This is a genomic window from Escherichia sp. E1130 (assembly GCF_005781065.1).
GTDB lineage: Bacteria > Pseudomonadota > Gammaproteobacteria > Enterobacterales > Enterobacteriaceae > Escherichia.
The window spans coordinates 57,672-112,604 of the sequence record NZ_VATL01000023.1; the positions used below are offsets into that span (position 1 = coordinate 57,672).

A 54,933-nucleotide genomic window follows, 5' to 3' on the forward strand; every position below is an offset into this window, starting at 1 on the left:
AAACCTTTCTATCCGCTGTGAAAATGCCTGAAAGCCTTCACCGCGAGTAGGGACGGTATGCTGCCAGTCATTGCACCAGGCACTATAGTTTTCGGCATCTTCTTGCATCAGCTCGCGATGATGCCGCATTTCCCAGTCACCAAAAAACATTTCGTTGAGTTCAGGGATGATTTGCATGGGGAGTTGACGGGCATCAAGAACCAGGCGCGCGGTGTGCTGCGCCCGTTCCAGTTCACTGCATAAAACCTTATCGAATGGAACATCACGTAGCAGTGTATGCAAGCTTTTCGCCTGCGCGATACCGCGCTCCGTAAGTGGTGTAGGCGCATGACCGCTGTATAACCCGTCGACATTCGCTTGCGTTTCACCGTGACGAATTAACCACAGTCGCATCATTCCCTCCGTGACGGCAGATATCAGCGATACAAGCCTTGTTGGTTAATGTAAGTCAGTACCGATTCTGGTAACAATTCCTCACAAGATTCGCCGTTTTGCAAACGTTCGCGGATGATTGTCGCCGAGATGTTGAACCACGGCGTTTCGGCGAGATAAATTTTACCAGCAGGCTGAAGATGCAGATCTTCCGGATTATGCGTCAAATGATCTTCCAGCCACTGCTGGTACTGCGGTTGTGCCATTTCCAGCGGATAACCTGGACGTCGACAGACTATCAAATGTGCATTGTCGAGAATCGTTTCGTATTCATACCAGGTCGGAAAGTTCAGCAGCGAGTCCTGACCGATAATAAACGCCAGCGGCACATCTAGGCCTTGCTCCTGTCGCCACTCTTTTAACGTCTGCGACGTGTAAGAGGGGGCATTACGCTTTAACTCGCGTTCATCAAGGGTAAACAGCGACTTGTCGGCAATCGCCAGTTCAAGCATGTGTTTTCGCTGCACGCTGTTCGCTTCAGGCTGGGGGCGATGCGGAGGAACGTTGTTAGGGATAATCGTTACCCGCGTCAGGCCAATCAGATTCGCCAGCGTTTCCACGGGTTTTAGATGGCCATAATGCACCGGGTCGAAGGTGCCGCCAAACAGAGCTTGTAAAGATTTCATATCAACCGTCGATAAATACGTCTGCCAGTGGTTTATGACACAAAAGAAGAGATAATCCCTCCAGTTCTGCCCACACGGACTGACCGTAATCTTGTTTGAGAGTAAGTTCCGTTCGTGTCAGGAGTTGTACAGCCTGACGTAACTGTGGCTGACTCAGGCGATTTAACGCTTCGCTAATCATGTTACGACGGTTCTGCCATACCCGATGCTTGTCAAACAGCGTACGCAGTGGAGTATAAGCAGACTGACGCTTCAGATTAACCAGCAGCAACAGTTCACGTTGCAAAGTGCGCAACAAAATCACCGGTTCACTGCCTTCCAGGCGCAGCTGCTGCAGAATATGCAATGCGCGCTTGCTTTTGCCGCTCAACAAAGCGTCAACCCAATGAAAAGGGGTGAAATGTGCGGCATCATTCACCGCTTGCTCAACGCGCGGCAGTGTCAGTTTGCCGTCGGGCCAGAGTAGCGATAAACGCTCCAGTGCCTGTGCCAGCGCCAGCAGGTTTCCTTCATAACAGTAGCAGAGCACCTGATTCGCCGCGTCATCCAGTTTTAAATTGAGCTGTTTTGCTCGCGCGGCAACCCAGCGAGGAAGCTGGGCCTGTTCTGGGGTCTGGCAAGTAACCTGCACGCTACGGTTTGCAAGCGCGGTAAACCAGGCGGCATTTTCCTGCGCTTTGCTCAATTTATTACCGCGGACGATCAACAGCAGATCGTCATGCAGCAATCCGGTGAGCGTGAGGAGTTGTTCATTGATCGCCGCATTCGGTCCGTTTTCTGGTAACAACAGCAATAGCGTTTGTCGACTGGCAAACAGGCTCATTGCCTGGCATAGCGAAAATATTGCGTTCCAGTCCGTGTTGGGATCAATGGAAAAAGTGTGGTGTTCTTCGAATCCTTGTGCCGCAGCTACCTGACGAATGGCGTCCTGGCTTTCTTGCAACAACAGGGGATCGTTACCAAGTAAAAGATAGGCCGCGCGCAGCCCTTCAGTGAGCTGCGCGCGGAGCTGTTCCGGGTACAACCGAATCATCAGTTACCCAGCGTGGTGGAGACGCGTGCAGGCGTTGCTGTGGTATCCGTTGTTGTCGACGTTTCTTCGTCGGAACGGACGTCCGCAGCGCGAATGCTTGGCAGCTTACGAATAAGCTGTTCGGCGGCACGGTCGTACATCTCTTTAATGATCATGTCCTGCTCGTTATCTTTCGCTAACGCCATTTGCGGGTTATCGAAGAACGAACGGAAGACTTTGGCGCTAATCGGGTAGATATCTCGCCCAGGAATCAATACCGACGCGCTAACAGTCATCACCATCTGATATTCCGCAGTTTGACCATTACGGAAAACCGACGCGGTATCCTGTGAGATTGATACAGCGCCCAGACGCAGGGATGGAACATCCTTACGCGTGGTTTCTTTATCGAGCAACTCGACACCGTTCAGACGTAACTGGTTACGCACTGCACGGCTTAACGGCCCGTTCGGGTCACCGGAATCCAGGATCATAACCTTCATAGTGGAAGGGACCTGCGTGGTATCACGCAGATGCCAGCCACACCCGGCGGTGATTAACACCGCCAGAGATAACAACAATGTTGCCAGATATCGCACGCTTCCTCCCGCGCTTAGCCAACGACCAGATTGAGGAGTTTACCCGGTACGTAAATCACTTTACGCACGGTAACGCCATCAAGATATTTTGCTACCAGATGTTCCTGGCCAGCACGTTCGCGAACCTGTTCTTCCGTTGCATCCACCGGAACGGTGATTTTGGCACGGACTTTACCGTTAACCTGAATAACGACCAGCGTGGAGTCTTCCACCATCGCTTTTTCATCAGCAACCGGCCACGGCGCGTTGTCGATATCGCCTTCGCCTTTCAGTTCCTGCCACAGCGTGAAACAGATGTGTGGGGTGAACGGGTTAAGCATACGAACTACCGCCAGCAGCGCTTCCTGCATCAGGGCGCGATCCTGCTCGCCATCGGTCGGTGCTTTCGCCAGTTTGTTCATCAGCTCCATAATCGCCGCAATTGCGGTGTTGAAGGTCTGACGACGGCCGATATCATCGGTCACTTTAGCGATTGTTTTATGCACATCGCGACGCAGCGCTTTCTGATCTTCAGTCAGTGCATCGACGTTCAGTGCCGCAACATCGCCTTTCGTAGTATGCTCGTACACCAGTTTCCAGACACGTTTCAGGAAGCGGTTAGCCCCTTCCACGCCGGACTCCTGCCATTCAAGAGTCATATCCGCCGGAGAAGCGAACATCATAAACAGACGAACGGTGTCCGCGCCGTAACGTTCAACCATCACCTGCGGGTCGATACCGTTGTTCTTCGACTTGGACATTTTGCTCATGCCGGTATAAACCAGCTCATGGCCTGCCGCGTCTTTCGCTTTCACGATACGGCCTTTCTCGTCACGTTCAACGATAGCATCAACCGGGGAGACCCAGTTACGTTCGCCGTTTTCGCCAACATAGTAGAAGGCATCTGCCAGCACCATACCCTGACACAGCAACTGTTTCGCTGGTTCGTCAGAGTTCACCATGCCTGCATCACGTATCAGTTTGTGGAAGAAGCGGAAGTAGAGCAGGTGCATGATGGCGTGTTCGATACCACCAATGTAGATATCCACCGGCAGCCAGTAGTTAGCCGCTTCGGAATCCAGCATACCTTCTTTGTACTCCGGGCAAGTGTAGCGCGCATAGTACCAGGAGGACTCCATAAAGGTGTCGAAAGTGTCGGTTTCACGCAGCGCTGGCATACCGTTAACGGTGGTTTTCGCCCACTCAGGATCTGCTTTAATCGGGCTGGTAATGCCGTCCATCACCACATCTTCCGGCAGGATCACCGGCAGTTGGTCGTCCGGGGTCGGCATCACAGTGCCGTCTTCCAGCGTCACCATCGGAATCGGTGCGCCCCAGTAACGCTGACGGGAAACACCCCAGTCGCGCAGGCGGTAGTTCACTTTACGCTCGCCAACGCCCATCGCAGTCAGTTTATCGGCGATGGCGTTGAAGGCCGCTTCATGGTCAAGACCGTTGAACTCGCCAGAGTTGAACAGCACGCCTTTTTCAGTCAGTGCCTGCTGAGAAAGATCGGGTTCAGAACCATCAGCCGCCAGGATAACCGGTTTGATGTTCAGGCCGTATTTAGAGGCAAACTCGTAGTCGCGCTGGTCGTGACCCGGAACCGCCATGACTGCGCCCGTGCCGTACTCCATCAATACGAAGTTTGCTGCCCAAACAGGAATTTCTTCGCCCGTTAATGGGTGAACAGCTTTAAAGCCAGTATCGACGCCTTTTTTCTCCATCGTCGCCATTTCAGCTTCGGCAACTTTGGTGTTACGGCATTCGTCAATAAAGGCCGCCAGTTCTGGATTATTTTCCGCCGCTTTCTGCGCCAGCGGATGACCTGCCGCTACCGCCAGATAGGTACAACCCATAAAGGTGTCCGGGCGAGTAGTATAAACAGTCAGCGTGTTGTCATAGTCGTTAACGTTGAAGGTGATTTCTACGCCTTCGGAACGACCGATCCAGTTACGCTGCATAGTTTTAACGGTGTCTGGCCAGTGATCGAGTTTATCCAGATCGTTGAGCAGCTCGTCAGCGTAAGCGGTGATTTTGATAAACCACTGCGGGATCTCTTTACGCTCAACTTTGGTATCGCAGCGCCAGCAGCAGCCGTCGATAACCTGTTCGTTCGCCAGTACGGTCTGGTCGTTCGGGCACCAGTTGACCGCAGAGGTTTTCTTATACACCAGGCCTTTTTTATACAGCTCGGTGAAGAATTTCTGTTCCCAACGGTAGTATTCCGGCGTGCAGGTTGCCAGCTCGCGGCTCCAGTCATAACCAAAGCCCAGCATTTTGAGCTGGTTTTTCATGTACGCGATGTTGTCGTACGTCCACGGTGCTGGCGCGGTGTTGTTTTTTACCGCCGCGCCTTCCGCAGGCAGACCAAACGCGTCCCAGCCGATCGGCTGCAGAACGTTTTTGCCCAGCATGCGCTGGTAACGGGCGATCACGTCACCGATGGTGTAGTTACGTACGTGGCCCATGTGTAGTCGACCAGAAGGATAGGGAAGCATAGACAGGCAGTAATACTTCTCTTTGCTCTCGTCTTCGGTTACTTCAAATGTGCGCTTCTCATCCCAATGAAGCTGTACTTTGGATTCTATCTCTTCCGGGCGGTATTGCTCTTGCATGGCAGCCAGTGGTCCTGTTTTCATTACGGCTACAAAAGTAGCGTTAGAGGTGGTTTTTCAGATCCGCATAGCATAGCCCAAACGTCCGCGTCAAAACAGCCTTTCGCGCACTCGACGTTGAAATCGCACAGCGGTAATCCTTGCACGAATTTACACACTCTGTGGGCAGTCTTGCAAAGTTGAGCGTAAATAACGTCTATTATTATAGCCAGTTAACGACACGGGAGATGAAATGATGAACAAGGTTGCTCAATATTACCGTGAACTGGTGGCGTCATTAAGCGAGCGACTGCGTAATGGCGAACGCGATATCGATGCACTGGTAGAACAGGCGCGTGAGCGTGTAATAAAAACAGGGGAGTTAACGCGGACCGAGGTCGATGAACTGACTCGGGCCGTCAGACGTGACCTGGAAGAGTTCGCCATGAGTTATGAAGAGAGCCTGAAGGAAGAATCCGACAGCGTTTTTATGCGGGTGATTAAAGAAAGCCTCTGGCAGGAGCTGGCGGACATCACCGATAAAACGCAGCTTGAATGGCGTGAAGTTTTCCAGGATCTCAATCATCACGGGGTTTATCACAGCGGAGAAGTGGTAGGGCTTGGGAATCTGGTCTGCGAGAAATGTCACTTCCATCTCCCCATCTACACGCCGGAAGTGCTGACGCTATGCCCGAAATGTGGTCATGATCAGTTCCAGAGACGCCCGTTCGAGCCGTAATAGTTTGATTTCGCACACCAATAAAGAGAATTTGGGCCGAATGAAATTCCCCGGCCCTTGTTTTTATCTCTACAGTAAATCTTCAATCTCACGGATTTCTTGACTGACATCTCTGGTACCGGATGACTGAACTTTACGATACAGGTCGAGAGCCTGTCGGAGATCGACAGGTCTTCCTTCTCCGTAGTGATACATAATGGCCAGGTTATACCAGGCAGTGGCGTCATTGCATTCAGCGGCTTTCGTAAACCATTCAAAGGCGGCCTGATAATCTTTCTCAACGCCTTGCCCATGTTTATACATATAGCCGATGTTAACGTAAGCGCCGATGCTTCCCTGAGCGGCAGCCTTCAGATACCAGTACATCGCTTGTTTATAGTCCTGGTCCACTCCTTCGCCCAAATCATAATCCCACGCTATTTGAAATTGGGCGTGCTGATTACCTTGCAGGGCGCTTTTCAAATACCAGAATGCGGCGAGAGTCTTGTTTTGGGGAACACCTGTACCTTTTTCATAAAGGTCAGCAAGGTTATCCTGTGCGGGATTATGCCCCTGGAGCGCGGCTTGTTTGTACCAAAAGAAAGCCTGTTCATAGTCTTGCGTCACCCCAGTGCCATTTTGGTACATTAACCCCAGATTATTTTGTGCATATTTCAAACCCTGCTCTGCTGCCTTCCGATACCACTCAACCGCATCTTCATAGTTAGGCGGTGCCGCTTCGTCGAGTATGCAACCCAGCAAATTGGCTGCTAATGCCTGTTCTTGCAAGGCGGCTTTCTTCAACCAGAAGATAGCTTGCGCATTATCTTTATAGCGGCTTTTATTCTCGTTATATTTTCGACCTAAAGAATATTGTGCTTCACAATGTCCTTGTTCAGCGGCAAGTTTGAGCCAGTAAAAGGCCTTTTCGTCGTCCGGAGAGTCAATTGCACTATCGCGATTGTAATAAAATCCAACAATATATTGAGCCTCACTATCGCCATGTTCAGCACGTTCGATAATCTCATCTATTGATAAATTATCGCAGCAACTTGACGTAAAAATCATTATCATTTCCTTATGGTTGCAGATAAGGCATATTATATTTTTATATGTTCTATTTTGCGTAAGCCTTATTTTATGCGTATTATGCTGCGTCAGAAAAGTATAAATAAATGAGCCTCGCGATGTAGTTAATATTCATTGAGTGAATATTTAAGGATGAATTATATGGACATGGAGTCGCAAAAAATATTGTTTGCACTTTCCACTCCGATGGAAATACGCAATGAATGCTGTTTACCTTCGCATTCATCTCCCAAAATGTATTTAGGTACACGCTTTTTTGACCTTTCTTCTTCCTGGGGAATTGATGGCCGTGATGACCTGCTGCGCACAATTCACCGAATGATCGATAACGGTCATGCTGCACGGTTGGCTGGGTTTTATCACCGCTGGTTTCGTTATTCGCCATGTGAATGGCGTGGCTATCTTGCTGAATTAAATGAGCAAGGTCAGACTTATGCGCAATTTGTCGCCAGCACCGCCGAATGCTGTGGCGAAGGGGGAATCAAAGCCTGGGATTATGTCCGGATGGGTTTTTTAAGCCGGATGGGCGTACTTAATAACTGGTTGAGTGAAGAAGAAAGTCTATGGATCCAGTCGCGCATTCATTTACGGGCGCTACGTTATTATAGTAACTGGCGGCAATACTTTGCCGGTTATACCTTTGGTCGACATTATTGGCAGTCTCCCGAGGATGATAATCTGCCTTTATTACGTGAATTCTTAGCGCGTAAAGAATACGACGATTCCGGCAATGATATGTTTTATCAATTAGTTGCCAGTGACGATGCATATTACGCGACCTTACCCTGGCAACATCTGGCTGACTACCCTTCATGCCCGGAAACGCTTAAGGATATGAGCGACCTATGAAAAATTGCTGGAAGATCCTTGAAATAGAGGAAACGACTGACGTCGATATTATCCGTCGCGCTTATCTGGCGCTGTTACCGTCCTTTCATCCAGAAACCGATCCACAGGGCTTTAAACAACTGCGTCAGGCGTATGAAGACGCGCTACGGATTGCGCAGTCGCCTGCTAAATCTGTTTGGCAAGCAGAAGAACATGAAGTTGCAGAACATGAAATTCTGCTCGCCTTTCGTGCGTTACTTGCCTCTGATAGCGAACGTTTTCTGCCCTCAGCCTGGCAGCGATTCATTCAGCAATTAAATTATTGCTCGATGGAAGAGATTGATGAATTACGCTGGTTGTTGTGCGCGATAGCTATGAACACTGCCCATTTATCCTTCGAGTGCGTGGTGTTATTAGCAGAAAGATTGCGGTGGTTGCAGGAGGAAAACACCGGGGAAATAGACGAAGAAGAACTGGAATCCTTTTTATATGCCATTGCGAAGGGGAATATTTTTAACTTCCAGACCATCCTGCATCTGTCCGTTGCCGTGCAAAATGACACCATTGATTTTTATCAAATGTTCGCTCGGATTTGGTCATCGCATCCAGAATGGCTGACACTGTATTTAGCGCAACATCGCGCAGTGATTATCCCCGATGATGCAAAACTGCACAGAAATTTACTGTGCTGGTATACCTCAAGCCGCGTGGGAATACCCGAACTCCTGGATTACGCTCGGTCGTGGCGGGAAGCTGAACCTGATAATGAAGATGCGCGTTATTATGAATACGCGCAACGCGTCTATTGTGGGGAAGGCGAAAACCTGCTGGCAGAACTTTGTGATTACTGGCGCGAGTCTCCCTCTACCCAGGCGGATGCTTTAATGTTGCAATGGTGCCGTCAGCATCGGGTCGATTATTACCCGTTAGTGGTTATGATGATTGAAGCACGTGAACTGGTTAACGATCAGGGAAAACCGCTACTTTATGTCCCCGGCGACAGCGCCCGTACGCGCTTTCAATTATACGAAATACTCAGCCATGAAAAACTCTCTGCGCTGGGGCGTTCTCTGGTCGAGATGGTTTTGCACAAAGGGCGTAAGCCGCGAATCTCACTCACGCGTGATACAGAGCATCCCTTATGGCCATTATATTTAGTTGCTAAACAATTAGTGCTGGCGAACCAGCCTACAGAAGAATCATTAATGCCGATCGTCGCTCGTCTTGATGCAGAAGATCGTTGCCCACTGGAAGCATTAATTATTCGTCGATTATTAATTCAGTCGGCGAATTTTACCGAGAAGCAAACCGTCGAACCGGAGCCGCAACCGCAGCCAATGCCTGTTGATGATGGTGGGCCGGGCTGTCTGGGCATCATTAAAATTATTTTCTATATTTTTATTTTTGCTGGTTTGATAGGGAAAATACTCCATCTCTTCGGGTGACAGTCGACGTTAATGTGCGGGAAGCCCGGCAAGCAATCTTTCCGCATTTTTGTAATGTTGTTTGGCGGCCAGTTTTAACCATTTTTGAGATTCATAATGGTTAACATTAACACCTGAGCCATTTCTGTAGATCAAACCCAAAGTATATTGAGCATGAGCATACCCTTGTTCAGCTGCTTCCTTATACCAGAGAATTGCTTTACGGGTATCTGGTTTGACTCCCAGACCTTTCAGGTAGATCCACCCCAGTTTGCTTTGTGCGCGCGGATTTTCCTGTTCTGCTGATTGCTCATACCAGTATCTCGCCTGTGTATAATCCAGTGGTTTACCGTCGCTACCATGAAGATAAAATTCGCCAAGGCGATATTGCGACGTTGAGTGACCATGAATCGCGGAAAGCTCCGTTGCTGCCGTGGTAAACGGAAGACTGCCTGGTGATCTTAAATAATCAAAGACATAATTCGCCATAGCTTTATCGCGCAAGGTCGTTTTCTTAGGTTGGCTAATACAAGTGATAGCCGCAACTATAAATATTGCGAATATAAAATATATTTTTTTGTTCATTTATCAATGCTTCGATTTTCTTTTTATTTTGAAAGCGTCAAGTTTATACTCATCATTAATAAAAAAGTAGTCAGTTAATGTACTTAAAGGATTGTTAATATATGGATAAGGAAGAACAACGCCTTCTATTTGCGCTTTCTACGCCAATGGAGATTCTTAATAAGGGATGCAAGCCTGCACATGACTCGCCAAAAATGTATACCGGAGTAAAAGAATTTGATCTGTCATCATCCTGGGGAATAAATAATCGTGATGATTTAATTCAGACTATTTACCAAATGACCGATGATGGTCACGCAAATGATTTAGCCGGGTTATATCTGGCATGGCATCGCTCTTCACCTGAAGAGTGGAAAGCATTAATAGCTGGTGGCTCTGACAGAGGGCTGATTTATACCCAATTTGTTGCACAAACCGCTATGTGCTGCGGGGAAGGGGGAATCAAAGCCTGGGATTATGTTCGAATGGGGTTTCTGTCACGGGTCGGTGTGCTCAACAAGTGGCTGACGGAAGACGAGAGTTTATGGCTGCAATCGCGTGTCTATGAACGAGCACACCATTACTATCACAGTTGGATGCACTATTTTTCCGCCTATTCGTTAGGACGTCTCTACTGGCAATCCGCTCAGTGCGAAGACAACGCTTCGCTACGCGAGGCGCTGACCTTGTACAAATACGATAGCGCCGGGAGTCGGATGTTCGAAGAGCTGGCAGCGGGAAGCGATCGTTTCTATGCCACGCTTCCCTGGCAGCCATTAACTGCCCAGCCTGAATGCCCGGCAACGCTTAAGGATGTGAGCGACCTATGAAAACATGTTGGCAAATCCTCGAAATCGAAAGCACAACACAAGTTGATATTATCCGTCAGGCTTATCTTGCTCGTTTACCGTTGTACCATCCAGAAACCGATCCGCAGGGGTTTAAAGCGTTACGCCAGGCCTATGAAGAGGCGCTGCGACTTGCGGTCAATCCAGACGAAAAAAATGCTGATAACGAGAAAGATCTTGCAGAAGAGCACGAAGCACTGAAAGCGTTCAGAACCTTACTGGCTTCGGAAAGTGATCGTTTTCAGCCCTCCGCCTGGCAGAAATTTATTCAGCAATTAAATACCTGGAACATGGAGGATGTCGAACAATTACGCTGGCCGCTGTGTGCAATCGCTATGAAGGCGCGATATCTTTCATTGAATTGTGCATCTTTGTTGGCAGAGCGTTTGAACTGGCATTCGTTTAGTGACAGCGAAGGAATGGATGAAGAAGAGCGGGAGGCTTTTCTTGAGGACATTCAGGCTGGGGATTGTTTCGATTTCCTTAGCCTTCTGGAATATCCCGTCGCGTTACAGAACCAGACTGTTGATTATTACTTCGCGCTGGAACGTTGCTGCCGTTACCATCCTGACTATGTCACTGCATTTTTGGCGATGGCAGGTCCATGGTTAATTCCTGATGATGCGAAGTTGCATCGCAAATTGTTGCGCTGGTATAGCTCGGTGCAAACAGGTATGGCGGAACTCATTCCTGTTGCCCAACAGTGGCAAACGGAAGAACCAGAAAGCGGAGATGCCCGATATTACTCGTGTGCACAACGGTTGTACTGCGGTGAGGGGGAAAGTCTGCTTGCCGATCTCTGCGCATACTGGGAGAGTTACCCATCTACACAAGCGGATTATTTGTTGTTGCAGTGGAGCAAGCGTCATTGCCCGGATTACTTCGCGTTATTAGCGATGGTTATCGAAGCGCGAAGCATGATTGATGCACAAGGTAAGCCGCTGAAATATGTCCCTGGCGAGAGCGCCTGGACGCGGCTGTTATGGGCGGAAATTTTACATAGCGGAAAATTATCGCCGTTAGGTCAATCGTTTATCGAGTCGTTATTCTTCAAACGCAAAGCATGGGCGTGGTGGAAATCGAGAGTCGGTAGCGAGACAGGGCAAGATTCACCGTTACTGGATCTGTATCGGGTAGCGGAACAGGTAGTACTGGAAGCGTTTCCGAAACAAGAGATGCTGGCCCGTCTTAATACAAGGCTGGAAGGCGGAGACGCTCATCCATTAGAGGCCATTATCACCCGGATGCTGTTGACAAAAGTGAAACTCGAGCCGGAGGATGAAGATGTCGATGAGCCTATACCTGAAAATCATGAAGAGAAAAATGATGAGGATGAAAAACCACAGAGCATTACCAGCATTATTAAAATCGGCTTAACGGTGCTGGTGATAGGTTATGCTCTCGGCAAAATCGCGATGTTGCTCAGTTAGATGTGATGCTGACGCATCTTATCCGATCTACGAGTAGGCCGGATGCAGCGTTTACGCCGCATCCGGCAGTCGTGTTTATGGGAGCTCAATGGCTAAATAATCGCTCGCCCGCCGCCTAACCTCATCGACGCGGGCCATATCGTTTGACTGCAACGCCTCATCAAAATCGGTGATCACCCGGCCAATCTCTTCTCGCTCTTCACCCAGCGCACGCGCCCACAACTCTTCCAGTTTGGCTTTAAAGGTACGGTTAATGAGCATATCGCGCGGATAAATTTTCAATGCGGATAACCGCGCCCGACTCTCTTCAATCTGCTGAGCGCTCAATGTTACCGGACTGTGATTAATGACTCTGGACTTAACGCTGCCGTCTTCCAGAAGCACGTCAACTTCAAGCAACCCGTTGATATCATAACTAAAGCGAATATCAATCGACTGATAAGCCCCGGTTTTCTTCAACGGCACATCGAATGACTCCACCAGAATGTTATTTTTAACTTTGTGGTTTTCTCCCTGATAGACGTTAACCGTAATTGAATCCTGTTCCGGGTGCATGGTTGAGTAAGTTTCTACACGCGATACAGGCACAGTGGTGTTTCGTTCAATAATTGGCGAGAAAATGCCGGAAACGCCCTGGCGGTTAACTTCAACGCCCAACGAGTAGGGGCAAATATCGGTGAGGATCACTTCTTCAATATCTTCGCTGCGTAAGCGGCAGGCGGCCTGGATCGCTGCGCCCAGCGCGACAATGGTGCTCGGGTCGTAACTTTGATACGGTAGTTTGCCAAACAGACGCACGGCGATTCGCTGCACCAGCGGCATTTGCGACGCACCGCCGACCAGTACCAGGCTGTCGATTTGACTCGGTTTCAGACGTGCATCGCGCAACGCCTGTTCAATCGGCACACGCAAGCGGTTGAGTAGCGGCAACCACAAATCTTCCAGTTCGTTCTCGTAAAATTCGCATTCACGTGTTTCTTCCTGGTACTGCCAGCGAATGTGCATTGGCGATTGATTGCTACATTTTGTCGCTTCCACGCAGGCGTATAAGGCTGCCAGTTCGCTCTCGTTAAGCGTGGTTTTGGCAACTTCCGTGCGTCTTAAAACTTCATCGACCAGCATATGAGTAAAATCTTCGCCACCAAGAAAGTTATCACCCGCGGAGGCGTGCACTTCAATCACCGGCGTAGCGTATTCAAGCACCGTGACGTCAAACGTGCCGCCACCGAGATCAAAAACCAGCGAGCGGGTATTTTGCTGCGTATGCAGGCCATACGCCATCGCGGCTGCCGTTGGCTCATTAATCAGGCGCACTGCATTTAGCCCGGCTAACTCTGCTGCTAAACGGGTATGCTTGCGTTGTTCATCACTGAAATAAGCAGGAACAGAGATCACCACATCTTTAATCGGTTGTTGCAGAAATTCTTCAGCATCTTCTTTTAATGAACGCAATACCAAAGAGGACAATTCCGGTGCATTAAATGTGTCACCGCCTAAACGCCAGTTGGTATTACTGCCCATCGCGCGTTTAAATAACGCTGCGGTTTTATCAGGATGCGATGTGCGCCTGGACACTGCCGGTTTACCGACCAGAATATGGTTATTTTCATCCATGCTAATTATGGATGGTGTTAAATATTCACCGAATTTATTTGGAATTAATTGTGCGGCACCGTCTTTCCAGACAGCAATTAAACTATTGGTAGTACCGAGATCGATACCAATGGCGAGTTCTGCATTATCCATTGCATTTATATCTTGAAAGAAAAAGAGATAACCAGATTAAGACCACCCTGGTAAAACGTGGTGATCTTAATCAATAAGGAGTATTAAGCGTAAAATTTCAGACGTTCAGCCAGTAAATCAACAAAGCCCTGACGATCAACATCGACCATTACAGTGGCATTCGGTTTATTACCGGTCAGATAGTAATAATCAACAACTGTCATCCCCTGGGTATATTTCCCCTGTGTTTCAACGCCGACCCAGCGCTCCACGGTGGTAAACAACTCGGGTTTCAATAGCCAGGCAATGGTGCACGGATCGTGCAGCGGCGCGCCGACAAAGCCCCATTTTTCGTCTTTATGATATTCGAGGAAGAAATCCAGCAGTTCGGCAACAATGGTTGAAATCGGGTTACCAATCGCGCGGAAACGCTCGGTGTCTTCAACGTGGATTTGTGCTTTGTGAGTGACATCCAGACCGGCCATCACCACCGGAATCCCTGACTGGAAGACAATCTCCGCTGCTTCCGGGTCAACGTAAATATTAAACTCGGCGGCTGGCGTCCAGTTACCAAGCCCCATTGCACCGCCCATAATCACGATACGGGCGATTTTGCTGTGCAGTTCCGGATGGCTATTGAGCAGCAAGGCGACGTTAGTTTGCGGTCCGGTAGAAACAATGGTGACAGGTTCCGCACTTTCACGCAGCGTTTTCGCCATCAGCTCTACCGCCGTACAGTTTTGCGGTGCAAACGTCGGTTCCGGTAATGCCGGACCATCCAGACCGCTTTCGCCGTGTACGTTGTCCGCGATAATCAACTCACGCATTAACGGTTTCACCGCACCGCTTGCTACCGGAATATCGGTGCGATTAAGCAAGGTAAGCATACGCAGAACATTGCGTAATGTTTTATCGGGTGTCTGGTTTCCGGCGGAAGATGTGATGGCTTTGACATCAAGCTCTGGTGAGGCGAGGGCGAGAACTATTGCGATAGCGTCGTCATGACCTGGGTCGCAATCTAACAGAATTGGCAGTGCCATTGTTGCTCCTTGTTGTGTGTTTCTTTGCGACAAGGGTAACGCCGGAATGTAACAGATACGAGGACCGAAACGATAAAGCGTGAGATGGCGCGCACCTGGGTATGCGCGCCAGAAGGATTAGTGCAGGATTTTCGCGAGGAAGTCTTTTGCGCGGTCCGATTTCGGATCATCGAAGAAAGCGTCTTTCGGCGAGTCTTCGACAATTTTTCCCTCGTCCATAAAGATTACTCTATTCGCCACTTTACGGGCAAAGCCCATTTCGTGGGTCACCACCATCATGGTCATCCCCTCGTTCGCCAGTTCCACCATCACGTCCAGCACTTCGTTGATCATCTCCGGATCCAGCGCCGATGTCGGTTCGTCGAACAGCATGGCAATAGGATCCATGCACAATGCGCGAGCGATCGCCACACGCTGCTGCTGACCGCCGGAAAGCTGCGCCGGAAACTTATTGGCATGTGCGGAAAGTCCCACGCGCTCCAGCAATTTCAATGCTTTTTCACGAGCCGGCGCTTTATCGCGTTTAAGCACTTTCACCTGCGCCAGGGTCAGGTTTTCGATAATCGACAGATGAGGGAACAGCTCGAAATGCTGGAACACCATCCCGACGCGGGAACGCAGCTTTGCCAGATCGGTTTTCTTGTCGTTAACCACGATACCATCGACGGTGATTTCACCTTGCTGCACCGGTTCGAGGCCGTTGACGGTTTTAATCAGCGTTGATTTGCCAGAACCAGACGGGCCGCAAACCACCACCACTTCGCCTTTTTTCACTTCGGTTGAGCAGTCGGTCAGCACCTGAAAGTGACCATACCATTTTGAAACATTTTTCAGGGTAATCATTATGCTGTCCTTCTTTTCAAGTAGCTGACCAACAACGACGCGCTAAGGCTAATAACGAAATAAACAAATCCGGCAAACAGGATCATCTCAACCTGCGTACCATCACGCTCACCAATGGTTGAGGCGGTACGGAAGAAATCGGCCAGAGATAACACATACACCAGTGAGGTATCCTGGAACAGTACGATACCCTGAGTGAGCAGCAGCGGCACCATCGCGCGGAACGCCTGCGGCAGAATAATCAGTTTCATCGACTGCCAGTGAGTCATTCCCAACGCCAGCGCGGCGCTCGACTGACCACGAGAAATACTTTGAATACCGGCGCGGATAATCTCTGAATAGTAGGCCGCTTCAAACATCGAAAACGCCACCATCGCCGAAATTAAACGGATATCATTTTTTGGCGATAATCCCAGCACGTTTTGCAGAAAACCCGGCACAATCAGGTAAAACCACAACAGTACCATTACCAGTGGGATCGAACGGAACACGTTAACGTAGGCTTTGGCAAACCAGGCAACGGGCGCAAAGCTCGATAAGCGCATCACCGCCAGCATGGTGCCCCACAAAATACCAATCACGACTGCCGTGACGGTGATTTTCAGGGTGATCACCAGCCCATCCAGCAGATACGGCAGGGAAGGGACAATAGAACTCCAGTCAAACTCGTACATTATTTGCCCCCCATATTGCCGGGCAGGCGAACTTTACGTTCAACCAGCGTCATCACCAGCATGATAACCGCGTTAATCAACACATACGCCAGCGTGATGGCGGTAAACGACTCCCAGGCGTGGGCCGAGTAGTCGAGCAATTTACCCGCCTGCGCCGCCATATCTACCAGACCGATAGTCGAGGCGATGGCGGAGTTTTTCACCAGGTTCATCATCTCGGAAGTCATCGGCGGGACGATAACGCGATAAGCGTTAGGCAGCAGCACATAGCGGTAAGCCTGCGGCAGCGTCAGCCCCATTGCCAGCGCGGCATTCTTCTGCCCGCGCGGTAGTGACTGGATTGCGGCGCGTACTTGTTCGCAAACGCGAGCCGCAGTAAACAGCCCCAGGCAGAGCATAGAGGAGAGGAAAAACTGAATATTTGGGTCCAGTTCCGCCTTAAACCACATGCCGATTTTCTCCGGCAGCAGCTCTGGGATCACCAGATACCAGGTAAAGAATTGCACAATCAATGGCACGTTGCGGAACAGTTCGACATACAACGTACCCAGACCGGAGAGAAAACGGTTAGGAACGGTGCGCAAAATGCCGAATAACGAGCCGACGAGGAAAGCGATAATCCAGGCGCAGATCGACAAAGCGATCGTCACCTGAAAACCACTCCAGATCCAACCAAGATAGGTGGTGTTGCCGAACGGGGCTTGTTGTAAAAAAATACCCCAGTTCCAGTCTATAGACATAAATCTACTCCAGAAAAAAGAGGGTAGCAGCGTTAACTGCTACCCTCGAAGATTGTTACCCAGCGTATTGCGGTTTTCAGGCCCGATGGGGAACGACCATCAGGCGTATAGTCTGTCCGTGCTACGTAACAATCGAGAGGGCTGGAATTTCCGCCCCTGGTTCTTGTAATTAGTTCAGTGCTTTGTCATTCGGTTCTTTGAACAGTGCTTTCATTTCGTCCGACAGTTCGAAATTCATGTTCAGGTTTTTCGGCGGAATTGGATTTTTGAACCATTTATCAAACCATTTTTCCGCTTCACCGGAGGTCTGGACCTGAGCGATGGTGTCATCCATCAGCTTTTTGAACTGCGGATCGTCTTTACGCAACATGCAACCGTAGGCTTCCTGAGACTGCGGCTTGCCGACGATTTCCCAGTTGTCTGGTTTCTTCGCTTTCGCACGTTCACCAGCCAGCAGAGCATCATCCATCATAAAGGCAACGGCACGACCGCTTTCCAGGGTGCGGAAAGAGTCACCGTGATCTTTGGCGCTGATAATTCGCATATTCATTTTTTGCTCTTCATTCAGTTTGTTGAGCAAAACTTCAGAGGTAGTGCCGGAAGTAACGACTACGGCTTTGCCTTTCAGATCGGCAAAATCTTTGATATCACCACCCTTTTTGGTCAACAGGCGCGTACCGACCACGAAAATAGTGTCAGAGAAAGCCGCCTGTTTTTGGCGTTCGACGTTGTTGGTGGTAGAACCACATTCAAAATCAAAAGTGCCGTTTTGCAGCAGTGGAATACGGTTTTGTGAGGTGATCGGAATCAGTTTCACCTGCAAGTCCGGTTTGTTGAGTTTCTTTTTCACTGCTTCAACAATGGCGTTGGAGTAATCCTGCGAGTAACCCACCACTTTTTGCTGATTGTCGTAATAAGAAAAAGGTACTGAAGATTCACGGTGACCGACGACAATCACACCGTTTTTGGCGATTTTGTCTAGTGTACTGCCCGCTGCCGGGGCGGCGTCATCTGCCTGTGCCAGTCCTGCGGAAAGCGCCAGGGCCAGGATTGCTGTGGCAGGTTTACGTAATTGCATATCCAACTCCTTTATCTTCTGCGTTAAAAACGCATGGATACCCGTTGTGAGTGTTTGTGTTGTTATCATCTGCAACTTTATTGTGCAGTGTTGTGCTTGTTAGGTAACATTTAGTTTGGCTAAATGTAAAGATATTGCTGTTTTATTGTTTGTTTTTGCGAGATGCACCGCACCATTCCGAAGCAAAATTCTTAAAATGCACCTTTTTGGTGCTACCGGTGGATTGTTGTGGTGCAACCGGGTTGCGCTAATGCCGGTTCAAGGTTTGCCTTGTATAACAAAGCAATAGATGTGCCAGAAATGGACAGAAGAATGGTGAAGGTGGAAAAGGTGTGCATGCCGCATCCGGCGAGCGTGCCGAAATACGGGATGTATTCCGGCACGATAAGAAGGGATTATTTACGTCGCTGACGCAGACTCATCAACACAGCGGCAAAACCAAACAGCGCCGTCAGCACCCACAGCGGCCAGTTGCCGGTACGTGCGTATGGCGTGAGTCCGGTAGTCGGCGTCACGTTAGTGGTTAACACCTCGCGGGTGAATTGTGGGATCATCGCCTGAATCTCACCTTGAGGACCAATCACCGCCGTAATGCCGTTGTTGGTGCTGCGCAGCAGTGGGCGCGCCAGCTCCAGCGCACGCATTCGCGCCATCTGGAAGTGCTGCCATGGACCAATAGACTTACCAAACCACGCATCGTTGGAGATAGTCAGCAGATAGTCGGTATCCGGGCGGAAGTTATCGCGCACTTGCTCGCCGAGAATGATCTCGTAGCAAATGGCCGCAGTGAGCTGAATGCCGTTCACCGACAGCGGTGGCTGGATATATGGCCCACGGCTGAATGACGACATCGGCAGATCAAAGAACGGTGCTAACGGACGCAGAATCGACTCCAGCGGGACAAACTCGCCAAACGGCACCAGATGGTTTTTGTTATAGCGATCGGCTGATTCGTAGCTGTACGGTGCACCTTTACCCAGCGTGATGATGGCGTTGTAGGTATCGTAGCGGTTCTGCTTATTGAGACGCGCGTCGACAATCCCGGTTATCAACGAACTCCCTTTCTCACGCAGAACGCCATCCAGCTCTTTGAGGAATGGTTGCTGATTCATTTCCAGATCGGTTATCGCCGACTCCGGCCAGATAATCAACGATGATTTGCCCATCAGTGGTGCCGTTGCGTTGTAGTAAACCTTCAGCGTATTAAGAAGCTGGCCTTCGTCCCACTTCAGCGATTGCGGAATATCGCCCTGAACCATCGAAACCTGAATGGTTTTCTCCGGTTGCGGGGTATACCACTGGATGTAACGCAGCGGGAAGGGAAGGGCAAACAGTACGACAGCCACCACCAGCGGACGCCAGTTGCGTTTGACTAACGCCAGTGCCAGCAGGCCGCTTACCATCATCAGCAGGAAGTTAATGGCTTCCACGCCCATTATCGGCGCCAGCCCTTTTAACGGGCCATCAATCTGGCTATAGCCGAACTGTAACCACGGGAAGCCTGTCAGTACCCAACCGCGCAGAAACTCGGTCACCTGCCAGAGAGCAGGAGCGGCAATCGCCACGCGTAGCCAGGTGGTTTTCGGCCACAGACGCGACAACACGCCAGCAAACAGTCCGGTATACAGCGACAGATACGCCGCCAGCAGTACCACCAGGAAGATGTTAACCGGGCCAGGCATTCCGCCAAAGGTCGCGATGCTGACATAGACCCAGTTAATACCGCTGCCAAAGAGGCCAAATCCCCAGCAAAAGCCAATAGCGGCAGACTGGAGTGGACGGCGGTTAAAGGTCAACGCCTGAAGCCCCATCAGCGAAATAATCGCCGCAGGCCAGACGTCGTAAGGAGAGAAGGCCAGCGTTCCGCAGGCACCGAATAATAACGCCAGCAGCAGGCGAATGCGCTGGCGTTCAATTAATGAGGCAAAAGCCATGTAGTTATCTATCCAGTTTCGGTTTTATTCATCCAGCTTTGGCTGGGGTGAGTCATCCGGGATTTTGACATGAACCTGAATAATACGCCGACTATCGGCCATCGCCACTTTGAACTGGTAACCGTCGATGTCGATGGTTTCGCCACGCGCCGGAAGATGCCCAAATGCCTGCATCACCAGACCACCGATAGTGTCGACTTCTTCATCGCTAAAGTGAGTGCCGAACGCTTCGTTGAAGTCTTCAATGGAAGCCAGCGCGCGCACGGTCCAGGTATGACGACTCAGCTGACGGAAGTCGATATCATCTTCTTCGTCATACTCGTCTTCAATCTCACCAACAATCAGTTCCAGGATGTCTTCAATGGTCACCAGACCGGAAACCCCACCGAATTCGTCAATGACGATCGCCATGTGGTAACGCTGAGAGCGAAACTCTTTCAGCATCCGGTCTACGCGCTTACTTTCAGGAACGACAACCGCCTGACGTAACACTTTGTCCATGCTGAAGGCTTCAGCATCGCTGCGCATAAACGGCAGCAAGTCTTTCGCCATCAGAATCCCTTCAATGTGATCTTTGTCTTCGCTAATCACCGGGAAACGTGAGTGGGCGGACTCGATGATGACATCAAGGCATTCGTCCAGCGTCTGGTTGCGTTTCAGGGTAATCATCTGGGAGCGGGGGATCATGATGTCGCGAACGCGTTGGTCTGCGATGTCCATTACCCCTTCGAGCATATCGCGCGTATCTTCGTCGATAAGGTCGTTCTGCCCGGAATCACGGATCAGCGCCAGCAGTTCGTCACGGTTTTTCGGTTCACCGTGGAAAAGTTGGCTGAGTAACAGGGAGAAAAATCCCTTCTTGTTGCTTATCGTGTCACTACTGTGTGAATTGTCGTCGCTCATGGCGTCGTATGGGTTCTCATGTTAGTTAATCAAAACGCCGTCGTTAATCACCAACGGCGGGGACATCTGCCAGTCAAATGCCTGGCAAATTATTCTTTCTCGGCAATGTACGGATCCTCATAGCCCAGAGCAAGCATAATCTCTGTTTCGAGGGCTTCCATTTCTTCTGCTTCGTCATCTTCGATGTGATCGTAACCTAACAAATGCAGACTGCCATGCACCACCATATGCGCCCAGTGCGCCTCCAGTGGTTTGCCTTGCTCCTGTGCTTCCTTCTCAACCACTTGACGGCAGATAACCAGATCGCCCAGTAGCGACATCTCCATGCCAGGCGGCACTTCAAACGGGAAGGAGAGCACGTTGGTCGGCTTATCCTTACCGCGATAGGTCATATTCAGACTGTGGCTTTCGGCGGTGTCGACCACGCGAATAGTCACTTCCGACTCTTCCTGAAACTGCGGGATCACCGCATTCAGCCATGCCTGAAACTGGCTCTCTTCCGGCAACCCGGAATTATCTTCGCATGCCAGTTGTAAATCGAGGATCACCTGACTCATTTTTGTTCCTGTTCTTCGCGCTTGCGTTCTGCCGCCAGCGCCGCTTTACGTTTTTGTTCGGCTTCTTCCCAGGCTTCATAGGCGTTAACGATACGCGCCACCACCGGGTGACGAACCACGTCTTCGCTGTGGAAGAAGTTAAAGCTGATCTCTTCGACATCGGCCAGCACTTCGATGGCGTGACGCAAACCAGACTTGGTATTACGCGGCAGGTCGATCTGCGTGACGTCGCCGGTGATAACTGCTTTTGAGTTAAAACCGATACGGGTCAGGAACATCTTCATCTGTTCGATGGTGGTGTTCTGGCTCTCATCAAGAATGATAAACGCGTCGTTCAGCGTACGACCACGCATATAGGCCAGCGGCGCGACTTCAATAACGTTGCGCTCAATCAGTTTCTCGACTTTCTCAAAACCCAGCATTTCAAACAGCGCGTCGTACAGCGGGCGCAGATACGGGTCTACTTTCTGGCTTAAATCACCCGGCAGGAAGCCCAGTTTCTCACCGGCTTCTACCGCCGGACGAGTCAGCAGAATACGGCGGATTTCCTGACGTTCCAGGGCATCAACTGCCGCAGCTACTGCCAGGTAGGTTTTACCCGTACCCGCCGGCCCAACGCCGAAGGTGATGTCATGGTCGAGAATATTGGCGATGTACTGCGCCTGGTTTGGCGTGCGCGGCTTAATTACGCCGCGTTTGGTTTTGATATTGACCGCTTTGCCGTACTCCGGCACGCTCTCCGCGCTTTGCTCCAGCACGCGCGCTTCTTTAATCGCAAGGTGGATCTGTTCTGGTTCGATATCCTGAATCTGACCGCGCATTGGGGCGGTATCGACATACAGGCTGCGCAGAATGTCTGCCGCGGCGGTGACGCAAATCGGGCGGCCGGTCAGTTTAAAGTGGTTATCGCGGCGATTGATTTCGATGCCGAGACGGCGTTCGAGTTGTTTGATGTTGTCATCAAACGGGCCGCACAGGCTCAACAGACGCGCGTTGTCTGCTGGCTCCAGGGTGATTTCGCGAGTGTCTATGTTCAAACTGTTCCTCTTATCTGTATGCCGCCGGAAGCTGAACATTCACCGGCCTATAACGAAATTATTCACGCCACAGGAAAAAGGCGCAAGCATTGCGATAAAGATGGGGATAAAGAGAGAAAAAACAAGGCCCACCGGAACGGCGGGCCAGTGATTATTGACGAAGAGCGTGTTGTTCATGCCGGATGCGGCGTAAACGCCTTATCCGGCCTGCAAATTCATGCAAATTCAATATATTGCTGGAATCATGTAGGCATGATAAGCGTAGCGCATCAGGCAATTTGCGTTTGTCGTCAGTCTCAAAACTTACCAGACCGGCGGGCCTGAGAATTACGGCTGATAATAACCCACGCCCAGGTCGTTTTCTTTGCGGGTACGGGCAATCACCGATTCCGGTGTTTCTGCCACGCGCAGACCCATTTCATCTTCAGTACGCACCACTTTACCGCGCAGAGAGTTCGGGTAGACGTCGGTAATTTCTACATCGACGAATTTACCGATCATATCCGGTGTGCCCTCGAAGTTGACCACGCGGTTATTTTCGGTACGCCCGGAAAGTTCCATGATGCTCTTACGCGATGTACCTTCTACCAGAATACGCTGGGTGGTGCCGAGCATCCGGCGGCTCCATGCCATCGCTTGCTGATTGATACGTTCTTGCAGAATATACAGACGCTGCTTCTTCTCTTCTTCCGGAACATCATCAACCATATCGGCGGCTGGCGTACCCGGACGTGCAGAGAAGATAAAGCTGTAGCTCATGTCGAAATTGACGTCGGCAATCAGCTTCATCGTTTTCTCGAAGTCTTCGGTGGTTTCGCCAGGGAAGCCAACGATGAAGTCAGAACTGATCTGAATATCCGGACGCGCCGCACGCAGTTTACGGATGATCGCTTTGTACTCCAGCGCCGTATGAGTACGTCCCATCAGGTTCAGAATACGATCGGAACCGCTCTGTACCGGCAGGTGCAGGAAGCTCACCAGCTCCGGCGTGTCGCGATACACTTCGATGATATCGTCGGTGAATTCGATCGGATGGCTGGTGGTAAAGCGAATACGATCGATCCCGTCGATCGCAGCAACCAGACGCAGCAGATCGGCAAACGATCCGGTGGTGCCGTCGTAGTTTTCACCACGCCAGGCGTTCACGTTCTGACCGAGCAGGTTGACTTCACGCACGCCCTGAGCCGCAAGCTGGGCAATTTCAAACAGAATATCGTCGGACGGACGGCTTACCTCTTCACCACGGGTGTAAGGCACCACGCAGTAGGTGCAATATTTATTGCAGCCTTCCATGATGGAGACAAACGCGGTTGGCCCTTCGGCGCGCGGTTCCGGCAGACGGTCAAACTTCTCGATTTCCGGGAAGCTGATATCTACAACCGGGCTGCGGTCGCCGCGCACGGAGTTGATCATCTCCGGCAGACGGTGCAGCGTTTGCGGCCCAAAAATAATATCGACATAGTGGGCGCGCTGGCGAATGTGCTCGCCTTCTTGCGATGCCACGCAGCCACCGACGCCGATAATCAGGTCCGGATTCTTCTCTTTTAACAGTTTCCAGCGACCCAACTGATGGAAGACTTTTTCCTGAGCCTTCTCGCGGATTGAGCAGGTGTTCAGCAGCAGCACATCCGCTTCTTCCGCCACGTCGGTCAGTTGATAGCCGTGGGTGGCATCCAGCAGATCGGCCATCTTCGATGAATCGTACTCGTTCATCTGACAGCCCCAGGTTTTAATATGGAGTTTTTTGGTCATCGACTTGCTCTTGCGAAATAGTAGCCAGGAATGCAGGGCGCATAGTGTAATGCTTTGCTGCCGTTGTGACCAGTATGAGCGTTATCAGCCCTTGGGGGTAAAAATCCTGTAAACTTAAAGCATATTGCTAACAGGATGATTGACCATGACAAATCAACCAACGGAAATTGCCATTGTCGGCGGAGGAATGGTCGGCGGTGCACTGGCGCTGGGACTGGCACAGCACGGATTTTCGGTAACGGTAATCGAGCACGCAGAACCTGCGCCGTTTGTCGCTGATAGCCAGCCGGATGTGCGGATCTCGGCGATTAGTGCGGCTTCGGTATCATTGCTTAAAGGTTTAGGTGTCTGGGATGCAGTACAGGCTATGCGTTGCCATCCTTACCGCAGACTGGAAACCTGGGAGTGGGAAACGGCGCATGTGGCGTTTGACGCCGCTGAACTTAAGTTACCGTTGCTGGGCTATATGGTAGAAAACACTGTCCTGCAACAGGCGCTTTGGCAGGCGCTGGAAGCGCATCCGAACGTGACGTTACGTGTGCCAACCTCGCTGATTGCGCTGCATCGCCATAATGATCTTCAGGAGCTGGAACTGAAGGGCGGCGAAGTGATCCGCGCGAAACTGGTGATTGGTGCCGACGGCGCAAATTCGCAGGTGCGGCAGATGGCGGGAATTGGCGTTCATGCCTGGCAGTATGCGCAGTCGTGTATGTTGATTAGCGTACAGTGCGAGAACGATCCCGGCGACAGCACCTGGCAGCAATTTACCCCGGACGGACCGCGTGCGTTTCTGCCGCTGTTTGATAACTGGGCATCGCTGGTGTGGTATGACTCTCCGGCGCGCATTCGCCAGTTGCAGAATATGAATATGGCGCAGTTACAGGCGGAAATCGCGAAGCATTTCCCGTCGCGTCTGGGTTACGTGACACCGCTTGCCGCTGGTGCGTTTCCGCTGACACGTCGCCATGCGTTGCAGTATGTGCAACCAGGGCTTGCACTGGTGGGCGATGCCGCGCATACCATCCATCCGCTGGCGGGGCAGGGGGTGAATCTTGGTTATCGTGATGTTGATGCCCTGATTGATGTTCTGGTCAACGCCCGCAGCTATGGCGAAGCGTGGGCCAGTTATCCTGTGCTCAAGCGTTACCAGATGCGGCGCATGGCGGATAACTTCATTATGCAAAGCGGTATGGATCTGTTTTATGCCGGATTCAGCAATAATCTGCCGCCGCTGCGTTTTGTGCGTAATCTCGGATTAATGGCTGCGGAGCGTGCTGGCGTGTTGAAACGTCAGGCGCTGAAATATGCATTAGGGTTGTAGCCTTACAACATTGCCGGATGCATGCCAACCGTAGGTCGGATAAGACGCGCCAGCGTCGCATCCGACATTGAAGGATAAGACGTATCAACATCGCATTCGACATTGAATGTACGCAGAAAAGCAAAAAACTCGCCGAAGCGAGCTTTTTTAATGTGGCTGGGGTACGAGGATTCGAACCTCGGAATGCCGGAATCAGAATCCGGTGCCTTACCGCTTGGCGATACCCCAACTGGGTGCACTTACAAAGTAAGCGTCTTGAATAAATTGGCTGGGGTACGAGGATTCGAACCTCGGAATGCCGGAATCAGAATCCGGTGCCTTACCGCTTGGCGATACCCCAACAAATTTGTTTTTGAATTTGCCGAATCTATTCGACAGATTCAGAATTTGGTGGCTACGACGGGATTCGAACCTGTGACCCCATCATTATGAGTGATGTGCTCTAACCAACTGAGCTACGTAGCCAGATTATTTCTTCGATGGCTGGGGTACCTGGATTCGAACCAGGGAATGCCGGTATCAAAAACCGGTGCCTTACCGCTTGGCGATACCCCAATAACCGGGCGGTGAACCGCTTACTCGAAGAAGATGGCTGGGGTACCTGGATTCGAACCAGGGAATGCCGGTATCAAAAACCGGTGCCTTACCGCTTGGCGATACCCCATCCGTACAACGCTTTCTGGTGAATGGTGCGGGAGGCGAGACTTGAACTCGCACACCTTGCGGCGCCAGAACCTAAATCTGGTGCGTCTACCAATTTCGCCACTCCCGCAAAAAAAGATGGTGGCTACGACGGGATTCGAACCTGTGACCCCATCATTATGAGTGATGTGCTCTAACCAACTGAGCTACGTAGCCATCTTTTTTTTTCGCGATACCTTATCGGCGTTGCGGGGCGCATTATGCGTATAGAGCCTTGCAGCGTCAACCTCTTTTTCAAGGAAAATTGCTCGAAAGTGACTGTTTGGTTAGGTTGCGAACAGCGTGGCGCTATATTCGTCAATTATTGTTTACTTTGTGTTTTTTCCCCACCCTACAGCCATTCTTTTGTCATACAGGATGAAATTCGGAATTCAACAATAGTGGTGGGAAATTAATCTATGAAATACTGGCCCGTTGCAACAGGACAGGGCAGGGATCGCTACGCCTGCATCTCTGCTATCACTTCAGGCGATTTATTGAGGGAATACTATGCTGCGTTTTATGATGATGTTGATGGGTGTCTTAATACTTATGCAATCCGCGTTTGCCGATACGGTCAAACCGGAAATCGGTAAATATGTTTTTGGCTATCGTGGGCAGGAAGGCGCTGTGGTGTGGATGATGCGAATCGGGCCGAAAGCATCTAATGAGGCACTCGTTCAGGTATCGCATGTTGATAATGACATCGATGGTCAGATTTTTCGCTGCAAAGTAAAAGTATTACAGGAAGGTGAGAAATCTTATACCACTGTAATCAAGGGTGAATCTTTTGAGTTATTACGCCTGAAAGAGGGAAGTGGAAGCCTGCATATCCCGGAGGAATCGGCAACCTGGTCAGTCGCTTACAGTAATGAATTATCTGACAGCGATGTAGCAAATCCGGAACATTTCCTCACTTCATATCAGAATCAACAAGCTCCCCAGTAACTGAAATTGCCCCGGATTTCTCCGGGGCAATATTACACGTCTTATTTATACGCTGACTGGTGAACGCCAACCGCACGACCAGACGGATCGTCCATTTTCTTGAACGCCTCATCCCACTCAATCGCTTTAGCGGAAGAACACGCGACGGAAGGACCGCCCGGCACGCACTCAGCGGCGCTCGGAAGCGGGAACAGTTCTTCAAAAATCTCCCGGTACAGGTACGCTTCTTTTGAGGTCGGCGTGTTGTATGGGAAGCGGAAGCGGGCTGTTTCCAGTTGCTGATCAGAAACCTGCTGTGCCGCCACTTCTTTCAGTGTGTCAATCCAACTGTAACCGACGCCATCGGAGAACTGCTCTTTCTGCCGCCAGGCAACACTTGCAGGCAGGTACGACTCAAAACATTCACGCAGGATGTGTTTTTCCATCTTACCGTTACCGCACATTTTATCCTGCGGGTTAATACGCATCGCCACGTCGAGGAATTTCTTGTCGAGGAACGGAACACGTGCTTCCACGCCCCAGGCTGACATCGCTTTGTTGGCACGCGCGCAGTCATACATATGCAGGGCCAGCAGTTTACGCACCGTCTCTTCATGCAGTTCTTTAGCGTTCGGCGCTTTGTGGAAGTAAAGATAACCGCCAAACACTTCGTCAGAACCTTCACCGGACAACACCATTTTAATGCCCATCGCCTTGATCTTACGCGACATTAAATACATCGGTGTTGAAGCGCGAATAGTGGTCACATCATAAGTTTCGATGTGGTAAATCACGTCGCGGATGGCATCCAGACCTTCCTGTACAGTGAAGTGAATTTCGTGATGTACAGTGCCCAGATGGTTTGCCACTTCCTGGGCTGCTTTCAGATCCGGTGAACCCGGCAGACCTACAGCAAAGGAGTGCAACTGCGGCCACCAGGCTTCAGAGCGTTCCTGATCTTCCACGCGACGGGCGGCGTATTTCTTGGTGATCGCGGAAATAATTGAGGAATCCAGTCCCCCCGAGAGCAGCACACCGTAAGGCACATCAGACATCAGATGGCTTTTAACGGAATCTTCCAGCGCCTGACGCAGCTCGTTTTTGTCGGTCACGTTATCTTTCACCGCATCGTAGTCGAACCAGTCGCGATGATAATAAGAACGGATTTCGCCGTCCTGACTCCATAAATAGCTCCCCGCCGGGAACTCTTTAATCGTGCGGCATACTGGCACCAGGGCTTTCATTTCTGAGGCCACATACAGCTGACCGTGTTCGTCATACCCCATATACAGTGGGATGATCCCCAGATGGTCGCGACCAATCAGATATGCATCTTTTTCGCTGTCGTACAGGGCAAAGGCAAACATGCCCTGCAAGTCGTCGAGAAATTCCGGCCCTTTTTCCTGATACAGCGCGAGGATCACTTCGCAGTCAGACCCGGTTTGGAATTGGTAACGATCGCCATATTCGGCGCGCAATGCCTGGTGGTTGTAGATTTCACCGTTTACCGCCAGTACGTGGGTTTTTTGTTGGTTGTAGAGAGGTTGCGCCCCCGCGTTAACGTCAACAATTGACAGACGTTCGTGGGCGAGAATGGCGTTATCGCTGGCATAAATACCGGACCAGTCCGGGCCGCGATGACGCATCAGGCGTGACAGCTCGAGTGCTTTCTTCCGCAGCTCAACTGCGTCTGTTTTGATATCGAATACGCCAAAAATTGAACACATAACCTTCTCCGTTAACCTGGTATTTGTTGCTTGTTGTGTTTGCTTGTTTAAAAAAATGCCGCAAAGCAGCACTGTGCGCAAGCGATTTGACGGTGAAAAAATAAAAAACGTAATAGTGATTGTCGATTAGTGAAAAAAGGTATGGTGTAAGGATGTGTTTGTTGATGATTCGATAATTTTTAGTGGGTTTTATTGAATGGGTGAATTTTAATGATGGGTAAAAATAAGAAACCACGTCCGCAGACGTGGTTTCTATTCAGATAACGTCGATTTCAGCGACTGACGGGTAAATCCAGCTTGGGCGGAACGGCATACTGTCGATATCGTCGAGCGACGAAACGCCGGAGAGCACAAGAATCGTCTCCAGACCGGCCTGGAAGCCCGCCAGAATGTCGGTGCGCAAGTTATCGCCGACAATCACCGTTTCTTCCGAATGCGCCTGCATTTTGTTTAATGCCGCGCGGATGATCCACGGACTCGGCTTACCAACATAGAACGGTTTACGTCCGGAGATTTTCTCAATGCCCGCGCACAGCGCGCCACAGGCGGGATAAAAACCGCGTCCGTGAGTATCTGGGTTGGTGGCGATAAAGCGTGCACCATTAGCGACAAAATAGGCCGCTTTATGCATCATGTCCCAGTTGTAGGAGCGTGTTTCGCCAACAATCACAAAATCAGGGTTCACATCGGTAATCGTAAAACCAGCTTTGTACAGCTCATGAATCAGCGCGCCTTCGCCCACCACATACGCTTTCTTGCCTTCCTGGCGACGCAGGAAATCGGCGGTTGCCATCGCGGAGGTATAAAACACGCTGTCCGGCACATCGACACCGGCAGTGGCAAAGCGGTTCGCCAGATCTTGCCCGGTCTGCGAAGGATAGTTGGTCAGCAACACCAGCGGCAGGCCTTTATCCATAATCCCGTGCAAAAATTCCGCTGCACCCGGTACGGCGACGTTATCGTGCATCAGCACGCCGTCGATATCGCAAATTACATTTTTAATGGTCATGGACTACCCAGAATATTGACAACAATAAGCGCCACTATAAAAGCACATTAATTTTCCAGCAAATGCTGGAGCAAAATACCGTTGAGCATGGCGCGTTTTACCAGCGCAAAAGCGCCGATTGCCGAGCGGTGATCCAGCTCAGAACGTACCACCGGTAGATTAGTGCGAAACGCCTTCAGTGCCTGAGTATTAATGCAGCTTTCGATAGCAGGGAGCAGCACTTTATCGGCTTCGGTGATCTCACCAGCGATAACAATTTTTTGCGGATTAAATAAGTTGATAGCAATGGCGATGGTTTTGCCCAGATGACGACCGACATACTCGATCACTTCCGAGGCCAGGCTATCGCCTTTGTTCGCGGCTTTGCAGATAGTTTTGATGGTGCAGTCGTCCAGTGGCACACGGCTCTGGTAGCCCTGCTTTAATAAATTCAACACCCGTTGTTCAATGGCAGCGTTGGCAGCGATAGTTTCCAGGCAGCCAAAGTTACCGCAGTGGCAGCGTTCACCCAGCGGTTCGACCTGAATATGGCCAATTTCACCGACGTTGCCGTTGCGGCCAATAAAAATGCGCCCATTAGAGATGATTCCGGCCCCCGTTCCGCGATGGACACGCACCAGAATGAAGTCTTCGCAATCCTGACTTGCACCGAAGTAGTGCTCTGCCAGCGCCAGGCTGCGGATATCGTGGCCGACATAACAGGTCACTTTAAAACGTTCTTCCAGTGCTTCAACCAGCCCCCAGTTTTCCACCTGAATATGCGGCATGTAGTGAATTTTGCCGCTGTCCGGATCGACCAGTCCTGGCAGGATCACTGAAATGGCGATCAGCTCCCGCAGCTTGCGCTGGTGGTTATCAATAAACTGAGTAATGGCATTCAGCAGGGCATGTTCCAGCGTCTGCTGGGTACGTTCCGGTAGCGGGTAATGTTCTTCTGCCAGAACTTTGCTGCTGAGATCAAACAGGGTGATGGTGGCGTCGTGGCGACCGAGACGTACGCCAATTGCGTGGAAATTGCGGGTTTCGGTGACGATAGAGATAGCGCGGCGGCCTCCGGTGGAGGCCTGCTGATCAACTTCTTTGATCAGCCCGCGTTCGATAAGCTGACGCGTAATTTTGGTTACGCTGGCGGGGGCAAGCTGGCTTTGCTCAGCAATCTGAATTCGCGAGATTGGCCCATGCTGGTCAATCAGGCGATAAACCGCCGCGCTGTTAAGCTGTTTTACGAGATCAACATTACCTATCTGAGCTTGTCCGCCTGGTGTCATACTTTCTCTTATTGGGTTACGACCTCGTTACCGTTAACGATAGTCCTGGTGATTTTAAAATCAGGTGTGAATGCGGTCAGGTTGGCCACTTTACCTGCGGCGAGCGTGCCGAGACGTTTTTCAACGCCAATCGCACGAGCCGGATAGAGCGTCGCCATACGCAGCACTTCATCCAGTGCGATACCGCAATGTTCAACCAGATTACGCACGCCTTCAATCATGGTTAAGGATGAACCACTTAACGTACCATTCTCATCCACACAAAGTCCGTTGCGGTAGTATATTGTTTTACCCGCAAAAATGAACTGTTCAATGTTGGCCCCGGCTGGCGCGGTGGCGTCGGTAACCAGACACAGTTTGTCGCCTTTCAGACGCTTGGCGTTGCGAATGTTAGCGTAATCAACATGCAGGCCATCAGCGATAATACCGCAATAAATGTCAGCTTCGTCGAGGATCGCGCCCGCCAGGCCCGGTTCACGGCCCGTAATATACGGCATCGCATTGTACAGATGGGTGGCAAAGGTAATCCCCGCGCGGAAACCGGCTTTCGCTTCTTTCAACGTTGCATTGGAGTGACCGGCAGACACCACAATCCCGGCATTTGCCAGTTTGCTGATGACTTCCGCAGGAACCATTTCCGGTGCCAGCGTCACTTTGGTAATGACGTCGGCGTTTTCACACAGGAAATCGACCAGCGCGGCATCCGGTTTCCGTACGAAATTCGGATTATGGGTACCTTTTTTCACCAGATTCAGCCATGGGCCTTCCAGGTGTAAACCTAATGCCTGATTCGGATGTTTTGCCAGGTACTCACGCATCACGCGAACGCCCTGTTTCATCAGGTCATCGCTGGTGGTGATAAGCGTCGGCAAATAGTTAGTGCAGCCTGATTTCTCATTGGCTTTCTGCATGATTTCCAGCGTTTCCACGCTGACCGCTTCAGCGGTATCGTTGAACTGCACGCCGCCGCAGCCGTTTAACTGCACATCGATAAAACCGGGGGAGAGAATGGCCCCGTTCAGTGAACGTTGTTCAATCTCTGGCGGCAGTTCCGCTACTGGGCAGACGCTTTTAATCAGGCCATCAGCGATAACAACTGCATGGTCATCAAGAAATTCATGACCGGTAAAGATCCGGCCCTGGGTTAATGCATACATTCCGACCCCCGATTTCAAAAATAATAATGCCCTGAGCAAGGCGTCAGGGCAGGGATAACAATTACAGACCTTTGATATTTTCTGCTTCTAATTCGTTGAAATATCTTAAAGTCTTAACTTTCAGCTCCATGGTGGAAGGTTCATCACACACCATGATGGCTTTCGGATGCAGTTGCAGACAGCTGATGGTCCACATGTGGTTAACGCAACCTTCAACGGCAGCCTGCAGTGCCAGTGCTTTCTGGCTGCCCAGCACCAGAATCATCACTTCTTCGGCATCCAGCAGTGTACCCACACCTACGGTCAGCGCATATTTTGGCACCTGATTAACATCGTTATCAAAGAAACGAGAGTTTGCGACGCGAGTGTCATGTGTCAGGGTTTTGATACGGGTGCGAGAGGCAAGAGAAGAGGCCGGTTCGTTAAATGCAATGTGACCGTCGTTACCTACACCGCCCATAAACAGGTGGATTTTACCGTAAGAGCGGATTTTTTCTTCATACTGGCGGCATTCGGCGTCGATATCTGGGGCATTGCCGTTGAGAAGGTTGATATTTTCTGCTGGAATATCAACGTGATCGAAGAAGTTACGGTGCATAAAACTGTAGTAGCTTTCCGGATGCTCTTTCGGCAGACCGACATATTCGTCCATGTTGAAGGTGACAACGTGCTTAAAGCTGACCTGGCCTGCTTTATGCATTTCGACTAACGCTTTATAGGTGGTCATCGGCGTGCCGCCAGTCGGCAGGCCAAGCACAAACGGACGATCGGCAGTCGGTTTGAACGCATTAATACGATTAACGATATGGCGAGCAGCCCATTTGCCGACCTGTTCAGCGGTAGTCAGGGGGATCAGTCTCATTATTCACCTCAAGTAAGTAAAAAGTAAGCCGTTGGCGGATTAGGCATCTTTAAGCGTAACCTGGATTTGCGCAGACAGGCGTCAATCCGACCTGATTTTTTGAATGATAAAATAAGTTTTCTGGTTTAGCCAGTAAAAGGGAGTAATGATAACGATATTTGGTGACAAAACTCACAAAAGACGCGCGTTTAATTTGCGGTACGAATTAAATTTTCACACACTCTGTAGCAGATGATCTAACAATATGATTACAGAACATCGGCAGTACAATTTGCTGCAAAATAAAAATACGGCTTTAAACGAGCCAAATAGAGTTCTCGTAGGGGGAATAAGATGAATATTTTAGGTTTTTTCCAGCGACTCGGTAGGGCGTTACAGCTCCCTATCGCGGTGCTGCCGGTGGCGGCACTGTTGCTGCGATTCGGCCAGCCAGATTTACTTAATGTTGCGTTTATTGCCCAGGCAGGCGGCGCGATTTTTGATAACCTGGCGTTGATCTTTGCGATCGGCGTGGCCTCCAGCTGGTCCAAAGACAGTGCAGGTGCAGCGGCGCTGGCGGGTGCGGTTGGTTACTTTGTGTTAACTAAAGCGATGGTGACCATCAACCCAGAAATTAACATGGGGGTTCTGGCAGGTATCATTACCGGTCTGGTCGGTGGTGCAGCCTATAACCGTTGGTCTGATATTAAACTGCCGGACTTCCTGAGCTTCTTCGGCGGCAAACGTTTTGTGCCGATCGCCACCGGCTTCTTCTGCCTGGTGCTGGCAGCCATTTTTGGTTACGTCTGGCCGCCGGTACAGCACGCTATCCATGCAGGCGGCGAGTGGATCGTTTCTGCGGGCGCGCTGGGTTCCGGTATCTTTGGTTTCATCAACCGTCTGCTGATCCCAACCGGTCTGCATCAGGTACTGAACACCATCGCCTGGTTCCAGATTGGTGAATTCACCAACGCTGCGGGCACGGTTTTCCACGGTGACATCAACCGCTTCTATGCGGGCGACGGCACTGCGGGGATGTTCATGTCTGGCTTCTTCCCGATCATGATGTTCGGTCTGCCAGGTGCGGCGCTGGCGATGTACTTCGCAGCACCGAAAGAGCGTCGCCCGATGGTTGGCGGGATGCTGCTTTCTGTTGCTATCACCGCGTTCCTGACAGGTGTGACTGAGCCGCTGGAATTCCTGTTCATGTTCCTTGCGCCGTTGCTGTACCTCCTGCACGCACTGCTGACCGGTATCAGTCTGTTTGTGGCAACGTTGCTGGGGATCCACGCGGGCTTCTCCTTCTCTGCGGGCGCTATCGACTACGCGTTGATGTACAACCTGCCAGCAGCCAGCCAGAATGTCTGGATGCTGCTGGTGATGGGCGTTGTTTTCTTCGCTATCTACTTTGTGGTGTTCAGTGCGGTTATCCGTATGTTCAACCTGAAAACGCCAGGTCGTGAAGATAAAGATGACGAGATCGTTACTGAAGAAGCGAACAGCAATACCGAAGAAGGCTTAACTCAACTGGCAACCAACTACATTGCGGCAGTTGGTGGTAGTGACAATCTAAAAGCGATTGACGCCTGTATTACTCGTCTGCGCTTGACTGTGGCTGACTCAGCACGTGTCAACGATGCGATGTGTAAACGTCTGGGTGCTTCTGGTGTGGTGAAACTGAACAAACAGACCATCCAGGTGATTGTCGGCGCGAAAGCAGAATCCATCGGCGATGCGATGAAGAAAGTCGTTGCTCGTGGCCCGGTAGCTGCTGCTTCTGCTGAAGCTGCTCCGGCAACTGCCGCTCCGGTAGCGAAACCGCAGGCTGTACCAAACGCAGTGTCTATCGCTGAGCTGGTATCGCCAATTACCGGTGATGTTGTCGCACTGGATCAGGTGCCAGACGAAGCGTTCGCCAGCAAAGCTGTGGGCGACGGTGTGGCGGTGAAACCGACGGATAAGATCGTTGTAGCACCAGCGGCGGGAACCATCGTGAAAATCTTCAACACCAACCACGCGTTCTGCCTGGAAACCGAAAAAGGCGCGGAGATTGTCGTCCACATGGGTATCGACACCGTAGCGCTGGAAGGTAAAGGCTTTAAACGTTTGGTGGAAGAGGGCGCGCAGGTAAGCGCAGGGCAACCGATTCTGGAAATGGATCTGGATTACCTGAACGCTAACGCCCGTTCGATGATTAGCCCGGTGGTTTGCAGCAATATCGACGATTTCAGTGGCTTGATCATTAAAGCTCAGGGCCATGTTGTGGCGGGTCAAACACCGCTGTATGAAATCAAAAAGTAATCTGCTTTATGCCAGATGCGACGCTTGAGCGTCGCATCCAACAATGACAAGCGGTGGAGATCTTCTCTGCCGCTTTTTTTTTCATCAATCATCCCCATAATCTCTGTTAGATTTTTCGATTTTCTCTAACTAACAGTTGTCAGCCTGTCCCGCTTATAAGATCATACGCCGTTATACGTTGTTTACGCTTTGAGGAATCCACGATGAGTGAGGCAGAAGCCCGCCCGACTAACTTTATTCGTCAGATCATCGATGAAGATCTGGCCAGTGGTAAGCACACCACAGTACACACCCGTTTCCCGCCGGAGCCGAATGGCTATCTGCATATTGGCCATGCGAAATCTATCTGCCTGAACTTCGGGATCGCCCAGGACTATAAAGGCCAGTGCAACCTGCGTTTCGACGACACTAACCCGGTAAAAGAAGATATTGAGTACGTCGAGTCGATCAAAAACGACGTAGAGTGGTTAGGTTTTCACTGGTCTGGTAACGTCCGTTACTCCTCCGATTATTTTGATCAGCTCCACGCCTATGCTGTTGAACTGATCAATAAAGGCCTGGCGTATGTCGATGAGCTGACGCCGGAACAGATCCGCGAATATCGTGGCACTCTGACGCAGCCGGGTAAAAACAGCCCGTACCGCGACCGCAGCGTTGAAGAGAACCTGGCGCTGTTCGAAAAAATGCGTACCGGTGGTTTTGAAGAAGGTAAAGCCTGCCTGCGCGCGAAAATCGACATGGCTTCGCCGTTTATCGTTATGCGCGATCCGGTGCTGTACCGCATTAAGTTTGCTGAACACCACCAGACCGGCAACAAGTGGTGCATCTACCCGATGTACGACTTCACCCACTGCATCAGCGATGCGCTGGAAGGCATTACGCACTCTCTGTGTACGCTGGAGTTCCAGGATAACCGTCGTCTGTACGACTGGGTACTGGACAACATCACCATTCCTGTTCATCCGCGCCAGTACGAATTTTCGCGCCTGAATCTGGAATACACCGTGATGTCCAAGCGTAAGCTGAACCAACTGGTCACCGACAAGCACGTAGAAGGTTGGGATGATCCACGTATGCCGACCATTTCCGGTCTGCGTCGTCGTGGTTACACTGCGGCTTCTATTCGTGAGTTCTGTAAACGCATTGGCGTGACCAAGCAGGACAACACCATTGAGATGGCGTCGCTGGAATCCTGCATTCGTGAAGACCTCAACGAGAACGCGCCGCGTGCAATGGCAGTTATCGATCCGGTGAAACTGGTTATCGAAAACTATCAGGGCGAAGGCGAAATGGTCACCATGCCGAACCATCCGAATAAACCGGAAATGGGCAGCCGTCAGGTGCCGTTTAGCGGTGAGATTTGGATCGATCGCGCCGATTTCCGCGAAGAAGCTAACAAGCAGTACAAACGTCTGGTGCTGGGTAAAGAAGTGCGTCTGCGTAATGCTTACGTGATTAAAGCGGAACGCGTGGAGAAAGATGCCGAAGGCAATATCACCACCATCTTCTGTACTTATGACGCCGACACCTTAAGCAAAGATCCGGCTGATGGTCGTAAAGTCAAAGGCGTTATTCACTGGGTAAGCGCGGCACATGCGCTGCCGGTTGAAATCCGCCTGTACGATCGTCTGTTCAGTGTACCGAACCCCGGCGCTGCGGATGATTTCCTGTCGGTGATTAACCAGGATTCTCTGGTCATCAAACAGGGCTTTGCTGAACCGTCTTTGAAAGATGCAGTGGCAGGTAAAGCATTCCAGTTTGAGCGTGAAGGCTACTTCTGCCTCGACAGCCGCCATTCCACAGCGGAAAAACCGGTATTTAACCGCACCGTTGGGCTGCGTGATACCTGGGCGAAAGTAGGCGAGTAATTTTAAGTTCTACCAGGCCGGGTGTGGCGTTTACACCGCATCCGGCAAGGAACAGACAAACAGTTTCAAACGCTAAACTGCCTGATGCGCTACGCTTATCAGGCCTACGTGATCTCTGCAATATATTGAACTTGCGTGCTTTTGTAGGCCGGATAAGGCGTTCATGCCGCATCCGGCAAGAAACATGCAAACAATTCAAAACGCCGCGTTCAGCGGCTTTTTTTCTGCTTTTCTTCGCGAATTAATTTCGCTTCGCAATTTATTCATGCAACAAATTTAAAATCACAAATTATAATTAATTTAAATGTAACCCCTTTCATCTTACTGGAAAGCCACATATTTTTTCTTCTACCCGCTCGCCTGGTACACATTTAAACCTTGTAACAAAAATCATCAAAATATGTGCGGTTGCTCATGTTCTTACATTCTCGTTACAGAAAGAGATTGATAATTCGCGTCGCGAAAAATAGTCTATTCCTGTAGTCAGCGAGACTTTTCTCAACGCTACTTTTTTAATTTTTATTTTTTTCGCTGTTCACCTGTGGTGCAGCAATTTATACGTCAAAGAGGATTAACCCATGCGTACGTTTAGTGGCAAACGTAGTACGCTGGCGCTGGCTATCGCCGGTGTTACAGCAATGTCGGGCCTGGTGGCAATGCCGGAGGCTCGCGCCGAAGGATTCATCGACGATTCAACCTTAACCGGCGGTATCTATTACTGGCAGCGTGAACGCGACCGTAAAGATGTTACCGACGGCGACAAATACAAAACCAACCTTTCTCACTCCACCTGGAATGCCAACCTCGATTTTCAGTCCGGTTATGCTGCTGATATGTTCGGCCTTGATATTGCCGCGTTTACGGCGATTGAAATGGCGGAAAATGGCGACAGCTCCCACCCGAACGAAATCGCGTTTTCAAAAAGTAATAAGGCCTATGACGAAGACTGGTCCGGCGATAAAAGCGGTATAAGCCTGTATAAAGCAGCGGCCAAATTTAAATACGGTCCGGTGTGGGCGAGGGCAGGTTACATTCAGCCAACTGGTCAAACGCTGTTAGCGCCGCACTGGAGCTTTATGCCGGGTACCTATCAGGGCGCGGAAGCCGGGGCCAATTTTGATTACGGCGATGCTGGTGCGTTGAGTTTCTCCTACATGTGGACCAACGAATACAAAGCGCCGTGGCATCTGGAAATGGATGAGTTTTATCAGAACGATAAGACCACTAAAGTTGATTATCTGCACTCCATCGGTGCGAAATACGACTTCAAAAATAACTTCGTGCTGGAAGCGGCGTTTGGTCAGGCGGAAGGGTATATCGATCAGTATTTTGCCAAAGCTAGCTACAAATTTGATATCGCCGGTAGCCCGTTAACCACCAGCTACCAGTTCTACGGTACGCGCGATAAAGTTGACGATCGCAGCGTCAACGATCTTTACGATGGCACTGCCTGGCTGCAAGCGTTGACCTTTGGTTACCGGGCGGCTGACGTAGTGGATTTACGCCTCGAAGGCACCTGGGTTAAAGCAGACGGTCAGCAGGGATACTTCCTGCAACGTATGACGCCAACCTATGCTTCCTCGAACGGTCGCCTGGATATCTGGTGGGATAACCGTTCTGACTTTAACGCCAACGGCGAAAAAGCGGTCTTCTTCGGCGCGATGTATGACCTGAAAAACTGGAATCTTCCAGGCTTCGCCATCGGCGCTTCCTACGTTTACGCATGGGATGCTAAACCTGCGACCTGGCAGAGCAATCCGGATGCGTACTACGACAAGAACCGGACTATCGAAGAGTCAGCTTACAGCCTGGATGCGGTCTACACCATTCAGGACGGTCGTGCCAAGGGCACGATGTTCAAACTACACTTCACCGAATACGACAACCACTCCGACATCCCAAGCTGGGGCGGCGGTTACGGTAACATCTTCCAGGATGAGCGCGACGTGAAATTCATGGTAATCGCACCATTCACCATCTTCTGATGCCCGACGCGGCAGGTTTTGTGCCTGCCGCACATTTGAGGAATTCGCTATGAAAAAACTGATTCTCATCGCCATGATGGCATCGGGGCTGGTGGCTTGTGCGCAATCAACCGCGCCACAGGAAGACAGTCGTCTGAAAGAGGCGTACAGCGCCTGTATCAATACCGCGCAAGGTTCGCCGGAAAAAATTGAAGCCTGTCAGAGCGTGTTAAACGTGCTGAAGAAAGAGAAACAACATCAGCAATTTGCCGAGCAGGAAAGTGTCCGCGTGCTGGATTATCAGCAGTGCATCCAGGCAACGCAAACCGGTAATGACCAGGCAGTGAAAGCCGATTGTGATAAGGTCTGGCAGGAAATTCGCAGTAATAACAAATAAGTGAGGGCTGTAACTCTCGCTTTTCTTATTTCCCTTGTATAAAAAAGCCAACCCGCAGGTTGGCTTTTTTCGTTCAGGCTGGCTTATTTGCCTTCGTGCGCGTGCTCATCTTCGCGGCAATCGCCTTCGGCACAGTGACCGTAAAGATAGAGACTATGGTTAGTCAGGCGAATGCCATGCTTCGCGGCAATTTCACGCTGACGCGCTTCGATAGATTCATCACTAAATTCGATAACCTTTCCGCAGTCGAGGCAGATCAGATGATCGTGGTGATGTTGTTGAGTCAGTTCAAATACGGATTTACCGCCTTCAAAATTGTGGCGGGTGACGATACCGGCGTCGTCAAACTGGTTCAGTACACGATATACCGTAGCCAGACCAATTTCTTCACCCATATCGATCAGACGTTTGTATAAATCTTCCGCACTGACGTGATGGTTGTCCGGCTCCTGAAGAACTTCCAGGATTTTTAAGCGAGGAAGCGTTACTTTCAGGCCAGCTTTCTTTAGGGCGGTATTGTTATCAGTCATGCGGAATCTGTCCTGTTACTAAGCGGTTCACTTCATTAAAAGAAGTGACAGAATTTGCTCTTGAGATAATGCGTATCATTATAGATTTGCCATGCCTAAATGAAAACTACAAGTCCCTGGCAAATATTGTTAATAAAAACGTGGCTTAGCTTACATTTACATCGGTAAGGCCACTTCAATACTGGAACATTGTACAGGTACTACGGCAAAAGTTACAAATTTGTAGCAATTATTTTGATTGGCATTATCTATTAATACGGCGTAGACATGAGTCTACGCCGCAGTACATCAGGCATTGATAATTTCGTCGAGATGCAGTTCTTCAGAAATTTGTTTTACCCATTTTTCTACACGTTCGGCGGTCAGTTCTGGCTGACGGTCTTCGTCGATAGCCAGGCCGACAAAGTGGTCATCATCCGCCAGACCTTTTGATGCTTCGAAATGATAGCCCGCAGTTGGCCAGTGACCGACGATGGTCGCACCGCGCGGTTCAATAATGTCACGAATGGTGCCTAAGGCGTCGCAGAAATATTCTGCGTAATCTTCCTGGTCGCCACAGCCAAACAGCGCAACCAGTTTACCATTGAAATCAATCTCTTCGAGAGTCGGGAAGAAGTCGTCCCAGTCACACTGTGCTTCGCCATAGTACCAGGTTGGGATGCCCAGCAGAAGAATGTCATAAGCTTCCAGATCTTCTTTGCTGCTTTTTGCAATGTCATGGACATCGGCAACGTCTTTACCAAGCTGCTTTTGAATCATTTTTGCGATATTTTCGGTATTACCGGTGTCGCTGCCGAAAAAGATGCCAGTGATAGCCATGAGTGAAATAACCTCTTGAAACTTATTGAAATGGGGGTGGCAAATTGCCCACGGATAAAGGCAATCATAGCAGAACAGGCAGTCTTGCGGAATCAGCAAACGAGCAGGACTGCACACTGTGCTACACGAAAGTGGATATTTAAACGATGCCCTGATTACGCAGCGCCGCCAGTTGCTGCATCAATATCTCTTCGATCAGTTCGCTACGGCTCATATTGCGCGACTCCGCCAGCTCGTTCAGCGCCTCGACAGCTTCCGCGTTCAGCTTCAGTTCGACACGCTTAAGGCCACGTACTTTGTCGCGTTTTAGCTGGTTGCGTTTATTAATACGCAGCTGTTCATCGCGCGAAAGCGGATTGGTTTTCGGTCGTCCCGGTCGACGCTCGTGCGCGAACAGATCTAATGTCGTACGGTCCGTTTGTTCTTTGGCCATGATCTTGGTGACTTCGGGGGAAACAATCAGCCAGGCGCCTGCCCGGATGGATAGCCCGCCATAATACAACAGCGTGAGGAATCTCGCCAACGCCCACGCGCGGAATGCCGCGCGGACGCTGGGTTTTTAATCAGTTGCGTTAATCATTAAGATAGCGACGGATAGCCCGCAGCACAGCATCCGGTTTTTCTGCGTGTACCCAATGCCCCGCGCCTGCAATGACATGCGCCCGTGCTTGTGGGAATTGTGCCAGCAAATCATCACGATACTGTTCAGTAACATACGGGGAATTGCCGCCAGGAATAAACAGAGCAGGGTGGTTCCATGCCGGAATCTTCTCCCAGCCAACAATATGTGGATACTGATCCCATAATACTGGCACGTTAAAACGCCACTCACCGTCAACAAAAGATTTCAGCAGGAATTGAATCACGCCCTCTTCATTAATATATTGGCGCATCACTACAGCGGCCTGTTGGCGCGTTTGCGCGTCGGATCCACTGACCGCGTTGATAGCTGCGAAAATTTCATCATGACGGCGTACGTGATAGTCCACCGGCGCGATATCGATCGCTACCAGTTTCTCGATGCGATCGGGCGCCAACGCGGTCAGTGCCATCACAGCTTTACCACCCATTGAGTGACCAATAAATGTCGCCTTATCGATCTGCAGCGCATTCAGAGTATCAACAAGATCCTGGGCCATCGCCGGGTAATTCATGTGTGGATCTCGTGGCGAAAGTCCGTGGTTACGCATATCAACCTGGATGATATTGTGATCGTTTACCAGGTCGCGCGCCAGCACGCCGAGGTTGTCAAGGCTACCAAACAACCCGTGGACGAGGACGATGGGAGAATTATTATGCTGATTTTGTGCAGATTGCGCGCGGATATTCAATTTCATGGCAAAGTTCTTTTTTTCGTGTAGTTGGGTTAGGGTATTATGTTGACCATTGTGCCACAGGGCTGCAACAAATAAGGTTTAATCCGATTTTTTCTGCAAGCCAGGCTTGACGCTATCCGCTGCCGGGATTTATTCATATACTCCTGGCGACTTGTATTCAGCTAAGACACCGCACTGGATTAAGATGAAAACGATTGAAGTTGATGATGAACTCTACAGCTATATTGCCAGCCACACTAAGCATATCGGCGAGAGCGCATCCGACATTTTACGGCGTATGTTGAAGTTTTCCGCCGCATCACAGCCTGTTGCTCCGGTGACGAAAGAGGTTCGCATTGCGTCGCCTGCTATCGTCGAAGCGAAGCCGATCAAAACGGTGAAAGACAAAGTGCGCGCGATGCGTGAACTTTTGCTTTCCGATGAATACGCAGAGCAAAAGCGAGCGGTCAATCGCTTTATGCTGCTGTTGTCTACACTATATTCTCTTGACGCCCAGGCGTTTGCCGAGGCAACGGAATCGTTGCACGGCCGCACGCGCGTTTACTTTGCAGCAGATGAACAGACGCTGCTGAAAAATGGTAATCAGACCAAGCCGAAGCATGTGCCAGGCACGCCGTATTGGGTGATCACCAACACTAACACTGGCCGTAAATGCAGCATGATTGAACACATCATGCAGTCGATGCAATTCCCGGCGGAATTGATTGAAAAGGTTTGCGGGACAATTTAAAACAACGTTGCAGATAAAGGACAAAGCAATGGCAATCCACAATCGTGCAGGCCAACCTGCACAGCAGAGTGATTTGATAAACGTCGCCCAACTGACGGCGCAATATTATGTACTGAAACCAGAAGCAGGGAATGCGGAGCACGCGGTGAAATTCGGTACTTCCGGTCACCGTGGCAGTGCAGCGCGCCATAGCTTTAACGAGCCGCACATTCTGGCTATCGCTCAGGCGATTGCCGAAGAACGGGCGAAAAACGGCATCACTGGCCCTTGCTATGTGGGTAAAGATACTCACGCCCTGTCCGAACCTGCGTTTATTTCTGTACTGGAAGTGCTGGCAGCGAACGGGGTAGACGTTATTGTGCAGGAAAACAATGGCTTCACTCCGACACCTGCCGTCTCTAATGCCATTCTGGTTCACAATAAAAAAGGTGGACCGCTGGCAGATGGTATCGTGATTACGCCGTCCCATAACCCGCCGGAAGACGGTGGTATCAAGTACAACCCGCCAAATGGTGGTCCGGCAGATACCAACGTCACTAAAGTGGTGGAAGACAGGGCCAACGCGCTGATGGCCGATGGCCTGAAAGGCGTGAAGCGTATCTCCCTCGACGAAGCGATGGCATCTGGTCATGTGAAAGAGCAAGATCTTGTGCAACCGTTCGTAGAAGGTCTGGCCGATATCGTTGATATGGCAGCGATTCAGAAAGCTGGCCTGACGCTGGGTGTTGATCCGTTGGGCGGTTCCGGTATCGAATACTGGAAGCGCATTGGCGAGTATTACAACCTCAACCTGACCATTGTTAACGATCAGGTCGATCAAACCTTCCGCTTTATGCACCTCGATAAAGACGGCGCAATCCGTATGGACTGTTCCTCCGAGTGTGCGATGGCGGGCCTGCTGGCGCTGCGTGATAAGTTTGATCTGGCGTTTGCCAATGACCCGGATTATGACCGTCACGGTATCGTCACTCCGGCTGGTTTGATGAACCCGAACCACTACCTGGCGGTGGCGATCAACTACCTGTTCCAGCATCGTCCGCAGTGGGGCAAAGATGTTGCCGTCGGTAAAACGCTGGTTTCATCTGCGATGATCGACCGTGTGGTCAATGACTTGGGCCGTAAGCTGGTAGAAGTGCCGGTAGGTTTCAAATGGTTTGTTGATGGTCTGTTTGATGGCAGCTTCGGCTTTGGCGGCGAAGAGAGTGCAGGCGCTTCCTTCCTGCGTTTCGACGGCACGCCGTGGTCCACCGATAAAGACGGCATCATTATGTGTCTGCTGGCGGCGGAAATCACCGCTGTCACCGGTAAGAACCCGCAGGAACACTACAACGAACTGGCAAAACGCTTTGGTGCGCCGAGCTACAACCGTTTGCAGGCAGCTGCGACTTCCGCACAAAAAGCGGCATTGTCTAAGCTGTCTCCGGAAATGGTGAGCGCCAGCACCCTGGCAGGCGACCCGATCACAGCGCGCCTGACCGCAGCGCCTGGCAACGGTGCTTCTATCGGCGGCCTGAAAGTGATGACTGACAACGGCTGGTTCGCCGCGCGTCCGTCAGGCACGGAAGACGCATACAAGATCTATTGCGAAAGCTTCCTTGGTGAAGAACATCGTAAGCAGATTGAGAAAGAAGCGGTTGAGATTGTTAGCGAAGTTCTGAAAAACGCGTAATCACATTAAATAAGAAAAAGGGCGGTCGGAAGATCGCCCTTTTTTACTTATGACTGCCTGATGCGCTACGCTTATCAGGCCTACGCGGATGGTACAATGTATTGAATTTGCGCGATTTTGTAGCATCCAGCATGACCAAAGCGCACTTTGCCAACAAACTGAATAGCTCAAGGGAATTCCAAATGAAGACCAAAAGGAGTCTGGTCGTCAGAGTGGCATTCATTGCCGCCACATTACTGCTGACTGCATGCGCCCAACCTGAACAATCATCATTAGCTGGCGACTGGTTACTGACTCCTAAGGATAAAACCAGAGGATTAACGGGTAGCATTGCAGTAAATATTGCGCCTTCCCGGTGTAAGACAAATTGCCGTGGCGATAACTTACCTGATAATACCCGACGTTGGCAGTTGTCAGGCGGGAACGAAAAAGAACTTACTTATCTTCACGATATGTCAGCACAAGAAAAGGCCGGTTTAAATCCCGGCTGGCAATGCTACACCTCATTTTTTATGCTGGTTTGCCAGGGCAAGCCCGGCACTCGTCCGATAGTTAATGAGGATTATGTCAGCGAAAGCGGATTTTTTGGCTCGATGATGCATGTCGGGATTATTGAGTTGCAACGCTGCCAGTCAGAAAAATGCCAGCAAGAGTTGAAAGCGATAAATACGTATTAAAATATTTAGCGATGAGAGCCAATGCCTGATGCGACGCTGGCGCGTCTTATCATGCCTACGGGAGCAATATGTAGGCCATATAAAGCGTTTACGCCGCATCCGGAAATTCAGCCCCTAAAGCATAAACCGATACCCAATCCCGGTTTCAGTAATGAAATGGCGGGGGCGAGCGGGATCCTGTTCCAGTTTTTGTCGCAGATGCCCCATATAAATACGCAAATAGTGGCTGTGTTCGACCGCGTTTGGTCCCCATACCTGGTTGAGTAACTGGCGCTGGGTGAGCACTTTTCCGGCATTGTTGAGCAGCACGGCCAGCAGACGGAACTCAATAGGCGTGAGATGTACTTCTTCCTCACCACGGTGAATCACGCGGGCGGCTAAATCGACGGTAACATCGGAAAATTTCACCACTGGCTCGGGCGCGGTGGTAGCTGAGTGGCGGCGTAACGCGACGCGCAGACGGGCCTGCAATTCGCCAATGCCAAACGGCTTACTCAGATAATCATCCGCTCCGGCATCCAGCGCGGCGATTTTGTCGCTCTCTTCGCTACGTGCGGAAAGCACAATCACCGGCACCGCGCTCCACTGGCGCAGGTCGCGGATAAACTCAATTCCATCGCCATCGGGCAGGCCGAGATCGAGAATAATCAAATCTGGCTTACGAGTCGCCGCTTCCAGCAGCCCCCGTTGTAGCGTTTCGGCTTCAAAGACGCGCATACCGTCGCCCTCCAGCGCCGTGCGCAGAAAGCGACGAATAGCCTGTTCATCTTCAACAATCAGAACGTTTGTCACATATCCTCATGAAATTCTTCAAGTTCAGGGGCAGTTTGCTGGGGAAGTGTAACACGAAAACAAGCACCACCTTCCGGTCGGTTGAACGCGGTAATGGTGCCGCCGTGTACATCCACAATCGCCCGACAAATTGCCAGTCCAAGCCCTACACCTGGTACCGCCGACTCTTTATTCCCGCGAGCAAACTTATCGAAAATCGTCTGCTCCTGGCCTGGTGGAAGACCGGGGCCGTTATCCCAGACATCCAGTTGTAGATTTTCGCCCTCAACGTGGGCATCGATACCAATTTCGGCCTGCGCACCCGCGTATTTCACCGCGTTCTCCAGCAGATTAATCAGCACCCGTTCAAAGAGTGGCCCGTCAACGTGGATTAAGGTCAGCGGTTCTGGCAGAGAAAGATTGATGGGCGACGATAAACCTGGTTCCAGCATTTGCAGCGCACTGCCGACCACTTCTTCCAGCGTTAACCACTCTTTCTTCAAATTAAAGCCGCCGGACTGAATTCGCGCCATATCCAGTAGATTATTCACCAGTCGGGTAGTGTTCAGCACATGCTGACGAATCTCGCTAGCCTGGCGGGCGTGGGGCGATCCTTCGCTTGCCAGATCGAGCGTTAAGATTTCAGCCTGACCAAACAGCACCGTAAGCGGAGTGCGTAAATCATGCGAAAGCGCCGCCAGCAGGGCGTTGCGGATCTGTTCACGTTCGCTTGCCATCCGCGCCTGTTCTTCGCTGGCGGTCAGCGTCAGCCGCTCAAGGGCATTGGCGACTAACAACGTAAATGTCTCCAGCAGGCGCTGTTGTTCCGGGATCATCAACTGGCGCAGATTCCCCGGTTCCACCACCACCAGTCCGTAGGTTTTCTCGCCGCTTTTTAGCGGCAAAATCTGGTACGGTACGCCGGGTAAAGTGTCAGTACCTGCGCCCGCGGGCAGGCCCTTATCAAAGCTCCATTGCGCGATGGCATCGTCCCACGGCGTCATTCCTTGCGGATGTGTTAACGGCTGCAATTTACCGTTGTCATCGGGCAACAACACCTGACTGCGGGCATGAAACGTGGAGGCAATAAATTGTTCGCTGGTGGCGGCGATGTCCTGCGGACTGCGGCCCACAGCCAGAGCTTTGGACATTTCATATAAGTGCCGTGTGCGTTGCTCGCGGTAACGGGCTACCCGCGCCTGATAACGCACGCCAGCAGTAAGGTTCCCGATCACCAGCCCAACGGTTAACATCACCGCGAAGGTCAGCAGATATTGCACATCAGAGACGGCGAGCGTGCCGCGTGGGGCGATAAAAAAGAGATCGAAACTCACCACATTAATGACGGTGGCAACCACCGAAGGCCAGCGTCCATAAAATAGCGCCACCACCACCACGCCAAGCAGATACAGCATCACCAGGTTGGCGGCATCAAACGTCATCAGCCACTGCATGGCAATTAAGGTGATAACGGCGCATAACGCGGCGGCAACCACGCATCCCTGAATCTGTACCCGCCACTTGTCTTTAAAAGAGCGGCTATCCGGCGCGTTGTTAATCGTGCGGGCGGGTGGCTCATCAAGTGCGACCAGAACCTGATCGAGATCGGGGGCGATGCGCGCCAGTCGGTCAGCAAACGTTTCCCGACGCCACCAGCGGCGCGAGGCCGGGCGACCGAGAATAATCTTGCCGAGATTATGTTCACGGGCATAACGCACTACCGCTTTTTCTTCCGCTGGATCAGAGAGTGTTGCCGTCTCTGCGCCCAGCTCCTGCGCCAGACGTAAGGCGCTGAGAATTGCCCGACGTTTTTTCTCCGGTAAGCGGTGCAGGGCAGGGGTTTCAACATACACCGCGTGCCAGACGCTTCCCAGCCGTGACGCCAGCCGCGCCGCCGCGCGGACCAGTTTTTCGCTGCCGGTGTTATGCCCGATGCATAAAAGGATCGCGTCGCGCGTGTGCCAGACTTTCTCTTCGCCAGGATGCCCCCGCCAGGCGCGCATTTGTTCATCTACGCGATCGGCAGTACGGCGCAGTGCCAGCTCGCGCAGGGCGATTAGATTGCCTTTGCGGAAAAAATGTTCAATGGCGCGCTCCGCCTGCCCGGCAATATAGACTTTGCCTTCTTTCAGCCGCTGGCGCAGATCGTCCGGGGGCAAGTCCACCAGAACCACGTCGTCGGCGGCATCGAAAAAAGGATCGGGCACGGTTTCCCGTACCTGAATTCCGGTGACGCCGCTGACCACATCGTTCAGGCTTTCCAGATGCTGAACGTTGACGGTAGTGAAAACATCAATGCCCGCTTCCAGCAGCTCTTCAATATCCTGCCAGCGTTTAGGATGACGGGAACCTGGCGCATTACTGTGCGCCAGTTCGTCCATTAAGATCAGCGCCGGACGGCGGGCGAGGGCGGCATCGAGATCAAACTCGCTGATATGCCGCCCACGGTACGCCTGGCGTTTTAACGGCAGAACAGCCAGCCCTTCCAGCATTGCGGCGGTATCTTTCCGCCCGTGGGTTTCTACCACGCCAACCACAATATCCAGCCCTTGCGCCCGCAGTCGCTGGGCTTCTGCCAGCATCGCCCAGGTCTTCCCAACGCCAGCACAGGCACCGAAGAAAACTTTCAGCTTCCCCCGATGCGGCGCGGCAGTTCGTTCCAGCAGACGATCGGGGTCGGGACGTAAGGGTTCGTTATTCATCAAGCTTATCCAGTGCCAGATTGAGTTCGACAATGTTGACGACCGGCTGGCCGATATATTTCACCAGCGGTTGTTGGCTGTATTTTGCGATCAGCTGAGTGAGCTGTTCAACGCTGAGATTACGCGCTTTCGCGATACGTGGGATCTGCCAGGCCGCCGCTTGCGGGGTGATGTTATTGTCCAGCCCGCTTGCCGACGCCGTCACCAGTTCAACCGGAACATTCGTGCTGGCATCCGGGTTAGCGGCCCGTAATGCAGCAACGCGTGTGGCTATCTGTTTATCCAGCTCCGGGTTACTGACTGCCAGATTGCTCCCGCCAGAAGCCTGTGGATTATAGGGCATTTCTGCCGTTGCCGACGGGCGACCCTGAAAATAGCCGTTGCCGGTAAAATTCTGCCCGATTAATGCCGAACCGCGTACCGTATCACCTTCACGGATCAACGAACCGTTGGCCTGCCAGGGAAACCACCATTGCCCCAGCGCGGTGGTCAGCAGCGGGTAAACGCCGCCAGTAATCAATAACAGAAAGATAAATGTCGATAATCCCGGACGTAATCCACGCATGGTAAACCTCACACCAGACCGCAAACGGTCAGCAGTAAATCAATGACTTTGATACCAATAAACGGCACCAGCAGCCCACCCAGACCGTAAATCCATAAGTTACGGCGCAACATGGCAGAAGCGGTAAGCGGTTTATAACTCACGCCTTTTAACGCCAGGGGAATCAAAAAGACGATAATCAAGGCGTTGAAAATGACCGCACTGAGAATGGCGGAGTCGGGCGAATGCAGGCGCATGATATTCAGCGCATTTAACTGCGGATACGTTGCCGCGAACGCCGCCGGAATAATGGCGAAGTATTTCGCCACATCGTTGGCAATGCTGAAGGTGGTCAGCGAGCCACGGGTCATCAGCATCTGTTTGCCAATATGCACCACCTCGATCAACTTGGTCGGGTTAGAGTCGAGATCCACCATATTGCCCGCTTCTTTCGCCGCCTGGGTGCCGGAGTTCATCGCCACCGCGACATCTGCCTGCGCCAGCGCCGGAGCATCGTTGGTGCCGTCGCCGGTCATCGCCACCAAACGGCCTTCCGCCTGATACTGACGGATCAATGCCAGCTTGGCCTCCGGTGTCGCTTCGGCGAGGAAATCATCGACGCCCGCTTCCGCAGCAATGGCGGCGGCAGTCAGACGGTTATCTCCGGTAATCATCACCGTTTTAATGCCCATTTTGCGTAGCTGGGCGAAGCGCTCTTTAATACCGCCTTTGACGATATCTTTCAGCGCAATAACACCCAGCACACGAGCACCTTCCACCACCACCAGCGGCGTGGCTCCCTGACGCGCAACCTGATCGACTTTTTGATCAACATCGGCAGGGAAGTGACCGCCGTTAGCCTCAACATGGCGGCGAATGGCATCGACAGAACCTTTACGGATTATGCGGTTGTCGATGTTGATCCCGCTCATCCGGCTTTGCGCAGTAAACGGTACAAAGGTGGCATGGAGCGACTGCACATCGCGCTCGCGCAGGTTAAAACGCTGCTTGGCGAGGATCACAATACTGCGGCCTTCCGGCGTTTCATCAGCCAGCGAAGCCAGTTGTGCGGCATCGGCCAGCGTTTTTTCCTCTACGCCCTGCGCGGGGATAAACTCCGATGCCTGACGGTTACCCAGCGTGATGGTGCCGGTTTTATCCAGCAACAGGACGTCAACGTCACCTGCCGCTTCAACTGCACGCCCGCTGGTGGCAATCACATTTGCGCCCAGCATCCGACTCATCCCGGCGACGCCGATCGCTGACAACAGGCCGCCAATAGTGGTTGGGATCAGACAGACCAGCAGCGCCACTAGTACCGTTACACTGACTGCATTACCGCCCCACGCGGAAAACGGCCACAGCGTGGCGGTTGCCAGTAAAAAGACGATAGTCAGGGCAATCAGCAGAATGGTCAGGGCAATCTCGTTCGGCGTTTTACGTCGCTGCGCGCCTTCCACCATCGCGATCATCCGATCCAGAAACGTCTCGCCGGGGTTAACGCTGCACTCAATCACCAGCCAGTCAGAAAGAATACGCGTGCCGCCGGTGACGGAGGCAAAATCACCGCCAGATTCACGGATCACCGGTGCCGATTCCCCGGTGATGGCGCTTTCATCGACCGATGCGCCCCCTTCAATGACTTCACCATCGCAGGGGATAATATCGCCTGCTTCTACTAGCACGATATCGCCTTTACGCAGTTGATCGGCGGGAACTTTGTCCGCCGCAGCGCCATATTTCGGCTCACGCAGCTTGCGGGCAAAGGCAGTTTTTTTCACCCCTTTCAGACTGTTGGCCTGCGCTTTACTGCGGCCTTCAGCCAGCGCCTCGGCGAAATTAGCGAACAGTACGGTGACCCACAGCCAGCCGCTAATTGCCGCGCTAAACAGCGCATTGCCAGGCATCGCGCCGCTTGCCATCGCGATGCTAATACAGGTGGTCAGCAAACTGCCGATCCAGACGATAAACATCACCGGATTACGCCATTGCGCCTGCGGGTTTAATTTTTTCACCGCTTCTTTCAGCGCCTGAACGACAAGTGTTGGTTCGAATAGCGCCAGTTGTTTACGACTCATATTCAGTGCTCACTCAATATCATCAGGAGAGATATTCCGCCACCGGACCAAGCGCCAGGGCAGGGATAAAGGTCAGTGCGCCAACCAGCAACACGGTGCCGATTAATAGTCCAACAAACAGCGGGCCGTGCGTTGGCAGCGTGCCGGAGCTGGCGGGTTGGCTCTTTTTACTCACCAGCGAACCGGCAATTGCCATCACCGGGATAATCACCCCGAAGCGACCGACAAACATGCACAACGCCAGCAAACAGTTCCAGAACGGAGAGTTGGCGCTTAATCCGGCAAAGGCGCTGCCGTTGTTGTTAGCGGCGGATGACACGGCGTACAGCACTTCGCTAAAACCATGCGGGCCAGGGTTGAGCATGGCGCTACGTCCGGCGTCGGTTATCATTGCCAGCGCCGCGCCCATCAGCACCAGCGTCGGGGTGACCAGAATCGCCAGCGCGGTCAATTTCATCTCGCGTACATCGATTTTTTTACCCAGATATTCCGGTGTACGACCAATCATCAGCCCGGCAATAAACACCGCCAGCAGGACAAACAGCATCATGCCGTAAAGGCCAGAACCGACACCGCCGAATACCACTTCACCAATTTGCATCAACCACATCGGCACCATGCCACCGAGAGCGGTAAACGAATCATGCATCGCAATCACCGCGCCACAGGAAGCCGCCGTAGTCACGACCGCAAACAGGCTACTGACCAGCACGCCGAAGCGGCTCTCTTTACCTTCCATATTGATGCTGCTGTCCGCGCCCAGTGCCAGCAGATGAGGATTACCCTGAACTTCTGCCCACATCACCACGCCTACGCAGATGACAAAAATCACTGACATCGCCCACAGCAACATGCGCCCCTGGCGACGATCGCCCGCCACTTCACCAAAGGCAAAGCACAGCGCTGTTGGGATCAAAAAGATCGCCAGCATCTGCACGAAGTTGGTCAGTGCGGTTGGGTTTTCAAACGGATGCGACGAGTTGGCATTAAAGAAGCCACCGCCGTTAGTACCGAGCATCTTGATCGCTTCCTGAGAAGCCACCGGACCCATTGGTAACAGCTGTTGTGCTCCTTCAATGGTCGTCACGGCCTGATAAGGCTGAAAGTTTTGCAACGCACCTTGTTGAATAAAAAACAGTGCGATCAACAACGCCACAGGGGCTAACACCCATAACGTGATGCGTAGCAGATCGACCCAGGCATTCCCGAGTGTGCTCATGCTCTGGCGGGTAAACGCGCGGATAAGGGCAAAAATCACCGCAATCCCGCTGGCGGCAGAAAGAAAGTTTTGCACCGTTAAGCCCGCCATCTGGCTGAAATAGCTCAACGTGGTCTCACCGCTGTAAGATTGCCAGTTGGTGTTAGTGACAAAGCTGACGGCGGTATTCAGCGCCAGATCCCACGACAGCCCCGGCAACTGTTGTGGATTAAGTGGCAGATAGTGCTGGCCGAGCAATATAAAAAACAGCACCGCCAGCCCCAGCATGTTCAGGCCAAGAATGGCAGAGAGATATTGCTTCCAGTTCATCTCACGGTCAGAGACGCCAAGTACACGAAAGAGTACGCGTTCAACGCCCGCTGTACCGGGAAGAGGAATATCATTAATCAGCCGCGCCAGCCCGCTGCCTAAAGGGCGCGCCAGCACCATTAACACCAGTAAAAATGTGGCGATCAGTAAGAACCCTTGCGCAGCCATCAGAACGCCTCCGCATTGATCAGGGCATAAACCAGATAACCCAGTAATAAAAACACCAGCAACACGCCGGCTATCACGCCTGCACTCACAGTGCACCTCCAGTGGCCTAAAAGTGATACCGGAAGGGTAGAATTCTGGCTGCAAAGATTTCGCAAAAATCTGCGGACGGGGTGTAAAAAAAGTATAAAAATGGCAAAAGCCATGACTTAACTAATGATTAGTATTAATTTAACTTTTATGTAACTTAATTACATGGTGAATGTAAATAAACCATCAATAAGCAAAAATAAGTGGTCGGATGAGTAGCAAAATTACACAAAAGGCGGTACTATTTTCATCAGATAAACAAATTCATTTTTCCGGTGCCATTCGCCGGGTAGATACAAAAGGGGGAGAAAAGTATGGAACTCTACAGAGAATATCCTGCATGGCTTATCTTTTTACGCCGTACTTATGCGGTTGCAGCGGGCGTTCTGGCGCTGCCTTTAATGCTTTTCTGGAAAGACCGCGCCCGCTTTTACAGCTACCTGCATCGCGTCTGGTCGAAAACCAGCGATAAACCGGTGTGGATGGATCAGGCCGAAAAGGCAACCGGTGATTTTTATTGATTGCCTGCGCGCTTAAGCCAGCCTCGTATCAGGGGGCTGGTTTAGGTGTTTTACATCAACGTCTTCCATGATAATTAACATGGAAGACGTTTCCATCGTGTTATTCATTTCATCACTGTTTTAGCATCAAGTTTCGATAGTATCCTTTCAAAGGACAACCCAGGATGCGGTCACTTTCATTGTCGCTCTAAGCGACTAGATCATCAGAAATCTCCAGTTAGGTTGCATACTTCCTTACACACTTTCCTGAAACTTCAGGGTAAGGTGATAAAGTCGCCATCCCTTTTTCTAATTCCAGCATCTAAATAAATTCCGAATTTTGCTATTAGTATCGCTACCGCAATAAAAACAGATAGTAAAGAGAGTAATATATACTTTAGTGATATGTTAAGAATAATTGATTGTTAACATATCTAATGGGATAAGATATGTTGCTGCTAATGAAAATATTCAAGATTTATAGTTGATAATTATAATACATCCGATATCTCAGCCCTTTCTATGCAAGATGCAATTTTATAAGCTGTCCATTTTTTATATGGAGGCGGTAGCGTGGATGTTACTCTTAATTTTATTGGTATGGTGAATATATTGGAATTGTTAAATACATAACTATGTATCCGTTCTGGGCGTTGTAAATATTGGTGATCGCTTAATATTATTAGTGATTATGGCTGGAAAGATAAAGTGTGCTGTAAAGCGGTGATGGGTATTACATTCATGATTAAAAAAACAGAACCTGTCAATAAATAATTCATTTATTAAAACGGACTATTTCCATTATGACGGAATATTATCTCAATGAGACTGTTTGGAAATACAGAGCCAGTTTCTCCGGGGTAACGAGCATGTATACCAGTGTCAGGTGGCATTTGTATTGCC

Annotated in this window: 49 protein-coding genes and 7 tRNA genes (1 of these 56 cut by a window edge); 15 read left to right on the forward strand and 41 right to left on the reverse strand. The window is 51.1% G+C overall.

Annotation, left to right across the window (positions count from 1 at the left end; translation table 11 throughout):
• The 5 genes in view from FEK66_RS20150 to leuS are tightly spaced (at most 23 nt apart) and all read right to left on the reverse strand, a layout consistent with a single transcriptional unit that may run on beyond the window.
• Positions 1-393 carry the 5' portion of an adenosylcobalamin/alpha-ribazole phosphatase gene (locus FEK66_RS20150; RefSeq protein ID WP_135493553.1) on the reverse strand. Its footprint begins 204 nt before the window's first position, so 393 of the gene's 597 nt are visible here — the first part of the coding sequence; its start codon is at positions 391-393; its stop codon lies off the left edge, out of view.
• 23 nt (positions 394-416) lie between these two features.
• Complete coding sequence (gene nadD, locus FEK66_RS20155) at positions 417-1,058, reverse strand: nicotinate-nucleotide adenylyltransferase (RefSeq protein WP_135493530.1); 642 nt, start codon at positions 1,056-1,058, stop codon at positions 417-419.
• Position 1,059: 1 nt separating this feature from the next.
• Positions 1,060-2,091, reverse strand: a complete 1,032-nt coding sequence (holA, locus tag FEK66_RS20160; RefSeq protein WP_135493531.1) for a DNA polymerase III subunit delta — start codon at positions 2,089-2,091, stop codon at positions 1,060-1,062.
• On the reverse strand, positions 2,091-2,669 hold the full coding sequence (gene lptE / locus FEK66_RS20165) for an LPS assembly lipoprotein LptE (protein ID WP_064528965.1): 579 nt from the start codon (positions 2,667-2,669) through the stop codon (positions 2,091-2,093). Before lptE ends, holA begins: the two co-directional genes overlap by 1 nt.
• Positions 2,670-2,683: 14 nt before the next feature.
• Positions 2,684-5,266 carry a leucine--tRNA ligase gene (gene leuS, locus FEK66_RS20170; RefSeq protein ID WP_138211531.1) on the reverse strand — a complete coding sequence of 861 codons (2,583 nt, stop codon included), beginning with the start codon at positions 5,264-5,266 and terminating at the stop codon, positions 2,684-2,686.
• A gap of 235 nt (positions 5,267-5,501) precedes the next feature.
• Here leuS and FEK66_RS20175 point away from each other — a divergent pair, with 235 nt between their 5' ends.
• Positions 5,502-5,984 carry a zinc ribbon-containing protein gene (locus FEK66_RS20175; RefSeq protein WP_001044880.1) on the forward strand — a complete coding sequence of 161 codons (483 nt, stop codon included), beginning with the start codon at positions 5,502-5,504 and terminating at the stop codon, positions 5,982-5,984.
• A 69-nt stretch (positions 5,985-6,053) separates the two neighbouring features.
• Here the strand turns inward: FEK66_RS20175 and FEK66_RS20180 are convergent, their stop codons facing one another.
• Complete coding sequence (locus tag FEK66_RS20180) at positions 6,054-7,031, reverse strand: tetratricopeptide repeat protein (protein ID WP_135493532.1); 978 nt, start codon at positions 7,029-7,031, stop codon at positions 6,054-6,056.
• 162 nt (positions 7,032-7,193) lie between these two features.
• On the opposite strand from FEK66_RS20180, the gene FEK66_RS20185 reads away from it, so the two are divergent.
• Positions 7,194-7,901: a DUF1266 domain-containing protein gene (locus FEK66_RS20185; protein ID WP_135493533.1), complete on the forward strand. Its 708-nt coding sequence runs from the start codon at positions 7,194-7,196 to the stop codon at positions 7,899-7,901.
• Positions 7,898-9,325, forward strand: coding sequence for a J domain-containing protein (locus tag FEK66_RS20190; RefSeq protein WP_135493534.1), 1,428 nt, complete (start codon positions 7,898-7,900; stop codon positions 9,323-9,325). The genes FEK66_RS20185 and FEK66_RS20190 overlap by 4 nt, the downstream gene beginning before the upstream one ends.
• Positions 9,326-9,334: 9 nt before the next feature.
• Here FEK66_RS20190 and FEK66_RS20195 read toward each other — a convergent pair whose 3' ends face one another.
• Complete coding sequence (locus FEK66_RS20195; RefSeq protein ID WP_130206501.1) at positions 9,335-9,889, reverse strand: tetratricopeptide repeat protein; 555 nt, start codon at positions 9,887-9,889, stop codon at positions 9,335-9,337.
• Positions 9,890-9,990: 101 nt separating this feature from the next.
• Here FEK66_RS20195 and FEK66_RS20200 point away from each other — a divergent pair, with 101 nt between their 5' ends.
• Together FEK66_RS20200 and FEK66_RS20205 are read left to right on the forward strand one after the other, a co-directional pair.
• Entirely contained in the window at positions 9,991-10,698 is a 708-nt protein-coding gene (locus tag FEK66_RS20200; protein ID WP_135492613.1) for a DUF1266 domain-containing protein, read from the forward strand.
• Complete coding sequence (locus FEK66_RS20205) at positions 10,695-12,146, forward strand: J domain-containing protein (RefSeq protein WP_135493536.1); 1,452 nt, start codon at positions 10,695-10,697, stop codon at positions 12,144-12,146. Before FEK66_RS20200 ends, FEK66_RS20205 begins: the two co-directional genes overlap by 4 nt.
• 75 nt (positions 12,147-12,221) lie before the next feature.
• Here FEK66_RS20205 and hscC read toward each other — a convergent pair whose 3' ends face one another.
• The 11 genes from hscC to miaB all read right to left on the reverse strand — a co-directional run bounded on the left by hscC (position 12,222) and on the right by miaB (position 24,429).
• The gene (hscC, locus tag FEK66_RS20210) at positions 12,222-13,892 is read right to left on the reverse strand and encodes a molecular chaperone HscC (RefSeq protein ID WP_135493537.1); all 1,671 of its coding nucleotides are present in this window, start codon (positions 13,890-13,892) and stop codon (positions 12,222-12,224) included.
• An 83-nt stretch (positions 13,893-13,975) separates the two neighbouring features.
• Positions 13,976-14,911 carry a pyrimidine-specific ribonucleoside hydrolase RihA gene (rihA, locus tag FEK66_RS20215; protein ID WP_130206509.1) on the reverse strand — a complete coding sequence of 312 codons (936 nt, stop codon included), beginning with the start codon at positions 14,909-14,911 and terminating at the stop codon, positions 13,976-13,978.
• Positions 14,912-15,028: 117 nt separating this feature from the next.
• Positions 15,029-15,754 carry a glutamate/aspartate ABC transporter ATP-binding protein GltL gene (gene gltL, locus FEK66_RS20220; protein WP_000631384.1) on the reverse strand — a complete coding sequence of 242 codons (726 nt, stop codon included), beginning with the start codon at positions 15,752-15,754 and terminating at the stop codon, positions 15,029-15,031.
• A complete protein-coding gene (gene gltK / locus FEK66_RS20225; protein WP_000272824.1) occupies positions 15,754-16,428 on the reverse strand; it encodes a glutamate/aspartate ABC transporter permease GltK in 675 nt (224 codons plus the stop codon). The genes gltL and gltK overlap by 1 nt, the downstream gene beginning before the upstream one ends.
• Positions 16,428-17,168 (reverse strand): glutamate/aspartate ABC transporter permease GltJ, encoded by a 741-nt coding sequence (gltJ, locus tag FEK66_RS20230; protein WP_000020950.1) that lies wholly within the window; start codon positions 17,166-17,168, stop codon positions 16,428-16,430. Before gltJ ends, gltK begins: the two co-directional genes overlap by 1 nt.
• 169 nt (positions 17,169-17,337) lie before the next feature.
• Positions 17,338-18,246 carry a glutamate/aspartate ABC transporter substrate-binding protein GltI gene (gltI, locus tag FEK66_RS20235; RefSeq protein ID WP_001177085.1) on the reverse strand — a complete coding sequence of 303 codons (909 nt, stop codon included), beginning with the start codon at positions 18,244-18,246 and terminating at the stop codon, positions 17,338-17,340.
• 395 nt (positions 18,247-18,641) lie between these two features.
• Complete coding sequence (gene lnt, locus FEK66_RS20240) at positions 18,642-20,180, reverse strand: apolipoprotein N-acyltransferase (protein ID WP_138211530.1); 1,539 nt, start codon at positions 20,178-20,180, stop codon at positions 18,642-18,644.
• Between the two features lie 24 nt (positions 20,181-20,204).
• Positions 20,205-21,083, reverse strand: coding sequence for a CNNM family magnesium/cobalt transport protein CorC (gene corC / locus FEK66_RS20245; protein ID WP_001278605.1), 879 nt, complete (start codon positions 21,081-21,083; stop codon positions 20,205-20,207).
• 89 nt (positions 21,084-21,172) lie between these two features.
• Positions 21,173-21,640 carry an rRNA maturation RNase YbeY gene (ybeY, locus tag FEK66_RS20250; RefSeq protein WP_135493538.1) on the reverse strand — a complete coding sequence of 156 codons (468 nt, stop codon included), beginning with the start codon at positions 21,638-21,640 and terminating at the stop codon, positions 21,173-21,175.
• Positions 21,637-22,677, reverse strand: coding sequence for a PhoH family protein (locus FEK66_RS20255; protein ID WP_001018040.1), 1,041 nt, complete (start codon positions 22,675-22,677; stop codon positions 21,637-21,639). The genes ybeY and FEK66_RS20255 overlap by 4 nt, the downstream gene beginning before the upstream one ends.
• Positions 22,678-23,004: 327 nt before the next feature.
• The gene (miaB, locus tag FEK66_RS20260; RefSeq protein ID WP_000162740.1) at positions 23,005-24,429 is read right to left on the reverse strand and encodes a tRNA (N6-isopentenyl adenosine(37)-C2)-methylthiotransferase MiaB; all 1,425 of its coding nucleotides are present in this window, start codon (positions 24,427-24,429) and stop codon (positions 23,005-23,007) included.
• 145 nt (positions 24,430-24,574) lie between these two features.
• Between miaB and ubiF the strand changes: the two genes are divergently transcribed.
• A complete protein-coding gene (ubiF, locus tag FEK66_RS20265) occupies positions 24,575-25,750 on the forward strand; it encodes a 3-demethoxyubiquinol 3-hydroxylase (protein WP_135406198.1) in 1,176 nt (391 codons plus the stop codon).
• Positions 25,751-25,903: 153 nt separating this feature from the next.
• On the opposite strand, the gene FEK66_RS20270 is transcribed toward ubiF, so the two are convergent.
• The 7 genes from FEK66_RS20270 to FEK66_RS20300 form a co-directional block, all read right to left on the reverse strand.
• Positions 25,904-25,978 (reverse strand) — tRNA-Gln (locus tag FEK66_RS20270).
• Positions 25,979-26,015: 37 nt separating this feature from the next.
• Positions 26,016-26,090: transfer RNA gene (locus FEK66_RS20275), tRNA-Gln, on the reverse strand.
• Between the two features lie 48 nt (positions 26,091-26,138).
• Positions 26,139-26,215 (reverse strand) — tRNA-Met (locus FEK66_RS20280).
• 15 nt (positions 26,216-26,230) lie between these two features.
• Positions 26,231-26,305, reverse strand: a tRNA-Gln gene (locus tag FEK66_RS20285).
• A gap of 34 nt (positions 26,306-26,339) precedes the next feature.
• Positions 26,340-26,414, reverse strand: a tRNA-Gln gene (locus tag FEK66_RS20290).
• Positions 26,415-26,437: 23 nt separating this feature from the next.
• Positions 26,438-26,522 (reverse strand) — tRNA-Leu (locus tag FEK66_RS20295).
• A gap of 9 nt (positions 26,523-26,531) precedes the next feature.
• Positions 26,532-26,608, reverse strand: a tRNA-Met gene (locus FEK66_RS20300).
• Positions 26,609-26,941: 333 nt separating this feature from the next.
• Here FEK66_RS20300 and FEK66_RS20305 point away from each other — a divergent pair.
• Positions 26,942-27,379, forward strand: a complete 438-nt coding sequence (locus FEK66_RS20305; RefSeq protein ID WP_135493539.1) for a hypothetical protein — start codon at positions 26,942-26,944, stop codon at positions 27,377-27,379.
• A gap of 41 nt (positions 27,380-27,420) precedes the next feature.
• Here the strand turns inward: FEK66_RS20305 and asnB are convergent, their stop codons facing one another.
• The 5 genes from asnB to nagB form a co-directional block, all read right to left on the reverse strand.
• Entirely contained in the window at positions 27,421-29,085 is a 1,665-nt protein-coding gene (gene asnB, locus FEK66_RS20310; RefSeq protein ID WP_000337081.1) for an asparagine synthase B, read from the reverse strand.
• A 256-nt stretch (positions 29,086-29,341) separates the two neighbouring features.
• Positions 29,342-30,094 carry a ribonucleotide monophosphatase NagD gene (nagD, locus tag FEK66_RS20315; protein ID WP_000153129.1) on the reverse strand — a complete coding sequence of 251 codons (753 nt, stop codon included), beginning with the start codon at positions 30,092-30,094 and terminating at the stop codon, positions 29,342-29,344.
• A 47-nt stretch (positions 30,095-30,141) separates the two neighbouring features.
• Positions 30,142-31,362 carry a DNA-binding transcriptional regulator NagC gene (gene nagC, locus FEK66_RS20320; RefSeq protein WP_130260227.1) on the reverse strand — a complete coding sequence of 407 codons (1,221 nt, stop codon included), beginning with the start codon at positions 31,360-31,362 and terminating at the stop codon, positions 30,142-30,144.
• Positions 31,363-31,370: 8 nt separating this feature from the next.
• Positions 31,371-32,519 (reverse strand): N-acetylglucosamine-6-phosphate deacetylase, encoded by a 1,149-nt coding sequence (gene nagA / locus FEK66_RS20325; protein ID WP_130259012.1) that lies wholly within the window; start codon positions 32,517-32,519, stop codon positions 31,371-31,373.
• A 61-nt stretch (positions 32,520-32,580) separates the two neighbouring features.
• Entirely contained in the window at positions 32,581-33,381 is an 801-nt protein-coding gene (nagB, locus tag FEK66_RS20330; protein WP_001237072.1) for a glucosamine-6-phosphate deaminase, read from the reverse strand.
• Positions 33,382-33,714: 333 nt separating this feature from the next.
• Between nagB and nagE the strand changes: the two genes are divergently transcribed.
• The 4 genes from nagE (at position 33,715) to chiQ (ending at position 39,890) form a co-directional block, all read left to right on the forward strand.
• Positions 33,715-35,661, forward strand: a complete 1,947-nt coding sequence (gene nagE, locus FEK66_RS20335) for a PTS N-acetyl glucosamine transporter subunit IIABC (RefSeq protein ID WP_135493540.1) — start codon at positions 33,715-33,717, stop codon at positions 35,659-35,661.
• A 203-nt stretch (positions 35,662-35,864) separates the two neighbouring features.
• Positions 35,865-37,529, forward strand: coding sequence for a glutamine--tRNA ligase (gene glnS / locus FEK66_RS20340; protein ID WP_130209822.1), 1,665 nt, complete (start codon positions 35,865-35,867; stop codon positions 37,527-37,529).
• Between the two features lie 578 nt (positions 37,530-38,107).
• Positions 38,108-39,514 carry a chitoporin gene (gene chiP / locus FEK66_RS20345; RefSeq protein ID WP_131162589.1) on the forward strand — a complete coding sequence of 469 codons (1,407 nt, stop codon included), beginning with the start codon at positions 38,108-38,110 and terminating at the stop codon, positions 39,512-39,514.
• 49 nt (positions 39,515-39,563) lie between these two features.
• Entirely contained in the window at positions 39,564-39,890 is a 327-nt protein-coding gene (gene chiQ / locus FEK66_RS20350) for a ChiQ/YbfN family lipoprotein (RefSeq protein ID WP_000733594.1), read from the forward strand.
• Between the two features lie 83 nt (positions 39,891-39,973).
• On the opposite strand, the gene fur is transcribed toward chiQ, so the two are convergent.
• The 5 genes from fur to ybfF form a co-directional block, all read right to left on the reverse strand.
• Positions 39,974-40,420 carry a ferric iron uptake transcriptional regulator gene (fur, locus tag FEK66_RS20355; RefSeq protein ID WP_000131706.1) on the reverse strand — a complete coding sequence of 149 codons (447 nt, stop codon included), beginning with the start codon at positions 40,418-40,420 and terminating at the stop codon, positions 39,974-39,976.
• Positions 40,413-40,499, reverse strand: a complete 87-nt coding sequence (gene uof / locus FEK66_RS20360) for a fur leader peptide (protein WP_010380762.1) — start codon at positions 40,497-40,499, stop codon at positions 40,413-40,415. The genes fur and uof overlap by 8 nt, the downstream gene beginning before the upstream one ends.
• Before the next feature lie 209 nt (positions 40,500-40,708).
• On the reverse strand, positions 40,709-41,239 hold the full coding sequence (gene fldA / locus FEK66_RS20365; protein WP_010346538.1) for a flavodoxin FldA: 531 nt from the start codon (positions 41,237-41,239) through the stop codon (positions 40,709-40,711).
• A 139-nt stretch (positions 41,240-41,378) separates the two neighbouring features.
• On the reverse strand, positions 41,379-41,672 hold the full coding sequence (gene ybfE, locus FEK66_RS20370) for a LexA regulated protein (RefSeq protein WP_064528940.1): 294 nt from the start codon (positions 41,670-41,672) through the stop codon (positions 41,379-41,381).
• A gap of 139 nt (positions 41,673-41,811) precedes the next feature.
• The gene (ybfF, locus tag FEK66_RS20375; protein ID WP_130209828.1) at positions 41,812-42,576 is read right to left on the reverse strand and encodes an esterase; all 765 of its coding nucleotides are present in this window, start codon (positions 42,574-42,576) and stop codon (positions 41,812-41,814) included.
• Positions 42,577-42,760: 184 nt separating this feature from the next.
• Between ybfF and seqA the strand changes: the two genes are divergently transcribed.
• From seqA to FEK66_RS20390, 3 genes are all read left to right on the forward strand, one after another.
• Entirely contained in the window at positions 42,761-43,306 is a 546-nt protein-coding gene (seqA, locus tag FEK66_RS20380; protein ID WP_130209830.1) for a replication initiation negative regulator SeqA, read from the forward strand.
• A 28-nt stretch (positions 43,307-43,334) separates the two neighbouring features.
• Positions 43,335-44,975, forward strand: a complete 1,641-nt coding sequence (gene pgm, locus FEK66_RS20385; RefSeq protein WP_001295675.1) for a phosphoglucomutase (alpha-D-glucose-1,6-bisphosphate-dependent) — start codon at positions 43,335-43,337, stop codon at positions 44,973-44,975.
• A 182-nt stretch (positions 44,976-45,157) separates the two neighbouring features.
• Positions 45,158-45,652, forward strand: a complete 495-nt coding sequence (locus FEK66_RS20390) for a hypothetical protein (protein ID WP_130209832.1) — start codon at positions 45,158-45,160, stop codon at positions 45,650-45,652.
• Positions 45,653-45,766: 114 nt separating this feature from the next.
• On the opposite strand, the gene kdpE is transcribed toward FEK66_RS20390, so the two are convergent.
• Genes kdpE through kdpF form a run of 6 tightly spaced genes read right to left on the reverse strand, consistent with a single transcriptional unit; the run spans position 45,767 to position 53,532 of the window.
• A complete protein-coding gene (kdpE, locus tag FEK66_RS20395; protein ID WP_130209834.1) occupies positions 45,767-46,444 on the reverse strand; it encodes a two-component system response regulator KdpE in 678 nt (225 codons plus the stop codon).
• A complete protein-coding gene (kdpD, locus tag FEK66_RS20400; protein ID WP_130209836.1) occupies positions 46,441-49,125 on the reverse strand; it encodes a two-component system sensor histidine kinase KdpD in 2,685 nt (894 codons plus the stop codon). Before kdpD ends, kdpE begins: the two co-directional genes overlap by 4 nt.
• Entirely contained in the window at positions 49,118-49,690 is a 573-nt protein-coding gene (gene kdpC, locus FEK66_RS20405; RefSeq protein WP_130209838.1) for a K(+)-transporting ATPase subunit C, read from the reverse strand. Before kdpC ends, kdpD begins: the two co-directional genes overlap by 8 nt.
• Positions 49,691-49,698: 8 nt before the next feature.
• Positions 49,699-51,747, reverse strand: a complete 2,049-nt coding sequence (gene kdpB / locus FEK66_RS20410) for a potassium-transporting ATPase subunit KdpB (RefSeq protein WP_135493541.1) — start codon at positions 51,745-51,747, stop codon at positions 49,699-49,701.
• A gap of 22 nt (positions 51,748-51,769) precedes the next feature.
• Complete coding sequence (kdpA, locus tag FEK66_RS20415) at positions 51,770-53,443, reverse strand: potassium-transporting ATPase subunit KdpA (RefSeq protein WP_135406206.1); 1,674 nt, start codon at positions 53,441-53,443, stop codon at positions 51,770-51,772.
• Positions 53,443-53,532 (reverse strand): K(+)-transporting ATPase subunit F, encoded by a 90-nt coding sequence (gene kdpF, locus FEK66_RS20420; protein ID WP_001365534.1) that lies wholly within the window; start codon positions 53,530-53,532, stop codon positions 53,443-53,445. Before kdpF ends, kdpA begins: the two co-directional genes overlap by 1 nt.
• 312 nt (positions 53,533-53,844) lie before the next feature.
• Between kdpF and FEK66_RS20425 the strand changes: the two genes are divergently transcribed.
• Positions 53,845-54,051: a YbfA family protein gene (locus tag FEK66_RS20425; RefSeq protein ID WP_135493542.1), complete on the forward strand. Its 207-nt coding sequence runs from the start codon at positions 53,845-53,847 to the stop codon at positions 54,049-54,051.
• Positions 54,052-54,933 lie beyond the last annotated feature (882 nt).

Coding starts and splice junctions, on each gene's coding strand:
- asnB (WP_000337081.1), bottom strand. CDS start 29,085: ATGTGTTCAATTTTTGGCGTATTCGATATCAAAACAGACGCAGTTGAG.
- chiP (WP_131162589.1), top strand. CDS start 38,108: ATGCGTACGTTTAGTGGCAAACGTAGTACGCTGGCGCTGGCTATCGCC.
- nagE (WP_135493540.1), top strand. CDS start 33,715: ATGAATATTTTAGGTTTTTTCCAGCGACTCGGTAGGGCGTTACAGCTC.
- kdpC (WP_130209838.1), bottom strand. CDS start 49,690: ATGCGTGGATTACGTCCGGGATTATCGACATTTATCTTTCTGTTATTG.
- holA (WP_135493531.1), bottom strand. CDS start 2,091: ATGATTCGGTTGTACCCGGAACAGCTCCGCGCGCAGCTCACTGAAGGG.
- FEK66_RS20175 (WP_001044880.1), top strand. CDS start 5,502: ATGAACAAGGTTGCTCAATATTACCGTGAACTGGTGGCGTCATTAAGC.
- rihA (WP_130206509.1), bottom strand. CDS start 14,911: ATGGCACTGCCAATTCTGTTAGATTGCGACCCAGGTCATGACGACGCT.
- seqA (WP_130209830.1), top strand. CDS start 42,761: ATGAAAACGATTGAAGTTGATGATGAACTCTACAGCTATATTGCCAGC.
- kdpB (WP_135493541.1), bottom strand. CDS start 51,747: ATGAGTCGTAAACAACTGGCGCTATTCGAACCAACACTTGTCGTTCAG.
- FEK66_RS20425 (WP_135493542.1), top strand. CDS start 53,845: ATGGAACTCTACAGAGAATATCCTGCATGGCTTATCTTTTTACGCCGT.
- gltI (WP_001177085.1), bottom strand. CDS start 18,246: ATGCAATTACGTAAACCTGCCACAGCAATCCTGGCCCTGGCGCTTTCC.
- gltJ (WP_000020950.1), bottom strand. CDS start 17,168: ATGTCTATAGACTGGAACTGGGGTATTTTTTTACAACAAGCCCCGTTC.
- hscC (WP_135493537.1), bottom strand. CDS start 13,892: ATGGATAATGCAGAACTCGCCATTGGTATCGATCTCGGTACTACCAAT.
- chiQ (WP_000733594.1), top strand. CDS start 39,564: ATGAAAAAACTGATTCTCATCGCCATGATGGCATCGGGGCTGGTGGCT.
- fur (WP_000131706.1), bottom strand. CDS start 40,420: ATGACTGATAACAATACCGCCCTAAAGAAAGCTGGCCTGAAAGTAACG.
- miaB (WP_000162740.1), bottom strand. CDS start 24,429: ATGACCAAAAAACTCCATATTAAAACCTGGGGCTGTCAGATGAACGAG.
- ybeY (WP_135493538.1), bottom strand. CDS start 21,640: ATGAGTCAGGTGATCCTCGATTTACAACTGGCATGCGAAGATAATTCC.
- FEK66_RS20205 (WP_135493536.1), top strand. CDS start 10,695: ATGAAAACATGTTGGCAAATCCTCGAAATCGAAAGCACAACACAAGTT.
- uof (WP_010380762.1), bottom strand. CDS start 40,499: ATGATACGCATTATCTCAAGAGCAAATTCTGTCACTTCTTTTAATGAA.
- glnS (WP_130209822.1), top strand. CDS start 35,865: ATGAGTGAGGCAGAAGCCCGCCCGACTAACTTTATTCGTCAGATCATC.
- pgm (WP_001295675.1), top strand. CDS start 43,335: ATGGCAATCCACAATCGTGCAGGCCAACCTGCACAGCAGAGTGATTTG.
- ybfF (WP_130209828.1), bottom strand. CDS start 42,576: ATGAAATTGAATATCCGCGCGCAATCTGCACAAAATCAGCATAATAAT.
- nagB (WP_001237072.1), bottom strand. CDS start 33,381: ATGAGACTGATCCCCCTGACTACCGCTGAACAGGTCGGCAAATGGGCT.
- FEK66_RS20185 (WP_135493533.1), top strand. CDS start 7,194: ATGGACATGGAGTCGCAAAAAATATTGTTTGCACTTTCCACTCCGATG.
- nagC (WP_130260227.1), bottom strand. CDS start 31,362: ATGACACCAGGCGGACAAGCTCAGATAGGTAATGTTGATCTCGTAAAA.
- FEK66_RS20390 (WP_130209832.1), top strand. CDS start 45,158: ATGAAGACCAAAAGGAGTCTGGTCGTCAGAGTGGCATTCATTGCCGCC.
- kdpA (WP_135406206.1), bottom strand. CDS start 53,443: ATGGCTGCGCAAGGGTTCTTACTGATCGCCACATTTTTACTGGTGTTA.
- FEK66_RS20305 (WP_135493539.1), top strand. CDS start 26,942: ATGCTGCGTTTTATGATGATGTTGATGGGTGTCTTAATACTTATGCAA.
- FEK66_RS20180 (WP_135493532.1), bottom strand. CDS start 7,031: ATGATTTTTACGTCAAGTTGCTGCGATAATTTATCAATAGATGAGATT.
- FEK66_RS20195 (WP_130206501.1), bottom strand. CDS start 9,889: ATGAACAAAAAAATATATTTTATATTCGCAATATTTATAGTTGCGGCT.
- nadD (WP_135493530.1), bottom strand. CDS start 1,058: ATGAAATCTTTACAAGCTCTGTTTGGCGGCACCTTCGACCCGGTGCAT.
- fldA (WP_010346538.1), bottom strand. CDS start 41,239: ATGGCTATCACTGGCATCTTTTTCGGCAGCGACACCGGTAATACCGAA.
- ubiF (WP_135406198.1), top strand. CDS start 24,575: ATGACAAATCAACCAACGGAAATTGCCATTGTCGGCGGAGGAATGGTC.
- gltL (WP_000631384.1), bottom strand. CDS start 15,754: ATGATTACCCTGAAAAATGTTTCAAAATGGTATGGTCACTTTCAGGTG.
- kdpD (WP_130209836.1), bottom strand. CDS start 49,125: ATGAATAACGAACCCTTACGTCCCGACCCCGATCGTCTGCTGGAACGA.
- lnt (WP_138211530.1), bottom strand. CDS start 20,180: ATGGCTTTTGCCTCATTAATTGAACGCCAGCGCATTCGCCTGCTGCTG.
- corC (WP_001278605.1), bottom strand. CDS start 21,083: ATGAGCGACGACAATTCACACAGTAGTGACACGATAAGCAACAAGAAG.
- leuS (WP_138211531.1), bottom strand. CDS start 5,266: ATGCAAGAGCAATACCGCCCGGAAGAGATAGAATCCAAAGTACAGCTT.
- FEK66_RS20200 (WP_135492613.1), top strand. CDS start 9,991: ATGGATAAGGAAGAACAACGCCTTCTATTTGCGCTTTCTACGCCAATG.
- gltK (WP_000272824.1), bottom strand. CDS start 16,428: ATGTACGAGTTTGACTGGAGTTCTATTGTCCCTTCCCTGCCGTATCTG.
- nagA (WP_130259012.1), bottom strand. CDS start 32,519: ATGTATGCATTAACCCAGGGCCGGATCTTTACCGGTCATGAATTTCTT.
- ybfE (WP_064528940.1), bottom strand. CDS start 41,672: ATGGCCAAAGAACAAACGGACCGTACGACATTAGATCTGTTCGCGCAC.
- FEK66_RS20190 (WP_135493534.1), top strand. CDS start 7,898: ATGAAAAATTGCTGGAAGATCCTTGAAATAGAGGAAACGACTGACGTC.
- nagD (WP_000153129.1), bottom strand. CDS start 30,094: ATGACCATTAAAAATGTAATTTGCGATATCGACGGCGTGCTGATGCAC.